This window comes from Pseudarthrobacter phenanthrenivorans, assembly GCF_036455295.1.
GTDB lineage: Bacteria > Actinomycetota > Actinomycetes > Actinomycetales > Micrococcaceae > Arthrobacter > Arthrobacter phenanthrenivorans_C.
In genome coordinates this window covers 56,372-111,017 of record NZ_JAYXNX010000010.1, presented here as the reverse complement: position 1 = coordinate 111,017, position 54,646 = coordinate 56,372, and the positions used below count along the sequence as shown (strand labels likewise).

57 protein-coding genes, 1 tRNA gene, 1 other RNA gene, 2 pseudogenes and 1 riboswitch (2 of these 62 cut by a window edge) are annotated in these 54,646 nt (G+C 65.9%); of the genes and pseudogenes, 34 read left to right on the top strand and 27 right to left on the bottom strand.

Annotated elements, in window-relative coordinates; translation table 11 throughout:
- From VXJ37_RS14340 to VXJ37_RS14325, 4 genes are all read left to right on the top strand, one after another.
- Positions 1-745, top strand: the 3' portion of a protein-coding gene (locus VXJ37_RS14340; RefSeq protein WP_331323702.1) for a carbohydrate ABC transporter permease. The gene continues 293 nt to the left of window position 1, outside the view; only the last 745 of its 1,038 coding nucleotides appear in the window; the start codon falls outside the window, past its left edge; its stop codon occupies positions 743-745.
- On the top strand, positions 742-1,641 hold the full coding sequence (locus tag VXJ37_RS14335; protein WP_331323701.1) for a carbohydrate ABC transporter permease: 900 nt from the start codon (positions 742-744) through the stop codon (positions 1,639-1,641). The genes VXJ37_RS14340 and VXJ37_RS14335 overlap by 4 nt, the downstream gene beginning before the upstream one ends.
- Positions 1,638-1,886 carry a hypothetical protein gene (locus VXJ37_RS14330; RefSeq protein ID WP_331323700.1) on the top strand — a complete coding sequence of 83 codons (249 nt, stop codon included), beginning with the start codon at positions 1,638-1,640 and terminating at the stop codon, positions 1,884-1,886. Before VXJ37_RS14335 ends, VXJ37_RS14330 begins: the two co-directional genes overlap by 4 nt.
- A 146-nt stretch (positions 1,887-2,032) precedes the next feature.
- Positions 2,033-3,085, top strand: coding sequence for a LacI family DNA-binding transcriptional regulator (locus tag VXJ37_RS14325; protein ID WP_331323699.1), 1,053 nt, complete (start codon positions 2,033-2,035; stop codon positions 3,083-3,085).
- 71 nt (positions 3,086-3,156) lie between these two features.
- Here the strand turns inward: VXJ37_RS14325 and VXJ37_RS14320 are convergent, their stop codons facing one another.
- Positions 3,157-4,047 carry a hypothetical protein gene (locus VXJ37_RS14320; protein ID WP_331323698.1) on the bottom strand — a complete coding sequence of 297 codons (891 nt, stop codon included), beginning with the start codon at positions 4,045-4,047 and terminating at the stop codon, positions 3,157-3,159.
- A 34-nt stretch (positions 4,048-4,081) separates the two neighbouring features.
- Positions 4,082-4,888, bottom strand: a complete 807-nt coding sequence (locus VXJ37_RS14315; RefSeq protein WP_331323697.1) for an exodeoxyribonuclease III — start codon at positions 4,886-4,888, stop codon at positions 4,082-4,084.
- A gap of 164 nt (positions 4,889-5,052) precedes the next feature.
- On the opposite strand from VXJ37_RS14315, the gene VXJ37_RS14310 reads away from it, so the two are divergent.
- The 3 genes from VXJ37_RS14310 to VXJ37_RS14300 all read left to right on the top strand — a co-directional run bounded on the left by VXJ37_RS14310 (position 5,053) and on the right by VXJ37_RS14300 (position 7,762).
- The gene (locus VXJ37_RS14310; protein WP_331323696.1) at positions 5,053-6,174 is read left to right on the top strand and encodes an enoyl-CoA hydratase/isomerase family protein; all 1,122 of its coding nucleotides are present in this window, start codon (positions 5,053-5,055) and stop codon (positions 6,172-6,174) included.
- On the top strand, positions 6,171-6,947 hold the full coding sequence (locus VXJ37_RS14305) for an enoyl-CoA hydratase (RefSeq protein ID WP_331323695.1): 777 nt from the start codon (positions 6,171-6,173) through the stop codon (positions 6,945-6,947). The genes VXJ37_RS14310 and VXJ37_RS14305 overlap by 4 nt, the downstream gene beginning before the upstream one ends.
- 131 nt (positions 6,948-7,078) lie before the next feature.
- Positions 7,079-7,762 carry a DedA family protein gene (locus tag VXJ37_RS14300; RefSeq protein WP_331323694.1) on the top strand — a complete coding sequence of 228 codons (684 nt, stop codon included), beginning with the start codon at positions 7,079-7,081 and terminating at the stop codon, positions 7,760-7,762.
- A 26-nt stretch (positions 7,763-7,788) separates the two neighbouring features.
- On the opposite strand, the gene VXJ37_RS14295 is transcribed toward VXJ37_RS14300, so the two are convergent.
- The 6 genes from VXJ37_RS14295 to VXJ37_RS14270 all read right to left on the bottom strand — a co-directional run bounded on the left by VXJ37_RS14295 (position 7,789) and on the right by VXJ37_RS14270 (position 12,072).
- Positions 7,789-8,571, bottom strand: coding sequence for a MerR family transcriptional regulator (locus VXJ37_RS14295; RefSeq protein WP_331323693.1), 783 nt, complete (start codon positions 8,569-8,571; stop codon positions 7,789-7,791).
- A gap of 68 nt (positions 8,572-8,639) precedes the next feature.
- Complete coding sequence (locus VXJ37_RS14290) at positions 8,640-8,975, bottom strand: hypothetical protein (RefSeq protein WP_331323692.1); 336 nt, start codon at positions 8,973-8,975, stop codon at positions 8,640-8,642.
- A 120-nt stretch (positions 8,976-9,095) separates the two neighbouring features.
- The gene (locus VXJ37_RS14285; protein ID WP_009357211.1) at positions 9,096-9,299 is read right to left on the bottom strand and encodes a cold-shock protein; all 204 of its coding nucleotides are present in this window, start codon (positions 9,297-9,299) and stop codon (positions 9,096-9,098) included.
- A gap of 166 nt (positions 9,300-9,465) precedes the next feature.
- On the bottom strand, positions 9,466-10,659 hold the full coding sequence (locus VXJ37_RS14280) for an acetyl-CoA acetyltransferase (RefSeq protein WP_331323691.1): 1,194 nt from the start codon (positions 10,657-10,659) through the stop codon (positions 9,466-9,468).
- The gene (locus tag VXJ37_RS14275; protein WP_331323690.1) at positions 10,656-11,327 is read right to left on the bottom strand and encodes a CoA transferase subunit B; all 672 of its coding nucleotides are present in this window, start codon (positions 11,325-11,327) and stop codon (positions 10,656-10,658) included. The genes VXJ37_RS14280 and VXJ37_RS14275 overlap by 4 nt, the downstream gene beginning before the upstream one ends.
- 28 nt (positions 11,328-11,355) lie before the next feature.
- Positions 11,356-12,072: a CoA transferase subunit A gene (locus VXJ37_RS14270; protein ID WP_331323689.1), complete on the bottom strand. Its 717-nt coding sequence runs from the start codon at positions 12,070-12,072 to the stop codon at positions 11,356-11,358.
- Between the two features lie 166 nt (positions 12,073-12,238).
- Here VXJ37_RS14270 and VXJ37_RS14265 point away from each other — a divergent pair, with 166 nt between their 5' ends.
- Positions 12,239-13,036 (top strand): IclR family transcriptional regulator, encoded by a 798-nt coding sequence (locus VXJ37_RS14265; RefSeq protein WP_331323688.1) that lies wholly within the window; start codon positions 12,239-12,241, stop codon positions 13,034-13,036.
- 135 nt (positions 13,037-13,171) lie between these two features.
- Here VXJ37_RS14265 and nadE read toward each other — a convergent pair whose 3' ends face one another.
- Complete coding sequence (nadE, locus tag VXJ37_RS14260) at positions 13,172-14,026, bottom strand: ammonia-dependent NAD(+) synthetase (protein WP_331323687.1); 855 nt, start codon at positions 14,024-14,026, stop codon at positions 13,172-13,174.
- A gap of 75 nt (positions 14,027-14,101) precedes the next feature.
- Here nadE and VXJ37_RS14255 point away from each other — a divergent pair.
- From VXJ37_RS14255 to VXJ37_RS14235, 5 genes and pseudogenes are all read left to right on the top strand, one after another.
- Positions 14,102-15,313 (top strand): annotated as a pseudogene (locus tag VXJ37_RS14255) (FAD-dependent oxidoreductase); the annotation flags it as partial.
- A gap of 96 nt (positions 15,314-15,409) precedes the next feature.
- Positions 15,410-15,994, top strand: a complete 585-nt coding sequence (gene pyrE / locus VXJ37_RS14250) for an orotate phosphoribosyltransferase (RefSeq protein ID WP_331323762.1) — start codon at positions 15,410-15,412, stop codon at positions 15,992-15,994.
- Positions 15,995-16,112: 118 nt separating this feature from the next.
- Complete coding sequence (locus tag VXJ37_RS14245; protein WP_331323686.1) at positions 16,113-16,859, top strand: GAF and ANTAR domain-containing protein; 747 nt, start codon at positions 16,113-16,115, stop codon at positions 16,857-16,859.
- Positions 16,860-16,939: 80 nt separating this feature from the next.
- Positions 16,940-17,560: a hypothetical protein gene (locus tag VXJ37_RS14240; RefSeq protein ID WP_331323685.1), complete on the top strand. Its 621-nt coding sequence runs from the start codon at positions 16,940-16,942 to the stop codon at positions 17,558-17,560.
- Between the two features lie 69 nt (positions 17,561-17,629).
- Entirely contained in the window at positions 17,630-18,670 is a 1,041-nt protein-coding gene (locus tag VXJ37_RS14235) for an alpha/beta hydrolase (RefSeq protein ID WP_331323684.1), read from the top strand.
- Here VXJ37_RS14235 and VXJ37_RS14230 read toward each other — a convergent pair.
- A complete protein-coding gene (locus VXJ37_RS14230; RefSeq protein ID WP_331323683.1) occupies positions 18,667-19,503 on the bottom strand; it encodes an HAD-IIA family hydrolase in 837 nt (278 codons plus the stop codon). The genes VXJ37_RS14235 and VXJ37_RS14230 overlap by 4 nt on opposite strands.
- 71 nt (positions 19,504-19,574) lie before the next feature.
- On the opposite strand from VXJ37_RS14230, the gene VXJ37_RS14225 reads away from it, so the two are divergent.
- From VXJ37_RS14225 to VXJ37_RS14215, 3 genes are all read left to right on the top strand, one after another.
- Positions 19,575-20,231, top strand: coding sequence for a TrmH family RNA methyltransferase (locus VXJ37_RS14225; RefSeq protein ID WP_331323682.1), 657 nt, complete (start codon positions 19,575-19,577; stop codon positions 20,229-20,231).
- A gap of 131 nt (positions 20,232-20,362) precedes the next feature.
- Complete coding sequence (fbaA, locus tag VXJ37_RS14220; protein ID WP_331323681.1) at positions 20,363-21,382, top strand: class II fructose-bisphosphate aldolase; 1,020 nt, start codon at positions 20,363-20,365, stop codon at positions 21,380-21,382.
- A complete protein-coding gene (locus tag VXJ37_RS14215) occupies positions 21,383-21,805 on the top strand; it encodes a DUF3151 domain-containing protein (protein WP_331323680.1) in 423 nt (140 codons plus the stop codon). It begins immediately after the preceding gene.
- 72 nt (positions 21,806-21,877) lie between these two features.
- Here VXJ37_RS14215 and VXJ37_RS14210 read toward each other — a convergent pair whose 3' ends face one another.
- Both VXJ37_RS14210 and VXJ37_RS14205 read right to left on the bottom strand, forming a co-directional pair.
- Complete coding sequence (locus VXJ37_RS14210) at positions 21,878-22,507, bottom strand: uracil-DNA glycosylase (protein WP_331323679.1); 630 nt, start codon at positions 22,505-22,507, stop codon at positions 21,878-21,880.
- Positions 22,508-22,710: 203 nt separating this feature from the next.
- On the bottom strand, positions 22,711-23,919 hold the full coding sequence (locus VXJ37_RS14205) for a cobalamin-independent methionine synthase II family protein (protein WP_331323678.1): 1,209 nt from the start codon (positions 23,917-23,919) through the stop codon (positions 22,711-22,713).
- A gap of 13 nt (positions 23,920-23,932) precedes the next feature.
- A riboswitch (SAM riboswitch) is annotated at positions 23,933-24,036 on the bottom strand.
- Between the two features lie 325 nt (positions 24,037-24,361).
- Here VXJ37_RS14205 and VXJ37_RS14200 point away from each other — a divergent pair.
- The 5 genes from VXJ37_RS14200 (at position 24,362) to VXJ37_RS14180 (ending at position 28,466) form a co-directional block, all read left to right on the top strand.
- On the top strand, positions 24,362-25,651 hold the full coding sequence (locus tag VXJ37_RS14200) for an adenylosuccinate synthase (RefSeq protein WP_331323677.1): 1,290 nt from the start codon (positions 24,362-24,364) through the stop codon (positions 25,649-25,651).
- Positions 25,652-25,839: 188 nt separating this feature from the next.
- Entirely contained in the window at positions 25,840-26,211 is a 372-nt protein-coding gene (locus VXJ37_RS14195) for a YegP family protein (protein ID WP_331323676.1), read from the top strand.
- Between the two features lie 297 nt (positions 26,212-26,508).
- Positions 26,509-27,060: an RNA polymerase sigma factor gene (locus VXJ37_RS14190; RefSeq protein WP_331323675.1), complete on the top strand. Its 552-nt coding sequence runs from the start codon at positions 26,509-26,511 to the stop codon at positions 27,058-27,060.
- Complete coding sequence (locus tag VXJ37_RS14185) at positions 27,057-27,974, top strand: hypothetical protein (RefSeq protein WP_331323674.1); 918 nt, start codon at positions 27,057-27,059, stop codon at positions 27,972-27,974. The genes VXJ37_RS14190 and VXJ37_RS14185 overlap by 4 nt, the downstream gene beginning before the upstream one ends.
- Before the next feature lie 66 nt (positions 27,975-28,040).
- Positions 28,041-28,466 (top strand): CoA-binding protein, encoded by a 426-nt coding sequence (locus VXJ37_RS14180; protein ID WP_331323673.1) that lies wholly within the window; start codon positions 28,041-28,043, stop codon positions 28,464-28,466.
- Positions 28,467-28,472: 6 nt separating this feature from the next.
- Here the strand turns inward: VXJ37_RS14180 and VXJ37_RS14175 are convergent, their stop codons facing one another.
- Positions 28,473-29,507: an isopenicillin N synthase family dioxygenase gene (locus VXJ37_RS14175; RefSeq protein ID WP_331323672.1), complete on the bottom strand. Its 1,035-nt coding sequence runs from the start codon at positions 29,505-29,507 to the stop codon at positions 28,473-28,475.
- Between the two features lie 45 nt (positions 29,508-29,552).
- On the opposite strand from VXJ37_RS14175, the gene VXJ37_RS14170 reads away from it, so the two are divergent.
- The 5 genes from VXJ37_RS14170 to VXJ37_RS14150 all read left to right on the top strand — a co-directional run bounded on the left by VXJ37_RS14170 (position 29,553) and on the right by VXJ37_RS14150 (position 32,309).
- Positions 29,553-29,966: an MmcQ/YjbR family DNA-binding protein gene (locus VXJ37_RS14170; protein ID WP_331323671.1), complete on the top strand. Its 414-nt coding sequence runs from the start codon at positions 29,553-29,555 to the stop codon at positions 29,964-29,966.
- Complete coding sequence (locus VXJ37_RS14165; RefSeq protein WP_331323670.1) at positions 29,959-30,507, top strand: DUF1990 family protein; 549 nt, start codon at positions 29,959-29,961, stop codon at positions 30,505-30,507. The genes VXJ37_RS14170 and VXJ37_RS14165 overlap by 8 nt, the downstream gene beginning before the upstream one ends.
- Complete coding sequence (locus VXJ37_RS14160) at positions 30,504-30,821, top strand: putative quinol monooxygenase (protein ID WP_331323669.1); 318 nt, start codon at positions 30,504-30,506, stop codon at positions 30,819-30,821. Before VXJ37_RS14165 ends, VXJ37_RS14160 begins: the two co-directional genes overlap by 4 nt.
- Positions 30,822-30,897: 76 nt before the next feature.
- A complete protein-coding gene (locus tag VXJ37_RS14155; protein WP_331323668.1) occupies positions 30,898-31,191 on the top strand; it encodes a DUF503 domain-containing protein in 294 nt (97 codons plus the stop codon).
- Positions 31,192-31,367: 176 nt separating this feature from the next.
- Positions 31,368-32,309, top strand: coding sequence for a hypothetical protein (locus VXJ37_RS14150; RefSeq protein ID WP_331323667.1), 942 nt, complete (start codon positions 31,368-31,370; stop codon positions 32,307-32,309).
- Positions 32,310-32,471: 162 nt separating this feature from the next.
- Here the strand turns inward: VXJ37_RS14150 and purL are convergent, their stop codons facing one another.
- Genes purL through purS form a run of 3 tightly spaced genes read right to left on the bottom strand, consistent with a single transcriptional unit; the run spans position 32,472 to position 35,804 of the window.
- Positions 32,472-34,781, bottom strand: a complete 2,310-nt coding sequence (gene purL, locus VXJ37_RS14145) for a phosphoribosylformylglycinamidine synthase subunit PurL (protein ID WP_331323666.1) — start codon at positions 34,779-34,781, stop codon at positions 32,472-32,474.
- The gene (gene purQ, locus VXJ37_RS14140; protein ID WP_331323665.1) at positions 34,778-35,551 is read right to left on the bottom strand and encodes a phosphoribosylformylglycinamidine synthase subunit PurQ; all 774 of its coding nucleotides are present in this window, start codon (positions 35,549-35,551) and stop codon (positions 34,778-34,780) included. Before purQ ends, purL begins: the two co-directional genes overlap by 4 nt.
- Before the next feature lies 1 nt (position 35,552).
- Positions 35,553-35,804, bottom strand: a complete 252-nt coding sequence (gene purS, locus VXJ37_RS14135) for a phosphoribosylformylglycinamidine synthase subunit PurS (protein WP_015935902.1) — start codon at positions 35,802-35,804, stop codon at positions 35,553-35,555.
- Between the two features lie 246 nt (positions 35,805-36,050).
- On the opposite strand from purS, the gene VXJ37_RS14130 reads away from it, so the two are divergent.
- Positions 36,051-36,236 (top strand): hypothetical protein, encoded by a 186-nt coding sequence (locus VXJ37_RS14130; RefSeq protein ID WP_141943938.1) that lies wholly within the window; start codon positions 36,051-36,053, stop codon positions 36,234-36,236.
- A 275-nt stretch (positions 36,237-36,511) separates the two neighbouring features.
- A complete protein-coding gene (locus VXJ37_RS14125; RefSeq protein ID WP_440589815.1) occupies positions 36,512-39,619 on the top strand; it encodes a S8 family serine peptidase in 3,108 nt (1,035 codons plus the stop codon).
- Positions 39,620-39,723: 104 nt separating this feature from the next.
- On the opposite strand, the gene VXJ37_RS14120 is transcribed toward VXJ37_RS14125, so the two are convergent.
- From VXJ37_RS14120 to VXJ37_RS14105, 4 genes are all read right to left on the bottom strand, one after another.
- Complete coding sequence (locus VXJ37_RS14120) at positions 39,724-40,056, bottom strand: serine protease inhibitor (protein ID WP_331323663.1); 333 nt, start codon at positions 40,054-40,056, stop codon at positions 39,724-39,726.
- Entirely contained in the window at positions 40,053-41,006 is a 954-nt protein-coding gene (locus tag VXJ37_RS14115; RefSeq protein WP_331323662.1) for a 3-methyladenine DNA glycosylase, read from the bottom strand. The genes VXJ37_RS14120 and VXJ37_RS14115 overlap by 4 nt, the downstream gene beginning before the upstream one ends.
- Positions 40,963-41,529 carry an SSI family serine proteinase inhibitor gene (locus tag VXJ37_RS14110; protein ID WP_331323661.1) on the bottom strand — a complete coding sequence of 189 codons (567 nt, stop codon included), beginning with the start codon at positions 41,527-41,529 and terminating at the stop codon, positions 40,963-40,965. The genes VXJ37_RS14115 and VXJ37_RS14110 overlap by 44 nt, the downstream gene beginning before the upstream one ends.
- A gap of 77 nt (positions 41,530-41,606) precedes the next feature.
- The gene (locus VXJ37_RS14105; RefSeq protein ID WP_331323660.1) at positions 41,607-42,095 is read right to left on the bottom strand and encodes a MarR family winged helix-turn-helix transcriptional regulator; all 489 of its coding nucleotides are present in this window, start codon (positions 42,093-42,095) and stop codon (positions 41,607-41,609) included.
- A 76-nt stretch (positions 42,096-42,171) separates the two neighbouring features.
- On the opposite strand from VXJ37_RS14105, the gene VXJ37_RS14100 reads away from it, so the two are divergent.
- Positions 42,172-42,414, top strand: a complete 243-nt coding sequence (locus VXJ37_RS14100; RefSeq protein WP_331323659.1) for a hypothetical protein — start codon at positions 42,172-42,174, stop codon at positions 42,412-42,414.
- Positions 42,415-42,531: 117 nt separating this feature from the next.
- Entirely contained in the window at positions 42,532-42,747 is a 216-nt protein-coding gene (locus VXJ37_RS14095) for a hypothetical protein (RefSeq protein WP_331323658.1), read from the top strand.
- Between the two features lie 82 nt (positions 42,748-42,829).
- On the opposite strand, the gene VXJ37_RS14090 is transcribed toward VXJ37_RS14095, so the two are convergent.
- The 4 genes from VXJ37_RS14090 to ffs form a co-directional block, all read right to left on the bottom strand.
- Positions 42,830-44,188 (bottom strand): aspartate kinase, encoded by a 1,359-nt coding sequence (locus tag VXJ37_RS14090; RefSeq protein ID WP_141943926.1) that lies wholly within the window; start codon positions 44,186-44,188, stop codon positions 42,830-42,832.
- 205 nt (positions 44,189-44,393) lie between these two features.
- Entirely contained in the window at positions 44,394-44,993 is a 600-nt protein-coding gene (gene recR, locus VXJ37_RS14085; RefSeq protein ID WP_331323657.1) for a recombination mediator RecR, read from the bottom strand.
- Between the two features lie 72 nt (positions 44,994-45,065).
- A complete protein-coding gene (locus tag VXJ37_RS14080) occupies positions 45,066-48,566 on the bottom strand; it encodes a DNA polymerase III subunit gamma and tau (RefSeq protein WP_440589814.1) in 3,501 nt (1,166 codons plus the stop codon).
- Positions 48,567-48,587: 21 nt separating this feature from the next.
- An RNA gene (gene ffs, locus VXJ37_RS14075) (signal recognition particle sRNA small type) lies at positions 48,588-48,684 on the bottom strand.
- A gap of 394 nt (positions 48,685-49,078) precedes the next feature.
- Here ffs and VXJ37_RS14070 point away from each other — a divergent pair.
- Positions 49,079-49,163, top strand: a tRNA-Ser gene (locus VXJ37_RS14070).
- 79 nt (positions 49,164-49,242) lie between these two features.
- On the opposite strand, the gene VXJ37_RS14065 is transcribed toward VXJ37_RS14070, so the two are convergent.
- Positions 49,243-50,172, bottom strand: a complete 930-nt coding sequence (locus VXJ37_RS14065; protein WP_331323655.1) for an oxygenase MpaB family protein — start codon at positions 50,170-50,172, stop codon at positions 49,243-49,245.
- 600 nt (positions 50,173-50,772) lie between these two features.
- On the opposite strand from VXJ37_RS14065, the pseudogene VXJ37_RS14060 reads away from it, so the two are divergent.
- Positions 50,773-51,126, top strand: a pseudogene (locus VXJ37_RS14060) (M23 family metallopeptidase); the annotation flags it as partial.
- A gap of 74 nt (positions 51,127-51,200) precedes the next feature.
- Here VXJ37_RS14060 and VXJ37_RS14055 read toward each other — a convergent pair.
- The gene (locus VXJ37_RS14055; RefSeq protein ID WP_331323765.1) at positions 51,201-51,611 is read right to left on the bottom strand and encodes a hypothetical protein; all 411 of its coding nucleotides are present in this window, start codon (positions 51,609-51,611) and stop codon (positions 51,201-51,203) included.
- Positions 51,612-52,035: 424 nt separating this feature from the next.
- Between VXJ37_RS14055 and VXJ37_RS14050 the strand changes: the two genes are divergently transcribed.
- Together VXJ37_RS14050 and VXJ37_RS14045 are read left to right on the top strand one after the other, a co-directional pair.
- A complete protein-coding gene (locus tag VXJ37_RS14050) occupies positions 52,036-52,548 on the top strand; it encodes a glutathione peroxidase (protein ID WP_331323654.1) in 513 nt (170 codons plus the stop codon).
- Positions 52,549-52,710: 162 nt separating this feature from the next.
- The gene (locus VXJ37_RS14045) at positions 52,711-53,640 is read left to right on the top strand and encodes a phosphodiesterase (protein ID WP_331323653.1); all 930 of its coding nucleotides are present in this window, start codon (positions 52,711-52,713) and stop codon (positions 53,638-53,640) included.
- Positions 53,641-53,702: 62 nt separating this feature from the next.
- Here the strand turns inward: VXJ37_RS14045 and VXJ37_RS14040 are convergent, their stop codons facing one another.
- On the bottom strand, positions 53,703-54,646 hold the 3' portion of the coding sequence (locus tag VXJ37_RS14040; protein WP_440589813.1) for a stealth family protein. It continues 682 nt past the right edge of the window; only the last 944 of its 1,626 coding nucleotides appear in the window; its start codon lies beyond the right edge, outside the window; the stop codon is at positions 53,703-53,705.

Below are 54,646 nucleotides of genomic sequence, written 5' to 3'. Positions count from 1 at the left end.
ATGCTCGGCTCCCGCCGGCGGAACTGTCGCCTGCCCGCCGGGCACGCTTGGCGGCCAGTTCTGGTCCGCCACCGCCACCACGTTCTTCTTCACCGTGGTCACGGTGGCGCTGGAAACTGTCCTGGGTTTCTGGATGGCCATGATCATGGCCCGTGAGTTCCGCGGCCGGAGCCTCGTCCGCGCTGCTGTTCTTGTGCCGTGGGCCATCCCCACGGCTGTCACCGCGAAGCTTTGGTTCTTTATCTTCGCCTTCGAGGGAATCGCCAACAAGCTGTTCAATGTGAGCATCCTGTGGACGGGCAGCGAGTGGCCGGCCAAATGGGCAGTCGTTATTGCCGACGTCTGGAAGACCACGCCGTTCATGGCGCTGCTGATCCTGGCAGGCCTTCAGATGATTCCAGCGGAAGTCTATGAAGCGGCCAAGGTGGACGGGACCTCTGCCTGGCAGCGGTTCCGCCTGATCACCCTGCCGCTGGTCAAGCCGGCCCTGATGGTGGCAATCCTCTTCCGGACCCTGGATGCGCTGCGCATGTTCGACCTGCCGTACATCCTGACCGGCGGTGCCAATAACACCACTACGCTGTCCATTCTGGTCATTAGCCAGATTAGGCAAGGGTTCAATGCGGCTGCTGCCCTGTCCACAATTACCTTCATCATCATCTTCCTCGTCGCCTTCATCTTTGTCCGCTTCCTCGGGGCAAACGTGGTTGAGCAGAGCGGCGCCACAGGAAAGGGGAAGAAATGACCACGGCAACAGCCGACGCGTCGGCACTGCGTGCCCAGCAGGACAGGGGCCGCAGGGCCGCGCAGAACCGTGAAAAGTGGGCGCAGGGCCGCACATACCTCAGTGCTGCGATCGTCCTGCTCTGGTGCCTGGCGCCTGCTTACTGGATGGTGGTCACGGCGTTCCGTGAGGTGGGCTTCACTTACGACACGTCAATCCTGCCGACCCATGTGACCCTGGACAATTTCAGGACCGCCTTCGATACGTCGTTCGGCAACAGGTTCGGCCAGGCGCTCTTGAACAGTGTGTTCATCGGTGGCGTGGTGACGGTGGTGTCCCTGCTGATCGGCGTGTTCGCCGCTTACGCCTTGGCCCGGCTGAACTTCAAGGGAAAGTTCCTGGTGCTCGGCTTCATCCTCGGAGCCTCCATGTTCCCCGGTGTTGCCCTGATCACCCCGCTCTTCCAGCTGTTCACCAACATCGGTTGGATGGGCACCTACCAGGCCCTGATCATCCCCAACATCTCCTTCGTGCTCCCGCTGACGGTCTACACCATGACCTCGTTCTTCCGCGAGATGCCGTGGGAGCTGGAGGAATCGGCCAGGGTTGACGGCTGCACCCAGGGGCAGGCCTTCCGTAAGGTCATCATGCCCCTGGCTGCACCTGCGATTTTCACCACGGCGATCCTGGCGTTCATCTCCTCGTGGAATGAATTCCTGATCGCGAGCCAGCTGTCCAGCGATGCGACGCAGCCTGTTACGGTGGCCATCGCCAACTTCGCCGGCGCGCAGCCCAACCAAATCCCTTACACGGCCATCATGGCCGCCGGCACCATCGTCACCATTCCGCTGGTGATCCTGGTGCTGGTATTCCAGCGCAAGATTGTCGCCGGCCTCACGGCAGGTGCAGTCAAGTGACGGACAACGTTTCCCGCCCCCGCACTCCGGGGGCGGGAAACCGCAGCAGGCTTGTCCGGTCGGGTGAGGACTTCGACATCATCATCGGTTTCCTGGCGTTCTGGGCACTGGTCTTCCTTGTGGTCACGGTGTGGATGGAAATCACTGCCCAGTCCGCCGTCGGGTGGGCCCTGGGCCTGTTGGCCACGCTGCTGGCGCTCTACGGCATGGTGCGCCTGCGCCGTAAACTTCCCGCCCGCAGGTAAGAACGCGGGCAGAATCGTCACTCCGCTGCTGCGCCCCCTGCCTGCCTGGTTATCACTGACCCGCCGTGGAATGGGAAAATGCAGGGTTTGGGGGTGAACGCAGGGCCGGCCGGCCCGCGTCGAAAAGGAGTTGAAAAGGGGACACGGTGGCACGCACAACTGAAAGGTCTCAACGGGGCGGCCATAACGGCGTCAGCATTGAGGATGTAGCCGCAGCCGCCGGAGTCTCAACGGCCACTGTTTCCCGCGCCGTACGCGGATTGCCCAGGGTTTCCCCCGCCACCAGGGAAAAGATTCTGGAGGTCGCCGGAAACCTGGGTTATGTGGCGTCTTCCTCGGCTTCCGGGCTTGCCACGGGCCGGACCAGGACCGTAGGCGTGCTGGCACCATACGTGGACCGGTGGTTCTTCTTCAAAGCGATCGAAGGCGTGGACCGCGAACTCCACCAGCGCGGCTACAACCTCTCCCTCTTCAACCTTGGCGGCCAGCGCGGCGCCCGGGAGCGTCTTTTCAGCAAGACGATGGTCTACAAGCAGATCGACGCCCTGCTCGTCCTGTGTATGTCCCTTACCCATGAGGAAATTGAGGACCTGCAGCGCATCGATATCCCGTTGATCATCGTCGGGGGACCGGTGGAGGACTGCCCCAGCATTGGGATTGATGACTATGCGGCGGCAGCTGACGCCACTTCACACCTGATCGGGCTGGGACATCGTAAGGTGGCACTCCTGCACGGCCAGGACGATTCCGACCTGAACTTCACCGTTCCCCGCCTCCGTGTGGAAGGCTTCGTGGAAACGATGGCGAAGGCCGGATCAGTAATGCCGCCGGAGTGGGACATCTTCGGCAATTTCACCGTACGGAGCGGCCAGGAAGGTTTTGACGCCTTGTGGAGAAACCCCGGGCCGAAGCCTACGGCCATACTCTGCGCCTCCGATGAAATGGCCATCGGAGCCATGCTCCAGGCACGGCGCAGGGGAGTGCGGGTCCCTGAAGACCTATCCATTATCGGCATCGATAACCATGAATTCTCCGAGGCAATGGGGCTCACCACCGTCGCCCAGGACCCGGTGGAGCAGGGTCAGCAGGGGACGCGGATGCTCCTTGATGAACTCGCTGGATCCCATGGGGCGGTGCAGACGACCGTTGCCCCGCACCACCTGATCGTCCGGGAGTCCACCGCACCGCCCAGTAATTAGCGCGCTCAAGCCGACAGCAGCGAGCACGCGAGAACGGCCCCGAACTGGATCTGCGGTGTGCTCTCGCCCCGTCAGGACGCGCGCGCGAGCTGGCGGATGGGGATCCATCGGGAGGCAAGCCGGCGATAGGCAGCGGCTGCGCCGGTCATGTCCCCCTCTGCCAGGCATTCGATACCAAGCCTGATGTCCATGGGCGATTCGTCGGGGTACACCTTGTCTGCCACGGCGCCGTAGTCCAGCTCCACCATGGAGTTCACGTGGAACAATTCGAGCCATTCGGTCAGCTGGGCCAGGTCATCGAGCATGTCCAGGTCGGGGGCGGCCAGGGCAAGGTTGGCCACGGCGTAGCGGGCCCGCTCCAGGGCGTCGGTGATGGTTGCCCAGACCCGGACGGTGAGGATTCGGCCGTTGGCTTCCACCACGTCCTTGCGGTCGGAGTCCATGAACAGCGAGAACCAGCTGAAGGGGATGCCCCAGGTGGAAGCACGCGTGTGGACCCTGATGGAGCCGTCGCGGGCCTTCACCAGATCGATGCGTTCCTGGTGCCGGTCACGCTGCTCTTCAGGGATCAGCATCTCGGCCAGCGGGCCGTGGATGCCCTCCATGAGGGCGTTGGCCGCCAATCCGGCGCGAAGGACCAGCTGGCTGGGGCAATAAAGCAGGACGGGTTCGGCGGCGGCGTCAGCACCGTCGTCGGCCGCTCCACTTTCCGGCACGGGGAGGGTGGTGACCCGCACCAGGTCGGTGCGTCCCGTTGGGAATGGGTCCCCGCCTGAGCGGGTGATGCGGCCCAGCGACGCCAGCAGTTCAGCGTTTTCGACGGCGGCGCGGGAGGCTGCCTGCGCACCGGCTGCCTGGATGGCGGGGCGTTGTTCCTCCGGGAAGGCTTCCAGGGGTTCGTAGACCCGGAGCGTGGAGGAGAAAGGCAGGCCCGCCTGGCCCCGGTAGAGGTTTCCCGTCATGACGGTCTCCTTGCATGGGTCCAGGGTGACGTCATTAGTCCGCCAGTTCCACAAGTACGGGGGCGTGGTCGGAGGCACCTTTGCCCTTGCGTTCCTCACGGTCGATGGCGGCGCCTGTGACACGCGCGGCCAGGGCGGGGGAAGCCAGGACGAAGTCGATCCGCATGCCTTCCTTTTTGGGGAACCGCAGCTGGGTGTAGTCCCAGTAGGTGTAGACGCCGGGGCCAGGGGTGTAGGGGCGCACCACGTCCGTATAGCCGGCCGCTTCGAAGGCATGGAACGCCTCACGTTCCGGCGGGCTGACGTGCGTTGACCGGTTGTTGATGAACAGGTCGATGTCCCAGACATCGTCATCGAAGGGTGCGATGTTCCAGTCGCCCATCAACGCCACCTGCGCCTGTGGGTTCTCCGTAACCAGCCCCTGGGCGTGCGTCTTCAGGCTCTCCAACCACTTGAGCTTGTACGGCATGTGCTCGTCGTCGAGGGAGCGGCCGTTGGGGACGTAAAGACTCCAGATGCGGATGCCACCGCAGGTGGCCGCCATGGCCCGGGCTTCCTGCACCGGATCCTTGCCGGCCTTGCCGAACGATGGCTGGTCCAGGAACGTCCGCTCCACGTCCTCAAGCCCCACACGGGAGGCGATGGCCACGCCGTTCCACTGGTTGACTCCGAAGTGGGCCACCTCGTAGCCCATCCGCTCAAAGAGCTCCCAGGGGAAGTTCTCGTCCTTGCACTTGGTCTCCTGGATGGCAAGGACATCGCAGTCGCTGCGCTGGAGCCACGCTTCAACGCGGTCGGCGCGGGCTCGGAGCGAGTTCACATTCCAGGTAGCTATCTTCACGGTTCCTAACTTACCTTGGCAGCCGCACGGCGGGTAAAGCCTTCGACGGCGTCGGCCCCGCCGTTCCCGGTCCCGTTCGTTCGCGGACGGTGGGGACGGGTATATTCGCAACAGAATGACCTGGATCACTCGTCCGGCCACCATGCAAAGGAGCGCTCCAGCCGATGACCGCAGCCAAGGGCACCACCACGGACAGCACGGCTGAGAGCGGAAGCGCGGAGGTTCTTTTTGAACGCCGCGGCCGCCTGGGCGTGATCACCCTGAACCGACCGAGGGCAGTCAATGCGCTCACAGCAGGAATGGTCGATCTTCTGCTGCGGCAGCTAATTGCATGGACGGACGACGGCGGCGTGGCCACAGTCCTGGTGCAGGGCGCCGGGGAGCGGGGCCTGTGCGCCGGCGGAGACATCGTGGCGATTTACAGGGACATGCTGCACGGCGGCACCGCGACCGCGGATTTCTGGCAGACCGAGTACCGCATGAATTCGCTGATTTCCCGGTACCCCAAGCCGTATGTCGCTTTGATGGACGGCCTGGTTCTGGGCGGGGGAGTCGGCATCTCCGCGCATGGCAGCGTCCGTGTGGTCACGGAACGGACCAGGATGGGCATGCCGGAGACCACCATTGGGTTCGCCCCGGACGTCGGGGGGACGTTCCTGCTGTCCCGCGCACCAGGCGAAACAGGGACGCACGCGGCGTTGACCGGCGCGCACCTGGATGCGGGGGACGCCTTGTTCCTCGGTCTTGCCGACCACTTCGTGCCCTCCCACGCGCTGCCCCGCCTGGTTGCGGCGCTGGAAGATGAAAGCCCGGAAGCCGCCGTCGCCCGTTATTCCGACGACCCTCCTGCCTCGATACTGGCGGGGCAGCGGGACTGGATCGATTGGTGCTACGCCTCGGACGAGGCCGGGGACATCGTGGCCCGCCTCCGCGCCTGGACCGGGGCCGGCCGCGATGATGCCGCCGAGGCCGCGGACACCATCGAAGCCAAATCGCCCACCTCGGTCAAAGTTACGCTGGCCGCACTGCGAGGTGCCGCGGAGCTGACCCTGGATGAGGCCCTGGCCCGGGAGTACCGGGCGGGAATCCGGTTCCTTGCCGGACCCGATTTCCGCGAAGGGATCCGCGCGCAGGTGGTGGACAAGGACAGGAACCCGCAGTGGAAACCTGCCACCTTGGCCGAGGTGCTTCCAAACCAGGTGGACCGGTTCTTTCAGCCGCTGGACGGCGGGGAACTGGATCTGCGGACAACCACAGCAGCACACGACGACGGGAGCCCCGAATGACGGAGTACGCCAACATCCTGGTGGAGCAGCAGGGCAGGGTAGGGCTGGTGACGCTGAACAGACCCTCGGCATTGAATGCGCTGAACAAGGCCACCATGGAAGAACTGGTGGCCGCGGTGACCGCGATGGATGCTGATCCCGGCGTGGGCGCAGTGGTGGTCACGGGCTCGGGCAAGGCCTTTGCCGCGGGTGCGGACATCAAGGAGATGGCCGACCAAGGCTACATGGACATGTACACCGCTGACTGGTTCCGGGGCTGGGAAGACTTCACCCGCCTGCGCATCCCCACCATCGCGGCGGTGTCCGGCTTTGCCCTGGGCGGCGGCTGCGAGCTGGCCATGATGTGCGACATCATCATCGCGGGCGACAACGCGAAGTTCGGCCAGCCCGAGATCAACCTCGCCGTGCTGCCTGGGATGGGCGGTTCGCAGCGGCTCACGCGGGCCGTGGGCAAGGCCAAGGCCATGGACATGATCCTCACGGGCAGGTTCATCGACGCCGAGGAAGCCGAGCGCTGTGGGCTGGTCTCCCGGGTGGTTCCGGCCGCGGATGTGGTGTCGCAGGCACTGGAGGTGGCCGGTGTAATCGCCGGAAAATCCAAGCCCGCGGCGATGGCAGCGAAAGAGGCCGTCAACGCCGCGTTCGAAACCGGGTTGGCGCAGGGAGTGATCTTCGAGCGCCGGCTGTTCCATTCCCTGTTCGCCACAGAGGACCAGAAAGAAGGCATGGCCGCGTTCGCGCAGAAGCGCCAGCCTGAGTTCAAGCACCGGTAAGTACGGGAGCTTCTTTCTTAGGTGCCCTGCGCTGCGCGGCCGGGCTGGCGCGGATGCGCGTGGCCAGGCCCGTAAGGTGGAGGCGACGGGTCAGTAACGGGGCATGGCGTGCAACGGAACGGAACAGGCGTATGGGGACAATCATGACCGCCGCAGCCAGCCCTGCCGATGGGCTTACGGGAATCGTGGGTTTTGCGGCGCGGGCCATTGATGCCCTGGGCGAGTGGGGCGTGGGGGCCTTCACCCTTGCAGAGACGGTGGTGCCCCCCATTCCCAGCGAGGTAATTCTCCCGCTGGCGGGCTACCTCGCCAAGCAAGGGTCCTTGAACCTCTTCCTCGTGTTCGCCGCCAGCACCGCGGGCGCGTACCTGGGGGCCCTGTTCCTTTACTGGTTGGGAGCCAAACTGGGGCTGGAGCGCTCCATCGGGTGGTTGTCCAAGTTGCCGCTAATTGACCGGGAGGATTTCGAGCACGCAGCGGCTTGGTTTCGCCGCCACGGCAGGTCGTCCATCTTCTTCGGACGCCTCCTGCCCGGAGTTCGCAGCCTCATCTCACTGCCGGCGGGAGCGGCGGGGATGAATGTGGGAACGTTCACCCTCTTCACCCTGGCGGGCAGCGGTCTCTGGAACGGTGCCCTGGTTGGCCTGGGCTACCTTCTGGGAACCCAGTACCGGCTTATCGAGGAGTACTCCCGGCTCCTGAACTACGCCGTGTATGCCGCGCTCGCCCTCGCCGTGGTCCTGCTCATCATCCGCCGGACTAAACGGGCCAAGGCCAGGCGGTCGCCGGAGGAACGGGCCGATAGCCTACGCTGACGGCAACGTCCGGTGGCACCTGACCCTTACAGGGACATGTCGACGTAGGCGCGCAGCGCTGCCTGTACGAAGCGTGCTCCCTGCATACCGCCGTAATTGTCGGCGAAGCGGGGGTCCGCGACGTACATCTCCGCCAACCCGAGTACGTACCCACGCAGGTCTCCATTGCCGGCAGCGGGGGTTCCGGGGATGGACTTCAGCCAGGCCAGGTGCCGCCGTGCCAGATCCTGCGCCTCGGCTCCGTCAGGGGCGGACCCGGCGGCCGCTGCCGTGCGCCAATCCCTGCCAAGCTCCTCAGCCACGGACTTCCACTCCTGCTTTTCCGCTGCCGGCATGCTTCGCCACCAGGCGTCCGATTTTGCGTAAGTGTTTTTGCCCCAGCGTTCCTCGACCTCGTCCTTGTACTTGGTGTGGTCGAAACCTTCGAACATGTTCTCTGCCACCAGTTGGCCTCCTGCCTTCACTGTTTCAATCGTTTGCCGGACCGACTCCGCCTGCAGGGCCAACCGTTGCTGCTCCTGGCCCAGCCATTCGAGATGCCGGCTGAGCGCCGCCACGGGATCGGCGTGGCGGTGGAAGACCTCCTGAATGGCGGGCAGGCCGAGGCCCAGCTCGCGCAGCAAAAGGATGCGCTGCAGCTGGAGGAGGGCGGCGCCATCGTAATAGCGGTAGCCGTTGCCGCCCACCCGGCTGGGCTTCAGCAGGCCGATATCGTCATAGTGCCTCAGCGTGCGGCTGGTGGTGCCTGCGATCCTGGCCACCTCATGGGTGGACCAGTCCCTGTCCGCGGAACCCGGTGATGTTTCCATGCCTCGAGCCTAGGGTTTGACGCTGCGTCAAGGTCAACCGCCTGAAAGCCGGCAACCGCGCAGCGGATTTACCTGGCGTGCCGGTTCCAGGGCCTGCGGTGCCTGGCCTGGGCCACGAGCCGCGTGAACGCGAACACAAAGACCGCCTCAAACAACAGCATGAGGCCCATCAGCAGCCACTGCTGCCGGGTGATGAAGACGATGCAACCGGTCAGGGCGAGGATTGTTCCCAGTGCCAGTGCGTAGATGGCGAAGCCAACGGCAACCCGGGCGCTGCGCACCCCGGTACGGAAGCCGAAGCCGTATGGCTCCCCGCCCGGCTGGCCGGGCACGCGGTCCGGAGCGGCGGGGCCGAGGGCATCAAATTCCTCCCACGGGTCCCTGTCCTGGTCGTGTGCCGTCATGGGTCAATTATCCCAAACGGAACCACCGAACGGTGCCGGGGCATAAAAACAGCGGCCCTCCACCGAGGGTGGAAGGCCGCTGGAATGGGGTCCCGGCACTAGCCGGAGGCCGCCGAAGACTTAGAGCGGGCGGATGTTCTCTGCCTGCGGGCCCTTGGGACCCTGGGTCACATCGAATTCGACCTTCTGGTTCTCGTCCAGTGAGCGGTAGCCGCTGGTGGCGATTGCCGAGTAGTGGGCGAAAACGTCAGCGGACCCGTCATCGGGGGCAATGAAGCCAAAACCCTTTTCGGCGTTGAACCATTTAACTGTGCCTGTTGCCATGGCTGCATTCCTTCATGTGACTCTGATTCTCTCCCCGGGGATCGTCCCGGAGTGCGCGGGAGTTAATCCCCCACAGTCCCCAACGTACGGGGCGCAGGGCCAGGGTGCAAGGGTAAGCGCCATAAACCCCTGACCCGCGGCGATATCGAAGCCCCGGATGGTGGGTTTAGACGGCTTCCAGGATGCTGACGTAGTTGGCGATTCCCACGCCGCCCATGTTCTGCACTGCCGCGCGCCGGGGAGCGGGCAGCTGCATGTCTCCCGCGGTGCCGGTGAGCTGCATGGCTGCCAGGACGTGCTGGGATACGCCGGTGGCCCCCACGGGGTGGCCCTTGGACTTGAGGCCGCCGGAGACATTGACCGGCAGCTTGCCGTCCTTGAAGACCCAGCCCTCCTGGAGGGCCCTGGCGCCTTGGCCGGGTTCTGCCAGGCCCATGGCCTCGTACATCAGCAGCTCGGCGATGGTGAAGCAGTCGTGGACTTCGGCCAGATCCAGGTCTTCGAGCCCGACGCCGGCCATCGCCAGGGCGCGCTGCCACGAGACGCGGGTGGCCTCGAACGCGGTGGGGTCCCGGCGTGCGGCGGGGAAGAAGTCGTTGGCGTGTCCAAAGCCCGCGAGCCGGACCGGGGCCGTGGCACCGCCGGTGGGGGAGGTGGACAGCACGACGGCGGCAGCACCATCCGAGACCGGGGAACAGTCCGTGCGGCGCAGCGGATCGGCCACCATGGGGTTCTTGTCCGAGACGGTCCGGCAGAACTCCTCGCCGAGGTCCTTCCGGAGCTGGGCGTACGGGTTATCCACGCCATTGCGGTGGTTCTTGGCAGCGATCGTGCCCAGCACATCACCGAGGTTGCCGGCGGCGTCGTACCGCTTGGCGTAGTGCTTGGCCACCTCGGCGAAAAGGCCCGTGAACCCCGTCGTGGAGGGCTTGCCGGCCATGTCGTAGTCCGCGCCCAGGAGGCCGGCACCCACTACGTCCGCTCCGGCATGGGTCATCTTTTCCGCGCCAACAACCAGGACGGTCTTCGCCGTCCCCGCGAGCAGTGACTTGGTGCCTTGCTGGAACGCGGCCGAACCCGAGGCGCAGGCGTTCTCCACGCGGGTGGCCGGGACGTTGGCCAGGTCCGGTGAGACCTGCAGTGCCAGCGAGGACGGGAAGGCCAGCGGCATCATGCCGGAGTTGAACTGCCCAACGTAGATCTCATCGATCTGGCCCGGCTCGATGCCTGCGGTGCTGATGGCGTCCGTGGCTACCTGAACGATCAGGGATTCCAGGGTGTCGTCGGCGAGCTTGCCGAACCGGCTGTGGCCCCAGCCGGTGATCAGGACGTCCTTGCCGAACTGGTCTTTGAGGCTCATGCTGCCACTTCCTCATTCTCGAGCCGGACGTCGAAGTCCGCTTCGGTTTTTTCCCGGATCTCCTCTTCGGTGACCCCCGGAGCCAGCCGGGTCAGCGTGAGCTGCCGCCCGCCGTCGTCGTCCTTCGCCAGGTCAAAGACGGCAAGGTCGCTGATGATCCGGTCCACGCAGCTGAGCCCGGTCAAGGGCAGGGTGCATTCGCGCACGATCTTGGCCGTGCCGTCCTTGGCGTTGTGCTCGGTGAGGACCACAACCCGGGGTGTGCCGGCCACCAGGTCCATGGCACCGCCCATGCCCTTGACCATCTTGCCGGGGATGGTCCAGTTGGCCAGGTCGCCGTTGCCGGAGACCTGCATGGCGCCCAGGATGGCCACTTTGACGTGCCCGCCGCGGATCATCCCGAACGAGGTGGCGGAGTCGAAGATGCTTCCGCCCGGCAGTACCGTGACGGTCTGCTTGCCGGCGTTGATGAGGTCCGCGTCCTCGTCGCCCTCGTACGGGAACGGTCCCATGCCCAGCAGGCCGTTCTCGCTCTGCAGGACCACCCGCACGCCCTTGGGCAGGTTGTTGGCCACCAGCGTGGGAATCCCGATCCCCAGGTTCACGTAGTCGCCGTCGTTCAGTTCCTCGGCCGCGATGGCAGCCATTTCATCCCTGGTCCATCCCATGGGGTTTCTCCTTAGAAAAGTGGTGCGATTAGACGGGCAGTGTTTCGGCGCGCTGCCGGACGGTCCGCTGTTCGATGTCCTTGACCCGGTCCGTTGCCTGGACCAGCCGCTGGACAAAGACGCCGGGGGTAACGATGTGGTTGGGGTCCAGCTGGCCGCGCTCCACGATGACTTCCGCCTCGGCAACGGTCAGGACTCCCGCGGTGGCCACCACCGGGTTGAAGTTCCGGGCGGTGTAGCGGTAGGTGAGGTTGCCGTCCGTGTCCGCCGTGTGGGCGTGGACCAGTGCGACGTCGGCGCGGATGGCCCGCTCCTGGACGTACGTTTCGCCGTCGAACACCTCGTGCGGCTTGCCTTCGGCAACCAGCGTCCCCACCCCGGTCTTGGTGTAGAAGGCAGGAATGCCGGCGCCGCCGGCGCGAAGCCGCTCTGCGAGGGTGCCCTGCGGGGTGAACTCCACCTCCAGCTTGCCGGCAAGGTACTGCTCCGCGAACAGCTTGTTCTCACCCACGTAGGAGGCAATCACCTTGCGGACCTGGCCTGCCTCGATCAGGACGCCCAGCCCCTTGCCGTCCACGCCCATGTTGTTGGAGACCACGGTGAGGTCCCGGACGCCGGAATCACGGAGGGCTTCGATCAGGTCGGCGGGAATGCCGCTGAGGCCAAACCCGCCTACCGCGACGGTGATGCCGTCCTGCAGGGCCCCTTCCAGGGCCGCGGCGGCAGAAGCCTGGAGTTTCTTCATGACGTCTCCTCGTTGAGCACGGACGCACGTCCACAAAGTGGACGGCTGGGATCTGAGCTTGGAGACTACGGGCGTCTGGCAGCGAGTGTCAAGAATCACACCCAGCTGTCGTACAGTATGGACATCAGGATAAAAACTATCCATACTGTGGACAGAAGGAGGCTTTATGCCTGCCGCCCCCGTTCAGGGCGCCCAAGTGGTTGCGCGGATAGCAGGACTGCTGCGGCTGGTGGGCCGCAGTGCCGACGGAATGCCCCTGACGGGCCTGGTCAGGGAATCGGGACTCACCCGCCCCACGGTCTACCGGCTCCTGACCTCCCTTGCCGCGGAGGGCCTGCTGGACCACGACCTCGTCACGGGCAACTGGGTCCTGGGCCCTGAGGCGCTGTTGATGGGATCGGTCGCATCGGCGCGCTTTCCCCTGGAGGACATCGCGCGGCCCAGCCTCCGGCGGCTGGCAGAGGCAACTGGTGAAAGCGCCTTCTTCTCCATCCGCCGCGGCGCCGAGACTGTGTGCCTGCTGCGCGAGGAGGGGAGCTTCCCTGTCCGGTCATTCGTCCTGCATGAGGGCGTACGGTTCCCCCTTGGGGTGGCCTCTGCCGGAACCGCAATCCTGGCCTTCCTGCCCAAAAGCGAGCAGGAGGAGTTGCTGGGCCGCTGGGATGACCATGCCGGCAGCTTCGCCGTGACCCACTCCCCGCAGCTGGTGCGGGACAACCTGACCCGGACCCGGCTGGCCGGCTACTCCGTGAACCCCGGACTGGTCCTGGAGGGAAGCTGGGGGATGGGCGCCGCCGTATTCGACCGTTCCGGGAAGCCCGCCTGGGCGCTGTCCCTCACCGGCATCGAACCCCGCTTCAAGCCCGAACGGCAGGAGGAACTGGGGGGACTGCTGATGGCGGAGGCGCACCGGATCACGCAGCAGCTTGGCGGGGGAGGGAGCGGCGGGCGGCGCACCCGCTGAGTGTGCGTGGCCCAGGCAACAAGGAACGACGGGGGGGCGCCCCCGCTGTGGGTGGGGGGCCCCGCCACCACGCAACGCCGGCGGCCCCCACGTGGCGGGTGGGGGCCGCCGTCGTACTTCCAGGGGTGGGGTCTGCTACAGTCCCGCGCGGGGCTCCTCCGGGCCCTGGTCCTTCCACCAGGTGTCGAAGATGGTCACGGGGACGGTGCGCTTGTGGCGGGTGCGCAGGTACCGCTGTTCGATCGACTCGGCAACGGCGTCCGGGACATCCCGGCCTTCGAGGTAGTCGTCAATCTGGTCGTAGCTGATGCCCAGCTCGTCCTCGTCGGTGCGGCCGGGCCGGTCATCGAGGAGGTCGGCCGTGGGTACTTTCTCCCAAACGCGCGCGGGAGCTCCGAGTTCGGCCAGCAGCGCACGGTTCTGCCGCTTGTTGAGTCCGAACAGGGGCAGGATGTCCGCGCCGCCGTCGCCGTACTTGGTGAAGAAGCCGGTTACGGATTCGGCTCCGTGGTCCGTGCCGATCACCAGGTAATTGAATTCGCCGGCCAGCGCATACTGGGCCGTCATGCGCGTGCGGGCCTTGGTGTTGCCCTTGTGGAAGTCGGAGATTTCCGAGCCCGCAGTCTTTTCGAACTCCTCCTCGAAGCTATCCACCGCGGCCGAAATGTTGAACGTCCACTCCGTTTTGGCCTTGATGAAGTCCAGGGCCGCCTGCGCGTCTTCCTCGTCGTGCTGTACGCCGTAGGGCAGGCGCACGGCCACGAAATTGGCCTCCACGCCCTCGGCCTCAAGCTCGTCCACTGCCAGCTGCGCGAGCTTGCCGGCCAGGGATGAATCCAGGCCCCCCGAGATGCCCAGCACAAAGCCCTTGGTGTGGGTGGCCTTCAGGTATTCCTTGAGGAACGTGACGCGTTTGCGCACCTCCCCTGCGGGGTCGATCCGGGGCTGGACGCCCATTTCTTCAATGATTTTGGCCTGGAGTTCGCGCATGTGGTCCAGCCTAGCCAGGGCTGTCAACAACCCTCAACTGTTCCGGCAGGGACCTGCGCGGCGTACGGTAAATGCATGGAGCGCACGGGGTGTGCCGTGGTGGGCGGGGGCCCGGCGGGAATGATGCTGGGCCTCCTGCTGGCACGGGCAGGGGTGCGCGTGACCGTCCTGGAGAAGCACCGCGACTTCCTGCGGGATTTCCGTGGCGACACCGTCCACGCATCCACCATCCGGCTGATTGACGAACTCGGCCTGGGCGCCGGCTTCCGCTCCCTGCCGCAAAGCAGGCTCAGCAACGTCGCGGTCCCCGTCCCCGGTGCCGGCCTGGTCACCCTCGCGGCCTTCGATTCTCTGAAGCCGCCGTACAACTACGTGGCCATGATGCCCCAGTGGGACTTCCTGGATTTCCTTGCCGCGGCCGCAGCAAGAGAACCGACCTTTTCGCTGCTTATGGAAAGCGAAGCCACGGGGCTGGAGTTCGACGGCGGCCGCGTCACGGGGGTGCGCTACCGGGCCGCCGGCGGGGACCGTGACCAGGTGCTGCATGCCGACGTCGTGGTGGCTGCTGACGGCCGGCACTCGGTGTTGCGCGAGGCAGCGGGGATGCAAACCAAGGAGTATCCGGTGCCTTTCGATACTTGGTGGTTCAGGCTCCCCCGATACGATTCGGAACAGGGGGAGGTAGCCGGTGTGGTCCCCTCGCTGGGGGACCGCGACGCCATGATCGCCCTCAACAGGACCCACTACTACCAAATGGGCTACCTTGCCCCCAAAGGCTCGGATGCGGCCATCCGCGCCAAGGGTGTGGAGTGGTTCCGGCAGCGCGTGGCGGCTCTGCGCCCGGACCTCGCCGACCGCGTTGATTCGATCCGCAGCGTGGACGACCTGCACTGGCTGGACGTTAGGCTGAACCGCCTCCGGCGCTGGTACGTGGACGGATTCCTCTGCATCGGGGACGCCGCCCATGCGATGTCCCCGGCTGGCGGTGTGGGCATCAACCTGGCCATCCAGGACGCCGTGGCGGCAGCGCAACGGCTGGCCCCGGACCTTCGCCGTGGACAGGTGCGGCTCCGCACCCTTGCAGCGGTCCAGCGCCGCCGCCTCATGCCCACCCTGGTGGTGCAAGCCGTGCAGCGCATCATGCACCGGGTTGTCTTCGTTCCGCTCTTCGCAGGCACGCTCTCGGGGGACATGCTCGCCGCGAACGGGCAGAACGGCGGCCGGAGCCGCTTCCCCGTCCAGCGCATGATCTTCTTCATCCTGCGCCACAATCCAGTCATCAGGCGCCTCCTGCCCCGCGTTATCGCCTTGGGACCACGCCCCGAGCACGCGCCGGGCTTTGCCCGCCCGCTGACGGCCACCCCACCTACTAAACTTGAGCCCATGACTTCGCCCACAGACACTGCGGTAGACACTGCAGCTGCCCGCGCCCGACTGCTCGAACTGATCAAGGAACTTGCCGTGGTCCGCGGCAAGGTGATCCTCTCCAGCGGGGCTGAGGCCGATTACTACATCGACCTGCGCCGCATCACGCTGCACCACGAAGCGTCCAAGCTGGTGGGCCAGGTAATGCTGGCACTGGCGGACGACGCCGGAATCGACTTCGAGTGCGCCGGCGGCCTGACCATGGGGGCTGACCCAGTGGGCACCGCGGTGATGCACGCAGCAGCCGACGCGGGCCGCACCGTCGATGCCTTCGTGGTCCGCAAGGCACAGAAGTCCTACGGCATGGGGCGCCAGGTGGAGGGCCCGTCCGTCGAAGGCCGCAAGGTGCTGGTCCTGGAGGACACATCCACTACCGGCGGTTCCGCACTGACGGCCGTTGAAGGCGTCCGCAAAGCCGGCGGCAACGTAGTGGCGGTGGCCGTGATCGTTGACCGCGACACCGGCGCCAAGGAAAAAATCGAAGCCGAAACCGGCGTTCCCTACCTGTTCGCGTTCGGCAAGGACGAGCTGGGGCTTTCCTAGCCGGCCGATCTGGGGGGACGGACCGCTGTTGGAAGCAATTCGGACAGTGTTTTATACTTTGCGTTAACATTTTTCAGTTGCTTGGAGACCACGCATTTTGCTCCCCCCAGAACAGCCCTTGAGCTCAACCGACCAAGTGCAGAACCTCATCCTGGACAGCGCTGACTTCGAGGATTTCCTGAACGAACTGGCCCGGTTCTCCGCCCACCAAATGGCAGGGGACGGCGATGACGCGCTGTGCGGCATTACGCTGCTGCGGGACCGCAAGGCAGCCACCATTGGATGGAGCAGCCCTTCCGCGCGGGAAGTGGACGAAATCCAGTACTCGCTTTCGCAGGGCCCCTGCCTTACTGCGGCAAAAGAGGAACGCGAAGTCTACGTGCCGGACCTCTTGCGGGAGGACCGCTGGGGGCCGGACTATGCCTCTGCCGTTGCCTCCCATGGCCTGCGCTCCGTCTTTTCATTGCCTTTCAACCTTCAGGGCGAAGCCAAGGCCGCGTTGAACCTCTACTCCGACGTCCCGAACAAGTTCGACGGGAGAGCGGCTGAACGGGCGCGGGACTTCACCCGGGAAATCTCGCAGGCCCTGCGCCTGGCCGTCCGGTTCTCGCTGCATGCGGACAGTGCATCCAACCTGCGGGCAACGCTGGAGTCCCGCACCATCATTGACATCGCAGTGGGCATCGTGATGGCCCAAAACCGTTGCAGCCAGGCCGCCGCCGTGGAAATCCTGACCGAGGCGTCCAGCAACAGCAACACCAAACTGCGGGACATCGCCAAATCATTGGTGGATTCGGTGGGCGGTGCCGGTGCGCGCACCTACTACCAGGAGCCCGGAAAGGTCAGCCCGGGTACGGTGGCCTAGGGCAGGTTGTGCCCGGGCTCCTGTGGGGGTTACTCTTGCGGAGGTTGAGCCGTCGGCCATAGACCTCTTTTGGAGTACCTATGGACCGCGCATTAGACGCACTCGTTAACCTTGATGTCCCAGCCGACATCGTCCGGATTGAAGTCCGGGGAACCCTTCACCAGGACTCCCGGGCTGAACTTGCCCACATAATCCGCCGCGTCCGGCGGATGGGCATCCGCTGCCGTATCTGCGTCGATCTCTCCCAGGCCGCGCTCATCGAGTCCTCCGCACTGGCAGGCCTCCGCAGCGACCTCAACGCCCTGGACGCCAACTCGTTGCCGGGTGCGCGGCCCGCAGGTGTCTCCCTGCAGTTCACGCCCACCCCACACGACTGGGCAACGGACGCGCAGTCCAGCAGCCGCCCAATCCCGATGGACGACGACGTCAGGGAGCTTTTCCCCGGCGGCGCGTACTCGGGTGATTTCCCCCAGCTGCCGGTCATGTGGATCGAGGAGCTGTACGGCCGCCCGCTGGGCGAATACACAGACCAGGAATTGCTGCAGGCCAGCGACGCGCTCTTCGCCCTGCTCGACAATCCAGACGCGCCCGACGGGGCGGACCTGCTGGGCCGCTACAACGACGTCGGCCTGGAAATCCACCGCCGCCAGCACGAGCCACTGGCTCCATTCCCGGCCACCGAAGGCCAGGCCGCAAGCTGACGCGCAACGTCACCGAACGTTAACATCCACCGTTGCGGCGGTGACTTTCCCGGGGCTTACGGTAGGAGTGTGCCGTATGAGGGGGAAGTAAATCCGCAGCGCCGGCGGGGGGTCTCCGACGCCCGGCTGCTGGCGCAGGCCGCTGCCCTCAAGCGCTTTTCGCGCCGCACCTTCCTGGCCGGCGCCGGCGCCTCCGGGCTGCTTGCGGCGGACATGCTGGTGACCCGCCAAGTGCAGTCGCAGCGGCGCAGCACCAGGATCCTGTCCGTTCCGGACGACTTTGCCGACGCCTACTACCCGGACGCCAGCTGGTTCCTGTTTCCCGGCTACAAGACCAGCTGGGAGGAGGCGCAGTGGATCCTCAATACCCTCCGTGGCTCGCTGAACAAGCGCGCCCGGCTCGCCGCCGTCGGGTATTCCAACCTGGGGCTGAGCGTTACCGAGGTGGTCAACGCCATCGCCGACTACATCGCCGCGCAGAAGATCACCAAGCTCTTCTTCTATGGACACAGCTTTGGCGGCATGCTCGCCACGCAGGTGGCTGCGCGGCTCCAGGCACTCGAGGGTTTCCAGGTGCAATTCATCCTGCTGGACTCCAGCCCCTACAGCGCCCATGACGTCCTTGACCAAAGCTGGTTCGACGGCGTGGTGTTCCTTTACGAGAGCGGCGTCAGGTTCCCGTCCACCCTGCGCGGCGGATATGAACTGGGGGAGCGGATCATCCACAAGGACGAACGGAGCTGGCGCCAGATCCTCGACCAGACGCTGGAGCAGCTGTCCCCGATCGCTCCGTCCAACGTGCTGGTCCAGACCGAGTCCGCCTACATCTACCACTTCGATGGAAGCCAGTTCGCGGGAAAGCTTGGGACAGCCAAGATGGCCTTCATTGGCAACCCCAAGGACGGGACTGTCGACTACGAGACGGCGTCCGAAACCTGGGCAGTCGTGTTCAAGGACAACATGGTGTCCAGCAACCTCCAGACCACAGGGGCCGCCCCCGCCCACGCCAGTCCCGGCTGGAACCCGCAGATCTACCGGCCGCTCGTGACGGAACTGCTGGACGGGTTCTTCCCCCTGCCGCGGGGCGGCACCCGGGTCAGCATCTTCTAGATCTGGTTCTTCAAATCCGCCACGGAGTTCAGTACCTGGTTGGGCCGGAACGGGTAGGCGGCGATGTCGTCCCTGTGCGTGATGCCGCTAAGGACCAGGACGGTGTGCAGGCCCGCCTCCATGCCGGCGATGATGTCCGTGTCCATCCGGTCACCGATCATCGCGGTGGTTTCGGAGTGTGCATCGATCTGGTTCATTGCGGACCGGAACATCATGGGGTTCGGCTTGCCCACGATGTAGGGCTCACGGCCGGTGGCCTTGGTGATCAGGGCCGCGATGGCACCGGTGGCGGGCATGGGCCCGTCCTTGGAAGGGCCCGTGGCGTCCGGGTTGGTGGCGATGAAGCGTGCACCGGCGAGGATCAGGCGGATAGCGGTGGTGATCGCCTCGAAGGAGTACGTGCGCGTCTCGCCAAGCACCACGAAGTCCGGATTCTGGTCAGTGAGGATGAAGCCGGCCTCGTGCAGCGCCGTCGTCAGTCCTGCCTCGCCGATGGTGTAGGCACGGTTGCCCGACTCGGCGCCCCCGGCGGACACCTGGTCCTTCAGGAACTGGGCGGTTGCCAGGGCGGAGGTCCAGATGTTTTCCTCCGGAATCTCCAGGCCCGACGAGCGGAGGCGGGCGGCGAGGTCGCGGGGCGTGAAGATGGAGTTGTTGGTCAGGACCAGGAAGCGCCTGGACGTATCCACCCAGCGCTGGATGAGTTCGGCAGCCCCGGGGATGGGCTGGTTTTCGTGGACCAGGACTCCGTCCATGTCCGTCAGCCAGCACTCAATCTCCTGCCCGCTGCGGTAAACCGCCGGGTTGCCTGCCACCTGGTCCTCTTCTGCCATGCCTGCCTCCGCGTCGTGATGGTTGCCCGAAGAGTCCAGTCTAGTGTTGAAGGGTGAACCAAACGCCCGGCATGACTGACGAACCCAACCACCGGCCCGGGGAGGCTGAACCCGAAAAGGCGGAGGTCGGCGTCGGGCCGTGGGAAGGCGAACTGCCCGAGGGCGCCCACTGGGACCCGGACCTGCTCGCCGACGGGGACAGGCGCAACGTGCTGGACAAGTACCGCTACTGGAAACATGAGGCCATCGTGGCGGACTTGGACTCCCGGCGGCACAACTTCCACGTGGCCATCGAGAACTGGCAGCACGACCTGAACATCGGCACCGTGGTGCGCACCGCCAACGCCTTCCTCGCCAAGGAAGTACACATCATCGGACGACGGCGGTGGAACCGCCGCGGAGCCATGGTCACCGACCGCTACCAGCACGTCCGCCACCACCCCACCGTGGAGGACTTCGTCCAGTGGGCACAGGGGGACGGGCTGGCCATCATCGGAGTGGATATCTTTCCGGACTCGGTGCCGCTGGAAACGTACGAACTTCCGCGCGACTGCGTGCTGGTCTTCGGACAGGAGGGCCCGGGCCTGACACCGGAAGTCCACCAGGCCGCCGTCGCCACCCTGTCCATCGAACAGTTCGGCTCCACCCGCTCCATCAACGCAGCATCCGCTGCCGCGATCGCCATGCACGCCTGGATCCGCCGGCACGTCTTCAACCAGCACGTGTAGTTCGCCTTTCCCCGCGGGGGGGGCGTAATCCAGAACACTCCCAGCCCGGGAATGGCTAGGATGGTGCCAAGCCGTAAGCGGTCTACTTGAGGGTTATCCACCCACAGACGAAACTCAGCAGAGGAGCCAGCATGCCCATTGCAACCCCAGAGATCTACGCCGAGATGATTGACCGCGCGAAGGCCGGCGGATTCGCCTTCCCCGCCGTCAACGTCACGTCCTCGCAGACGCTGAACGCGGCACTGCGTGGCTTCGCGGAGGCGGAGTCCGACGGCATCGTGCAGGTCTCCACCGGCGGCGCCGCCTACTGGTCCGGCGCATCCACCAAGGACATGGTTGCCGGTTCCCTGGGCTTCGCGGCGTTCGCCCGCGAAGTGGCCAAGAACTACGGCGTGAACATTGCCCTGCACACCGACCACTGCCCCAAGGACAAGCTGGACGGCTTCGTCCTGCCGCTGCTCCAAGCTTCCGAAGCTGAGGTCAAGGCCGGCCGCAACCCGCTGTTCAACTCCCACATGTGGGACGGCTCGGCAGAGACCCTGCAGGAGAACCTGCGGATCGCCCGGGACCTGCTGCAGCGCACCGCTGCCGCAAAGATGATCCTCGAGGTGGAGATCGGCACCGTCGGCGGTGAGGAAGACGGCGTTGAGAACGCCATCAACGACAAGCTGTACACCACGGTGGAAGACGCCCTGGCCACCATCGACGCCCTCGGCTCCGGCGAGAACGGCCGCTACATCACGGCCCTGACCTTCGGCAACGTGCATGGCGTCTACAAGCCCGGCGGCGTCAAGCTGCGCCCGGAGATCCTCAAGGACATCCAGGCGCAGGTGGGCGCGAAGATCGGCAAGGAGAACCCGTTCGACCTGGTCTTCCACGGTGGGTCCGGCTCCTCCGACCAGGAGATCGCCGACGCCGTTTCCTACGGCGTGATCAAGATGAACATCGACACCGACACCCAGTACGCCTACACGCGTCCCGTGGCGGACCACATGTTCAAGAACTACGACGGCGTCCTGAAGGTCGACGGCGAAGTGGGCAACAAGAAGACCTACGACCCCCGCGTCTGGGGCGCCTCCGCTGAGGCCGGCCTGGCGGCCCGAGTGGTGGAAGCCACCAAGCAGCTCGGTTCAGCCGGAAAGACCTTCTAAGTGTCGGACGAGTTCCGCCGGAACCTGATGGGGCCGGAGCCCACGCTCCTGCCTGCCGAAACCGAAGTGTACGGGCAGCTGGAGGCCGGGCACGAAGCCCTGGACCTGGTGGAAAAGCACCCCACGTCCTCGCTTCTCTGGGCCGTCCTGGCCGAGGAAGCGTGGGCCGAGGGCCGCACCATTGACTCCTACGCGTATGCCCGGGTGGGCTACCACCGCGGCCTGGACTCGCTGCGCCGCAACGGCTGGCGCGGCGTGGGCCCCATCCCGTGGGAGCACGAGCCCAACCGCGGGTTCCTGCGGGCCCTGTACTCCCTGGGCAGGGCCTCGGCGGCCATCGGTGAAGCGGATGAGCCGGAGCGGATCGAGAAGTTCCTCAATGACTCGGACCCCACGGCGAAAGCGGCCATCGAAGGCAAGTGAAGCGCCACGCGCTTAAATGACGGCGGCGGGTGGTTACCTTTCCTGGAAAGGTGACCACCCGCCGTCGTTCGTTTATGGCTTGGCGATGCCCGTGCGCGCCATGGCGTCTGCGTAGGCCGTCCGCATGTCCTCGAGGTACTCCTCCTGGCGCGCCGGGGAACCGGCGAACGCACGGCCGCTCAGTGAGCGGACCTTGTACGTCTTAAGGCCGCGGCGCCACAGCAGGGGTACTTCGGTCTTCAGGAGCAGGTTGGCCAGCCGGTTGGCTTCCGTGCCGTGTGCCACGATCACCGAGGCGCGGGGGACCAGTGCCAGGAACTTCAGCAGGGGCTTCAGGCCTGCCTGGACCTGGTCCGGGGTGAACTTGCCGTTGGCAACGCCGGGGACATGCCACGGGTGGACGTTCCACGGCATCACGAATTCCGGGCGCAGGCCCAGCTTCCACTGGATGCCCAGCATGCGGGTGGCAGCGTCCTGGTCCCCGGCCGTGATGAACCCGGACGGATCCGCCTCACCGATGTTGGAGAACAGGCTGATGATGCGGCATTCCTCCACATCATGCAGGGGGTCCACATAGGGGACCACGGTTCCGGGCTTGGCCTCCTGCAGGGAATCACACAGTTCGTTGACGGCTGCGACGCTGGGTTCGTAGCGGCGGCTCATGAGCTGTTCGTGGAATGTTTCGGGGGCCAGGGCTGTCATGAAGTGCTGGTTCTCCTGCGGGGATTGGCGTAGCTGCCGCCGCGGAAATGGGCGCACGGTGGCGCGGCACATCAGCGGCGGTTTGATTGGGGTGGGCCGATTCCGGGTCGGCCTTTGCCAGTTTACCAAGCCCGGGGAAACGAAACGCCGGCTGTCCCTCCCCGGTGATGGAAGGAACAGCCGGCGGCCCGATATCGTGCCGGTTACCAGAGACGCCGTGTGGCGCGCCGCGCGCCCTCTCCCAGTGCGTCCAGCTTGGCGTACGCGATCTGCGGGTGGACCCGGCCACCGAGTCCGCAGTCGGTGGAGGCGATCACGTTTTCCCGGCCCACCACGTCGGCAAACCGGACAATGCGGTCTGCGACCAGGTCCGGGTGCTCCACCACGTTGGTGGCGTGTGAAACGACGCCCGGAATGATCACCTTGCCCTCGGGCAGTTTGGTGTCCTCCCATACGCGCCACTCGTGTTCGTGGCGGACGTTGGCGGCTTCAAAGGAGTAGGCGCCGGCGTTCACCTGCAGCACAGATCCGATAATGTCCGCGAACGGGATGTCCGTAGTATGAGGGCCGTGCCAGGAACCCCAGCAAACGTGCAGCCGGATCTGTTCCTGCGGAAGGTCCCGCAGCGCCCAGTTGGTGGCTTCGACCCGCAGCTGGATGAACTTGAGGTAGTCCTCCAGCGAGGGCTCGGGGTTGATCTGGTCCCAGCTCTCGGCCAGGGACGGGTCGTCGAGCTGGACGGTGAGGCCGGCGTCGATGATGGCCTTGTATTCCTCCCGCATGGCATCGGCGCATGCGTAGACCAGTTCCTCGTCCGTTTTGTAGTACTCGTTGGCTACCCGGGCGCATGAGCCGGGGGAGAGGGAGGCGACGAAACCCTCGGTGAGTCCCGCGGCGGCGAGCCCGGTTTTCAGGTTCCTGATGTCCGAGGCCACCAGGTCCTGGCCCGTGTAGGTCAGTGGCCCGGCAATCTTGGGCTGGGCCACGCTCTTCCGGTGGGTGAGGATGCCGGAGGAAGGATCGTTGTACGCCTCGTTGAAGGCCTGCCGGTCGCGCCGGTCGGGGAAGGAGGTCAGGACCACGTTGCCGGGGGACGAGCGGCGCACCTCGGCCTCCGCCCAGCGGTCCACGTTGGTGGGTTCCAGGCCGCCGAGCCGGGCGAAGGAGTAGTTCCACCAGGCGCCGTAATCAACGGTGCTGGACATGGTGTGCCCGTATTCGCCGTCGTTGGGAATGTCGATGCCCAGGTCTTTCTGGCGCTGGACCACATCCACTACGGAAGCCTCCAGCAGTTCAAGGAATTCCGGGGTGAGCCCGTTGCTTTCCTTGGCTGCGTTGGCCGCGATGAGCTCAGGGGTGCGGGGCAGTGAGCCGGCGTGCGTTACACGGATGTGGTCGGTGTTCTGGGGCATGCTGGAATCTTCCTTTCCATCGGTCCTGGCAGTAGCACCTTCGGCCGGCAGCGATCTGCCGAACCGTGGTTGCTGCGGCGTCATCGAGCCAGGTCTCTCGGCCGCTCCGGATGGTTCCCTCTCACTTAAATCGAGAGGGCACGGTCCGGGCAAGTCGGCTTCGCTTTGTGTCGGGGCCAGCTTCAAAGCCCCCACTGCAGGAACTGCCAGCTTTCGTACAGCACCGCTGCCCGTCATACGTGAAGGGCAGCGGTGGGCCAAACGGTGGACAAAGTGCCCTATCCGCTAAACTTGGGTGGTAAGAGCCCCGGAACTCTCCCTCCGCCGTGCCGTCCTGCGGCGGCGAAGGCCGGATGTTCGGGGCATTCTCATGAACGGCGCTGCATGGGCCCGCCACCTGGTGGCCGGACCCGGGCAGCCCGAACGAATGGGGGAGGATCCCATGCCAGCAATTGTGATCGTAGGAGCCCAATGGGGCGACGAAGGAAAAGGCAAGGCCACCGACCTTCTGGGCGGCCGTGTTGACTACGTCGTCAAGCCCAACGGCGGCAACAATGCCGGGCACACCGTCGTCGTGGGCGGTGAAAAATACGAACTCAAGCTGCTGCCGGCAGGCATTCTCAGCCCCAACGCTGTTCCCATCATCGGCAACGGCTGCGTGGTGAACCTCGAGGCGCTCTTCCAGGAAATCGAAGGCCTGCAGGCCCGCGGTGCCGACACTTCACGGCTCCGCGTCTCCGCCAACGCGCACCTCGTGGCCCCGTACCACCAGGTCCTGGACAAAGTCACCGAACGCTTCCTGGGCAAGCGCGCCATCGGCACCACCGGCCGCGGCATCGGCCCCGCCTACATGGACAAGGTGGCCCGGCTGGGAATCCGCGTCCAGGACGTCTTCGACGAATCCATCCTCCGCCAAAAGGTGGAAGGCTCGCTGCACCAGAAGAACGAACTCCTGGTCAAGGTCTACAACCGCCGCAGCGTGGTGGTGGATGAGATCGTGGAGTACTTCCTGTCCTTCGCCGAGCGGCTTCGCCCGCTGGTCATCGACAGCACCCTGGTCCTGAACACCGCATTGGACGAGGGCAAGGTAGTCCTGATGGAAGGCGGCCAGGCAACGTTCCTGGACGTGGACCACGGCACCTACCCGTTCGTCACCTCCTCCAACCCCACCGCCGGCGGCGCCTCCGTGGGCTCCGGCATCGGCCCCACCCGGATCTCGCGTTCCATCGGCATCATCAAGGCCTACACCACGCGCGTCGGTGCCGGCCCGTTCCCCACGGAACTCTTTGACGAGATGGGCATGTACCTCCAGAAGACCGGCGGTGAATTCGGCGTCAACACCGGCCGGCCGCGCCGTTGCGGCTGGTACGACGCCGTCTTGGCCCGACACGCTTCCCGCGTGAACGGCTTCACGGACTACTTCGTCACCAAGCTGGACGTACTCACGGGCATCGAACAGATCCCGGTGTGCGTGGCCTACGACGTAGACGGCGTCCGCCACGACGAAATGCCCATGACGCAAACTGAGTTCCACCATGCCAAGCCGATCTTCGAGTACTTCGACGGCTGGACCGAGGACATCACGGGCGCCCGTACCCTGGCGGACCTGCCGGAGAATGCCCGCAACTACGTGCTGGCGCTGGAGAAGCTCTCCGGAACCCGTTTCTCCGCCATCGGTGTGGGCCCCGACCGGGACCAGACCATCGTGGTGAACGACCTCATCAACGACTGATATCCGGGCCCCGCCAGGGAACGGGCGGGGATTACGACGACGGCAGGCACCTTTTGCGGGTGGCCTGCCGTTTGTCTTCCGCCCCGGTGGCAAGCAATTTACCCAGGCTTAACGCGAACGGTCTTGTGGGCGTGGTGGCGCCGCGGCCACACTCGGTACTACCCCCTGGTGCCCAAGGAAGGATCGTCATGGCCGGAAGATTTGAAGCATTCGTCGACGCTGAGTCGTTCTTCCGGTTCCGGCTGCTGGCGCCGGACGGGACGGTGATCGCCGTTTCCAGCCCGTTTGAGGACAAGGCAGCGGTGGCGGCCGGGATCGCCGCGGCACGGGAATGTGCAGGCACGGGCCTGGTGACGGACCTTTGCCCTGCCGGAACATCCTCGCGTCCCGCACCCGTAACCCCTGCAGCCGGCGCCACCGTCGCAACCGGGACGTCCGCCGCCGTCGAACCCGCCTGCGGCGAGGAGCGCATGCCCGCCAGGCTGCACGCATTCACGCTGGCCAGGGCGCCCCGGCGGCAGGCGACGCTGCCCCGCTGGACCCGGGCGGCAAGCCGCTGACCGGCCGGGAAGAACTTCGAAAAAAAGTTTTTCCGATTCGCGTAACCCTCCCGGGCGGTTCAGCGATTACCCCTATGAAGTGCCGGTCTGGAACCTGTCCCCCATCACGTTCCAGGCCGGCTCTTTTGTCTTTCCGTGTGGTTGGCTGCATTGACGCGGTCCCCCGGCCCAGGGCTTCTTCCCGGCGCCGTGGCGGTTCCGGCAGGGCGGTTACCGGAGGGTAAGGTAAGGGCAGCGTTCCGAATGTTCTGGGCGCCTGCCTTGCCAACACCCTTCTTGACGGAAAGCACCACGTCAGTGACCGATGCACAGACAGACGAGGCCCCGGACCGGTCATTTTCCGGGACTGCTGCCTTCAGCCTCGTCTACAAGACATACGCATCGCAGGTACTGGGTTATCTCACTGCCCGGGGAGTCGAGGATCCGGAGGCCGCCATGCAGGAAGTGTTTCTTTCCGTCCTTCCCCGGCTTCACACGGTCCATGGCGGGGACGCCGGGCTGAGGACGTTTATTTTCTCGGTTGCCCACGCGCGGATGGTGGACGACCACCGCCGCCAAAGCCGGACCCCCGTCAAGCTGCCCTTCGAGGCAGCGATGGACCAGCGCGAAGATACCTCCGCAGAAAAAGAAGCCCTGCAGCGCATCTCGCCCCGGGAAGTCCTGGCGCTCCTCGACGGGCTGCCCCGGGAGCAGCGGGAAGTGCTGTCTCTTCGCTTGGTGGGAGGCCTGACAGTGGAGCAGACAGCGGAGACCATGGATAAGAGTGCCGGTGCAGTAAAGCAGCTCCAGCGGCGCGCGTTGCTCAAACTCCGGGAACTCAAGGAAGTGAAGGAGTACCTCACCCCATGACATCCTCCCGGGACAACCTCGTCACGCTTGTTGACGCCATGCTCCTCGAATCCGGCTTCGACCAGGACCCGGAGCTTCGTGACACGCTGCTCTCGCTGGGTTCCCTGGCCTCGCTGCCCGCGCCCGCACCTACCGGGGAGCTCGCCGCACTGATTGCCGCAGGTGGACCGTCCAGCCCGGAAAAGGTTGTCCACGACGAATCCTCGGATACACCGGCTGACGGCCGGAAGACGGGTACCCAAACCGGAGACGAACTGGCCCGTCTTCGTCGCCGGCACCGTCCCACAGCGCTGGGACTGGTCCTGGTGGCAGGAATGGGACTCGGCGTTGGCGGCGTGGCGGCCAGTTCAACCAGTGCCCGAACCAGCGCAGTGGAGCACCTGCTGGAGGATTGGGCTCCGTGGAGGGGTTCCACCACCGGGACGCCTGCTGCCGCTTCCGGTTACCGTGGGCCCACCCTCGCCGCGGACGGGGACCTTCCCGGTGCTGCTCCCGTCCCGGCGCCCCATCAGGTGGACGACGCCGCGCACCTGTCCTCGAAGCTACTTCGGCGTCCGGCCGGCCACAGCGGCACAGCATGCCCCGGTCCGGTGCGCAACAACGCCGGCATGGGTATGCGAAACTGCGCGGCGGGATCCGCCGCTGCCGCACCGAAAAGCAGCACAAACGGCGGCACGGACGGCCGCGGCCCCGGCGCGGCGAACGGGACGCCCGCAGGGCCGGGCGCCGCAGAATCAGGAAAGGCTGACCTTCCGGCAGCGACCGCCCCGGCAAACAGCGGCGGCGCGTCCGGTCCTTCGGGCCGGAAGCCGGACACTTCCCTGGGCAACCCCGGTCCGGCGCCTGCCCAGGGACAGTCCGGGGAAGCGGGCCCACAGGGCGGCGGCCAGAAGACCGTTACCCCGGCGAAATAGCGGAGAGCGGCGCAACCGCCCGGCGGTTTACGCGTTGCCCCGGCGTAGTTCACGTAGGCTGGCCCCATGGGCCACACGAACGATCCTGCAGTCACCGAACGCCTTATGCGAACCAAAGGACGTTGGGCCACCGTTGGTCTGACCACCAATGAGGCGCGCCCGGCCTACGATGTTTCCCTGTTTGTCCGCGACCGGCTCGGCATGGAAATCATCCCCGTCAACCCGCGCGGCGATGCCGTCCATGGCGAAACCGGGTACCAATCCCTCGGTGACATCCCAGCGGAGAAGCAGCCGATCGACGTCGTGGACTGCTTTGTGAACTCGGAGAAGGTGGGCGGCGTGGTGGACCAGGCTATTGCCGTGGGGGCAAAAGCCGTGTGGCTGCAGCTGGGGGTCATCGACGAGGCAGCAGCGGAACGGGCCAAGGCCGCAGGGCTGGACGTGGTCATGAACGCCTGCCCTGTGCAGCTCGCGTGGAAGTACGACCTTTAGGCGTCCTCAGCTGGAGCGCTTGAGCAGCTCCGGATAGTGCCGTTCAGTGACATCGGGGTGCGCGCGCATCCTGCCCTTGAGCATGTTCATGCCGAAGGACGCCAGAAGCGGATTGGCGGGATCGTCAGTGATGCCCCGCGCAGCTGCCTTCAGTTCCGGAGCCAGCGGCAGGGGCTCGATGACCGCGTCCAGCCGCGGGGACCAGAAGAACGGCACCGAGTAGCGGTCCACGCCGGGTGGGGGAGCCTGCACGCGGTGGACGGTGGCCGCAAGGTAACCCTCTGTGGCAACTTCCAGCATCTCGCCAAGGTTCACCACCAGGGCCCCGGGGAGGGGTTCCACCGGCAGCCATTCGCTGGTGCCGGGCGGCAGCACTTCGAGCCCTCCAACGCCGTCCTGCAGAAGGAGGGTCACGAAACCATAGTCCGCATGCGAGCCAACGCCTTGGTCTCCGGCCGCCTCCACTACTCCGCCCACGTAGTGCACCAGCTTTCCCATCCATGCCGGTGAATCACGGAAGGGCTCATCGAAGTAGTCCTCGGGCAGCTGCAGCGAAACAGCGATGGCCCGCAGCAACTCCATGCCCACCTCGGACATCAGTTCCGCCCACTCCATCGCCGCAGGCTTCAGTTCCCGGAACGATTCGTCCGGCCAAAGGTTGGGGCCCTGCAGCAGCCAGTATGGCTGGTGGTCCGGATAGTCCCTGACCGGCTCGCGCTCCGGGGAATAATCGATCTGCTCCCGGGCGTCCGCCCGGCCCTGCGTCACTTCGGTGCCCATCCGCGTATAGCCGCGGAAGTGTGGCGACAGGCGGTTGTCCAGCTTCATCCGCTCCTCCAGCGGCAGGCTGAAGAAGCGCCGGACAAGGTCCAGGAGCTCTTCCGCCTGGCCCGGCCGCCCGCCGTAACCCGTGATTTGGAAGAACCCCACATTGTGGGTGGCGTGCCGCAGCTCCTCAATGAACTCCGGGCGGAAAGACCCGTACGGCTGCCGGGCGGAACTCAAGTCCAGAACAGGTATGGCTCCCTGGTCGCGTGACATCCTCGCAGACTAGCACCGTGCCGGTCCGCTTTATAGGCTTCCCTTATGGACCCAGATGCGCTGCGGGAAATCTGCCTCTCGTTCCCCGGAGGCTACGAGGATTTTCCCTTTGGGCCGGAGACGTCGGTCTTCAAGGTCCGTGCCCACACGGCCGGCGGGACACGCCACGAGGCCAAGCTGTTTGCCCTGTCATCCATGGATGAGCGCGACTTTTACGTGAACCTGAAATGCGAGCCGGCCCTGGCGGTGCAACTTCGTGCCGTGCACCCGGCGATTACCGGCGCATGGCACATGAACAAGACCCACTGGAATGGCGTCCGTCTGGACGGCTCCCTGCCGGACGATATGGTCCGGGACATGGTGGAGGACTCATACGACCTGGTCGTGGCAGGCTTGAACCGGAAGCAGCAGGAACAACTGGGGTGGGCGCGCCTCGAGAAGGCAGGCAGCAATGACTGACAAGGGATCCGCCAGGCTCGACTATCCGGGAGTGGGAAGCACCGAACAGGGCACAGCCCCGGAAGGATATGGCCGGGTCCTTGAGGAAGCCAGGCTGGGAAGCGGCCTGGACGTCTACCGCCGAGTGGCGGAAGGCATCCTGGGCTGGGAACTGCAGCGGCGGGCCGGGCTGCAGGTCCAGGCCGACTCACCCCGGGCAGCGCGCGGGGCACGCGTGGTGAGCGGATTCGGCGTCGGGCCCTTCCGCCTGCCTGCCCCCTGCCAGGTGGTCTGGGTCCACGAACCCTCCGCGGGCGGTGTCCCCCAATCCGCAGGGTTTGGGTACGGCACACTGCCCGGCCACCCTGCCCGCGGAGAGGAATCGTTCGAAGTGGAGATCAACAGCCAGGGGGAGGTGTGGCTGAGGATCCGCGCCTTCAGCCGGCCCGCCAACTGGTTCTACGCCGCCGGAGGCCTGGTGACCCGGGCGGCGCAACGGTACGTTACTTCCCGGTACATTGAAGGGGCACGCAGTCTCGCCGCGGAAGGAACAACCCCATGATCTTTATCGTCGTCAAGTTCAAGGTCAAGCCCGAGTGGTCCAACCGCTGGCCCGCCCTGGTGGCAGATTTCACCGAAGCGACGCGGCAGGAACCCGGCAACCTGTGGTTCGACTGGTCCCGGAGCCTTGACGACCCCAACGAGTACGTCCTGGTGGAGGCTTTCAAGGATGACGCCGCCGGCGACCACGTGAACAGCGCGCACTTCAAGAAGGCCATGGCTGACATGCCGCAGGCCCTCGCCGAGACCCCCAGGATCATCAGCCGCCAGCTGGAGGGTGAAGGCTGGGACCTGATGGGCGAGCTCACCATCTAACCCCGTCGATTGCTCCGTAGATGTCGTTTTGAGCCCGCCTGAACGACGTCTACGGAGCAGTCGATAACATGAAACCATGTGGATCGGCTGGATCGAGTTCGACATCCTCCTCGGCGACGTGCACAGCCTGAAGGAGAAACGATCGGTCGTCCGGCCCCTCGTCGCCGAGCTTAAGCGCCGCTTTGAGGTCTCCGCAGCGGAGGTGGGGGACCACAGCCAACACCGGCGCACGCAGCTTGGCGCCGGGCTGGTGGCAGCGGACCGGGCACACCTCGTGGAGGTGCTCGCCGCCGTCGAACGCTTCATCGCAGGCCGGCCCGAGATCGAACTGCTCAGCGCCCGCCAGCGTGAGCTGCACAGCGAGGACTAGCCTCCATCGTCGCCCTCGCCCCGCACGCTCGGCCAGGGAACCATCCCGGCTGGACCCACACCCATCGATTGCTCCGTATTCGTCGTTTTGACGCGCCAAAACGACACCTGCTCAGCAGTCGATGAAGGGTGTGGATAACTTCTGCGGGCCCGCCTGGATTCTGCTCTCATGGATCGATGAAGACTCCACACCCGCTGCCGGAGGAACTCCGGGGACGCCCCTTCACCCTTATTGACGCTTCGGTTGCCGGAGTCTCCGCACGCCGCTGGCGGCATGGATCGCTCACATACTGCGGCAGGGGAATCAGGATGGAAGGCACGACGACGGCGCTCCCCTTAAGCGTTCGGGTCCGGCCTTTCATCGAAGTCAATGAGCGATGCGCCGCGTCGCACGTGACGGCGGCGGCGCTTCATTCGCTGCCGCAGCGGCGCCAGGATGAGGCCTTTGACGTTTACCACCTGATCCGTCCCGAGGGCGCGGCCCATCTGGACAGGCCCCATGTCGTCGTGCACCGCATGAAGCTGTACGAGGATGAAGTCACCACCGTTGACGGCCTTCCGGTGACTACGCCGGCGCGGACGTGGCTCGACATGGCGGAGTTGCTGTCGGTCGATGAAATCGTGGCCATGGGAGACAGTTGCGTGCGCGTGCCCAGACCTCGGCTTGAGGGCCGGGACATGCCGCTGTGCAGCCTATGGGACCTGCAGCGGATGGTTGAAAAACACCGGGGAAAACGGGGGATCCGGAAGGCGAAGGAGGCCCTGGAACTCATCCGGGCGGGATCCGATTCAGCGCAGGAAACATTGCTGCGGCTCGCTATTGTCCGCGCGGGACTCCCCGAACCCGAGCTGAACGTTCCGATCATCGCAGACGACGGCAGCAGGCATCATGAGCCCGATCTGTCCTATCGCAAATACAGGATTGGCATCGAGTACGAGGGCGAACACCATGGAGATGCAAGCCAGATCGCCAGGGACATCGACCGCTCGGAGCGCTATGCCGCCCTGGGGTGGACGGAGGTCAGGATCTCCAAGCGCCACATGGTCAACGATGCGAAGCCAGCCGCCGCCAAAGTACTTGTTGCCCTGGCACAGGCCGGCTGGCGGAGGGGTTCATAAAAAACGAGTGCTCCCCACCGGCTCCGGCCTTCCCAAGCTCTGGCCGGGTCCCTCGCCGGCTGGCGGAGGGGTACATAAAAAACGATTGCTCCGTACTTGTCGTTCTGACGGTTCAAAACGACAAGTACGGAGCAATCGATGGGTGGGGTGATGGTGGGAGGATCAGCCGAAGTACTTCGGCAGGGTCCCTTCATGCGCTTCGCGGAGGGCATCGAGGGACAGGGCGTCCACGCCGTTGATCTCCAGCTTGCCGCTTGCCGCATCCACCACGCCGATGCGGGTGTGGGCGAAGCCGCGGGCGGTGCACATGTCCGTGAAACGGACTTCCTCCGAGCGGGGAACACCTACGACGGCACGGCCCTGGGACTCGGAGAAGAGCGCCGTGAACAGGTCCACGCCGTCCCGGTCCATGACATCCTGGAGGGCGATCCGGGCACCGACGCCGTAGCGCAGCGAGGACTCCACGAGGGCAGCGGCGAGGCCACCTTCGGACAGGTCGTGGGCGGAGTCGATCATGCCGTCACGCGAGGCGTTGATCAGGATCTCACCCAGCGCACGCTCGGCCTCAAGGTCCACCTTCGGCGGCTGCCCGCCCAGGTGGCCGCGCATGTTGGCCCACTCGGAACCATCCAGCTCGGCGCCGGTGGTGCCCAGGAGGTAGATGGCCTGCCCGTCCTCACGCCAGCCTGACGGCGTGCGCCGCGCGACGTCGTCGAGCTTGCCCAGGACCGCCACCACGGGGGAGGGGTGGATGGGCGTGGTGCCCGTCTGGTTGTACAGCGAGACGTTGCCGCCGGTGACCGGGATGCCCAGCACCATGCAGGCGTCGGACAGGCCGCGGATGGCCTCTGCCAGCTGCCACATGACATCGGGGTCCTCGGGGGAGCCGAAGTTCAGGCAGTCGCTGACGGCCATGGGGATGGCGCCCGCGGTGGCAACGTTCCGGTAGGCCTCGGCCAGTGCGAGCTGCGCGCCGTGGTACGGGTCGAGGTAGGTGTAGCGGCCGTTGGCGTCGGTGGCCAGGGCGACGCCCAGGCCGGACTCCTCGTCAACGCGGACCACACCGGCGTCGTCGGGGAACGCCATGGAGGTGTTTCCACCCACGTAGCGGTCGTACTGGTTGGTGATCCAGGACTTGGAGCACATGTTCGGCGACGCCACGAGTTCGGTGACGGCCTTGGCCAGCTCGGCCGGAGCGGCCGGGCGGCCGGCGTCCTGCACGGAGCCGGTGAAGGTGTCGGCCTGGACGGTGTCCTGCCACTCGGGGCGGGCGTACGGGCGGTCGTAGACTGGGCCGTCGTGCGCCACGGTGCGGGGATCGACGTCGACAATCACGTCGCCTTCCCAGGTGATGATCAGGCGGCCGGTATCGGTCACCTCGCCCAGCCAGGAGTACTCCACGGCCCACTTGTCCATGACGGCCTCGAACGCCTCAACGTTCTCCGGCGTGACCACGGCCATCATGCGTTCCTGCGACTCGGACATCAGGATCTCACCCGGAGTCAGGGTGGGATCGCGCAGCAGGACGGAGGTCAGCTCAACCTGCATGCCGCCGTCGCCGTTGGAGGCGAGCTCGGACGTGGCGCAGGAGATGCCCGCGGCGCCGAGGTCCTGGATGCCTTCCACCAGGGAGCCCTTGAACAGCTCCAGGCAGCACTCGATGAGGACCTTCTCGGCGAAGGGGTCGCCCACCTGGACGGCGGGGCGCTTGGAGGGCTTGGTGTCGTCGAAGGACTCGGAGGCCAGCACGGACGCGCCGCCGATGCCGTCGCCGCCGGTGCGGGCACCGAACAGGACCACCTTGTTGCCCTTGCCGGAGGCGTTGGCCAGCCGGATGTCCTCGTGGCGCATGACGCCCACGGCGAGGGCGTTGACCAGCGGGTTGCCCTGGTAGACGGAGTCGAACACCATCTCGCCGCCGATGTTCGGCAGGCCCAGGGAGTTGCCGTAGCCGCCGATGCCGGCCACGGCACCGTGCATGACGCGGGCGGTGTCCGGGTGGTCGATGGCGCCGAAACGCAGCGGGTCCATGACGGCAACGGGGCGGGCACCCATGGAGATAATGTCGCGGACAATGCCGCCGATGCCGGTCGCGGCGCCCTGGTAAGGCTCAACGAACGACGGCGAGTTGTGCGATTCGATCTTGAAGGTGACGGCCCAGCCGTCCCCCAGGTTGGTCACGCCGGCGTTTTCGCCGATGCCCACCAGCATGTCCTTCTTCATTTCCTCGGTGACCTTCTGGCCGAACTGGCGCAGGTGGTTCTTGGAGGACTTGTAGGAGCAGTGCTCGCTCCACATGACGGAGTACATGGCCAGCTCCGCGCCGGTGGGGCGCCGGCCAAGGACCTTGACGATCTCGTCGAACTCGTTCTGCTTCAGGCCCAGCTCGGCCCAGGGGAGCTCGGTGTCCGGGGTCTTCGCGGCGTTCTCGACGGTGTCGATGTTGAACTTCTTGGTGGTTTCGGTGGTCACTTGTCGCCTCCCACAATCTTGTTCAGTACGGAGGTGAAGAAACCGAGGCCGTCGGTGTCGGACCCGCCGATCCCGTCGAGGGATTCGGGGCCGAAGCCCGGCTCTACGGCGTGCTCGGGGTGCGGCATGAGGCCCACCACGTTGCCGGCGGCGTTGGAGATGCCGGCGATGTCGCGGCGCGAGCCGTTCGGGTTGAAGCCCACGTAGCGGAATACGACGCGACCCTCGGCCTCAAGGGCGTCCAGGGTCTTCTCGTCCGCGATGTACTGGCCGTCCTGGTTCTTCAGTGGGATGGTGATTTCCTGACCGGCCTGGTAGTCCAGCGTCCACGCCGTGTTGGTGTTTTCGACGCGCAGCACCTGGTCGCGGCAGAGGAACTTGAGGTGGTCGTTCTTGATCATCGAACCGGGCAGCAGGTGTGACTCGGTGAGGATCTGGAAGCCGTTGCAGATACCCAGGACGGGCAGCTTGGCGTCCGAGTTCGCGGCGTCGATGATCTTGGACATCAGCGGGGCGAAACGGGCGATGGCACCGGCGCGCAGGTAATCACCGTAGGAGAATCCACCGGGGATGATGACGGCGTCGATGTCGCCGAGTTCGGCGTCGCCGTGCCAGAGTTCGACGGCGGTGGCACCGGCGAGGCGCACGGCGCGGGCAGCGTCCCGGTCGTCCAGGGTGCCGGGGAAGGTGACGACGCCGATCCGGGCGCCGGCCAGGCGCGGCTCCGCCGCAACGGCGACGGCTTCGCCGATCAGGGGAAGTTCAGTCATCTCAGGCCTCGACAACCTCGACATTGACGACGTCCTCGATGACCGGATTGGACAGGAGGGTCTCGGCGGCGTCGCGGGCCTGGGCCAGGATCTCCTCCGTCACCTCGCCGTCGACCGTCAGTTCGAAACGCTTGCCCTGGCGGACAGAGCTGAAGCTGGTGAAGCCCAGCCGGGGGAGAGCGCCAACGATTGCCTTCCCCTGCGGGTCCAGAATCTCGGGCTTGGGCATGACGTCAACAACGATCCGGGGCATCCGGTAACTCCTGTGCGTGAGCTTGGGTAAGGGCGCAGCGGAGTGGTGCCGTCTCACGCCGTACCGGGGTGTCGGGGGACATGGTGGACGGGCGCTCCGCGAGCTTGCCCTATCATTCTACCGGCCCGGGCCAACCCCCATTGCATCCGGCAGGCCAGTCGGGCGGAACCCTGGCAGAGACCGGGCCAGGGGCAGCACGCGCGCGGGGTTCTGGAGTTGCCGGAAGCCCTTCACTACTATTGCTGAATGGCTGAGAAATCGAAGTCCGTGCTGTTGCCCATGGTCGCCGCGGCGGTGTTTGCCGGCCTGGGCAGGATGGTGTTCCAGAAGGTGAAGGCGGACCGACTGGCCCGCGAAACGCGGGTGGCAGGGCCTGTCGACGAGAAGACCCGGCAGTGGATCAGCGATGTGGTGCGCACTCCGCGCCACTAGCCCGCCGGCTTAGTTCCCACCTGTGGAAAGGGCGCCCTTCGGGGCGCCCTTTTCCATGTCCGGCGAGCGCCGCCCGGGGCACATATGACATGCAAAAAATCCGGAAATGTGCCCTATGTCATATCAGGCTCTCAGTCTGTACCCTGTGAACAGCTTGGTCGTAAAGGATTACAAGATCTGTAATTCCCTCTGCGGTTCCAGTCGTTCGGTCGCCCGCCGAAGCTGGGCGGCACATCGTGAAAGGGTTGCACGTGAAATCAACTGGAAAGAGCCCCTTGCGGGCTGGGGGACTCCGGAAGGCGGCGGCCCTGGCCGTCGGGTTGCCCCTTATCCTCAGCTCGCTGGCAGCAGGACCAGCATCCGCCGCACCGGATGGCGAAGGGGCAGGGAACGCTTCCTCCGCCACAAGCGACAGCCAGTTCAAGGACGGCCGGTACATCGTGGTACTCGCCGGCCCGGCCGCCGCGGCCTACGAAGGGGGAGCCGCAGGCCTGGGGGCAACCAAGCCCCAACAGGGCAGGAAGCTGGACGCCGCCAGCCCCAACTTCAAGGCATATGACGCCCACCTGCGCAACCAGCAACGGGACGTGGCAGCAGCCCAGGGGGTCACCCCCGCCAAGCAGTACACCGCAGCGCTCAACGGTTTTACCGCTGAGCTGACCGCAACGCAGGCCGCGGCGCTGTCCAAGGACAGCAGGGTCCTGGTGGTGGCGCCGGACGTCGAAAACAAGCCTGACTACACCACCACCGACTTCCTCAAGCTCACCGGCCCTGACGGCGCCTGGGCCACGCAGCTCGGCGGCGTAGCCAACGCCGGCAAGGGGGTGGTGGTGGGCGTCATCGATTCCGGCTACGCGCCGGACAACCCCTTCCTGCAGGGCGAAGCGCTGAAGCCGCTGCAGGGGGCCGCGCAGGTTGGTGTCCCGTACCGCACCGGCGACGGGAAGATCGCCATGCTCAAGGCCGATGGCACCACCTTCGAAGGGGAGTGCCAAAAGGGCCAGGGGACCGGGGCGGCCTTTGATGGTTCGCTCTGCAACTCCAAGGTCATCGGTGCCCGCTACTTCGCCGATTCCTTCCTTCAGTACGTGCCACCGGAAAACCGTGCGCCGGAAGAGCAGATCTCCCCTGTGGATGTCGGCAGCCACGGCACCCACACGGCCACCACGGCGGCCGGGAACGCCAATATTGAGCAGGTGATCGACGGCGCCAGTTTCGGCACGAGCTCGGGTATTGCCCCGGCAGCCAAAGTCTCCGTGTACAAGGTCTGCTGGGAGGACACCAACCCGGATACCGGCGGCTGCTACTCCTCCGCCTCCGTCGAGGCGGTTGATGCAGCCATCAAGGACGGCGTCGACGTCCTGAACTACTCCATCTCCGGCAACAACAACAGCACCACCGATCCGGTCGCCCTGGCCTTCCTGAACGCTGCCGCCGCCGGAATCTTTGTCTCCGCATCCGCCGGGAACTCAGGCCCCACGGCCTCCACAGTGAACCACGCCTCTCCTTGGCTGACAACGGTGGCCGCCTCAACCTTCCCCAGCGACCTGCAGGGCACGGTCAAGGTATCTGACGGTTCGCTGTACCGCGGAGCGTCCATCATGAAGTCGGAAGTGGCGGACAAGCCGGTTGTCCTTGCCGCGGCCGCCGCTGCCACGGGCGCGGCAAACCCCAACCTCTGTGGCCCGGGAACTCTGGACGCCACCAAGGTGGCCGGCAAGGTGGTTGTCTGTGACCGCGGCGTGGTGGACAGGACCGCCAAAAGCCAGGAAGTCCTGAACAAAGGCGGGGTGGGCATGATCCTGGTGAACCTCACCGGCAGTTCCGAGGACGCCGACAACCACGTCATCCCCACTGTCCACGTCAATGCACCCAAGAGCCTGGAGCTGAAGTCGAAGCTGGAAGCCAATCCGGCGCTGACGGTCAGCCTGGTCAAGGGCGATCTGACAGGCCTCCCGCCAGCCCCTGCGCCGCAGATTGCGGGATTCTCGTCCCGGGGCCCCACACTTGCCTCCGGCGGTGACCTGCTGAAGCCGGACATCTCCGCTCCGGGCGTCAACGTCCTGGCCGGCGTTTCCACCATCGGCAACCACGGTGACCAATTCGGCTTCATGTCAGGCACCTCCATGGCAGCACCGCACATCGCAGGCTTCGGCGCCCTGGTGCTGGGCAAGCAGCCCAAGTGGACCCCCGCCATGGTGAAGTCCGCGATGATGACCACCGCCTACCCGCTGGTCAATGCCGACGGTTCACCCAACACGGACCCGTTCCAGGGCGGCGCCGGGCACATCGATTCCACCCGCGTCCTCGACCCAGGACTGGTGTACGACTCCGGCATCCAGGACTGGCTGGGCTTCCTCAACGGCCAGGGCGTGGACACCGGGGCTCCGCAGGCTGGCTCCATCGCTGCCCGCGACCTCAACGTTCCCTCCATCGCCCTGGGCAGCCTGGTGGGTGAGGTCCAGGTGAAGCGCAAGCTGACCGCGCTGGTGCCGGGCATGTACCGTCCCGAGGTGAACATGCCGGGCTTCAATGTCAACGTGGAACCCAAGGCCCTGAATTTCGCCAAGGCGGGCCAGGCCCGCGAAGTGACGCTGACCATCCGCAACGTCAGTGCACCCGTGGGCAAGTTCAGCACCGGAAGCCTCACCTGGAAGGGGCCCCGAACGGTGACCTCACCGATCGCCGTCCGGCCCGTTGACGCCCAGATCGCACCGTCCTTCTCGTTCAGCTCAGCTACCGGCACCGGCAGCGGCACCATGGAACTGGTGTCCGGTTCGGACAGCCCCATCGCGGTCGGCGTGGAAGGGCTTGCGCCGCTGAGCCAGACGGCGGTCACCAAGACGCCCGGCGGGTACGCGCCCACGAATGACGCGCACAACGCCCTGATCCAGGTGAAAGTGCCCGCCGGCGCCTCGTTTGCCCGGCTGGGCATCCAGGCACAGTCCAACGACGTCGACTGGGACATGGTGGTCTACGCACCGAACGGCTCGGGCGGCCTGACCCCCATCCAGGTGGCGACGGCGTCTGCCAGCGAGTTCCTGGACCTGGAGTCGCCGAAGGCCGGTACCTACTACGTGGTGGCCAACCTGTACGCCACGCCTGACAACGGGCCTGCAACTGCATCAGTCCAGGCGGTGACCTTCGCCGGCGATGCAGGGAACCTCACGGTGAGCCCAAACCCCATCGTGGCGCCGAACGGGACTGCCACCTCGGCAACGCTGAGCTGGTCAGGCCTCTCCGACGGATCTTATCTTTCGCGGCTGAGCCTTGGCAGCAATGGCATCAGGACTTGGGTGAATGTCCACGTGGGACAGGGCACTGCCCCTGCCCCGGCGGGCGCGCCACAACTTGATCTGGCCCAGGCTGTGCCGGGCACGTGACCTGCCCGGGTAGCTGATCAGAAGGTCTGGGGGGGAGGTCCCGGGCGGTCGGGAGACCGTCCGGGACCTTTTTTCGTTCCTGCAGCTTCCAGTCCAGCTGAAGATTAGGCAGCCGTTCCGCCCAGCAGGGGTGCCAAGGCCTTCCAGCGGGCGATTTCGCAGCCATCGGTACGCGTGAAGGTCGAGTGGACGGTGCGCCCATGGAATGTTCCGGTGACCATGGCCACCTGCGGGCCGCCGTATTGCTGGGTGCACAGCCTGGGCGGGCCGGGCTTGGGGAAGAAGAGGTCTGCGCCGAACCGCTCCACGGCCGCCAAAGCCGCCGCCGGCTGCGGCACGGTGGTCCCGGCAACCGGCTTGCCGTCCAGGGCCAGCAGCCGGAAGACGTGCTCCGGGGCATTGCTGTCCTGCCGGATGCTGATGGTCAGGTCGATCACCGGGGTGCTCCCTCTGACATGGCTCCAAGTTCCGTGGCAAGCCTTTCCCGCAGGAGGGCCGCTTCGTCCGCGAAGGCGCGCTGGTACTCCACGTAGGTGGCCTTGCCCTGCGGCGTCTCGATGGGGATGGCAGGGTAGCCCCAGTCGGCCAGGTCATAGGGTGAAGCCTGCATGTCCATGGCCCTGATCCGCCAGGACAGTTCGAAGCAGTCCATGACCAGCTCGCTGGGCAGCGCGGGCAGCAGCTTGTAGGCCCACTTGTAGAGGTCCATGTTGGCGTGCAGGCAACCGGGCTGCTCCATGTGCCGCTGGGTTTCGCGGCTGGGCGAATGCTCGTTGAGCGGGATGGCGTCCGGGGTGTAGAACCGGAAAGCGTCGAAGTGGGTGCAGCGGATCCTGTTAGCCTCCACGACCTTGTCGGTGCCCGCTGCCCCCAGCCGGAGCTGCAGGTACTCGTGGCGGAGATCGAACTTGTCCTGCCGGTAGACCATTGCCCACTCGTGCAGCCCAAAACAGCCAAACTGCGCTGGCCTTGCCGCCGTGCCGCGGAGGATAATGCCGGCGAAGGCCACTGCTTCCTTGCGGTCGGCCAGAAAGGCGCCCCGATCGAAGGTGACCGCGCTACTTCCCGCAGCCAGCCCCAGGGAGGCAAGTTCGCCGTCGTCGAGCTTCCGGTAATGCTTCCAGGCCGCGCGCACCGCTGCGTGGCTGCCTGTTAGGACTGCTCCGGCACCAGGGTGCCACCGCTTCAGCTGGCCGGGCTTTTGGGTGTAGTACGTGAAAAGGAAGTCCTCCACCGGATGTTTCCGGCCGGCTGACCGGCGGGCCAGATAGGGATCGGCGTAGCGGCTGACCCGCCGGAGGTGGGCTTCTTCCCTTGCCCGCGCGTCATCCGGCGCCAGGACCTTAAGAGGCTCCACCGGCAACGCCCAACACGTCCTTGGCTGCATTCCAGGCGCTGATCTCACACCCGTTGGTGCGGGCAAACTTTGAGTCCACGGCAACACCATCCACCACGCCCGTGATGGTGGCTGTCTGGGGACCGCCGTATTGCTGGGTGCAGGGCTGCGCGGTTCCTGGCGGAGCCGGGGCAGCGATGCCAGGGTTTGCCTTCAGTGCTGCACAGGCTGCCGCGGCATTGGGGTGGCTGCTTTCCGCGGCTGGCGTGCCGGCGGAACACGCCAGGGTGTAGTCGATCTCCGGCGCGCCCTGGGACGGAACTACGGTGATGGCAAGTTCAGCGTTTCCCTGCCCGGGGCCGGAACTTGGCCGGGACGTGGCGGGAGCGGGTGCAGAAATCGAGGTTTCGGTGTTCGGGAAGGGGGTGGCGGAATCGCCGCCCCGGGAGGACGCTGTGGACCCCGTGGAGGAGGCCATCGACCCGGAGTTCCCGCTCTCCTGGGTGCCACCGCAACCGGAGACCAGTCCGGCGCCCAGGGCCAGGACTGCTGCGAGCATCCGAACACTACGCATCGGGCCACCTCTCTTTGGTCCAATAATTCTAGTCGCTTGGCATGGCCCGGCGGTCAGCGTCCAGCGCGGCGGGACAGTTACGCGGAGGTGGCGGCGATCAGGCCCATCATGGACGCGTGCAGTTCGGTGACCTGTTCGCGGGTCAGGCCCAGCCGCTCCATCATGGTGCCCGGAACCCGCAGCGCCTCCTGCCGAAGGGCAGCGCCTTTCGGGGTCAGTTCGACGGCGAGTGCGCGCTCGTTGCCGTCGGCGCGGCGGCGCGTGACCAGTCCGGACGCTTCCAGCCTGCGCAGGAGCGGGGAAATGGTGGCCGGTTCCTGGGCCAGCGCCTCGCTGATGTTCCGTACAGTCCGCGGGCTGTCCTCCCACAAGCAGAGCATCACCAGGTACTGCGGATGGGTGAGGTTGAGTTTCTCAAGCACGGGCTTGTAGGCCCCCACGACGCTGCGCGCTGCGACCGTCAGCGCAAAGCAGAGCTGGTGTTCCAGCAGCAGGTCCTCCTCCTGGGCCGCGTCCGGTTCTGCCGTGGACGTTGTCTCTGCGTTCGCTGCCGCTGTAGCGGTCATTGATCCTCCAACTGTTAGTGCACTAATCATTAGTGTACATTTGCTTCTGTAAACGGTGAGTGGAAGGAACCTCTTCATGGGCACGGACAAGTCCGCGGACAGGGGCAATGCCTCCCAGCGCTTCATGCGGGCCACGGGAAAGTTGCGGGCCATATTCGGCCCCGCAAGCCGGACGGCGCTTGGCCACGACATGACCGAGGAGAACCGCCGGCTTCTGGCCCAGCGCCAGGCGGAGACGCAGCAGTGGGAGACGGTCACCCGGCCGGACGGCAGCACCTACGTAGTGCCGAAGAACCCCGAAGACCGCTCGCTGCGCTAGGAAGTCAACCCCGCCAGCACCAGCGCCTTTTTGGTGTCCCGGGCTTAAAATGAGGGCACTGGCTCCCCCCGGGGCCGGTTGCGCTTTCGCCCGAGCGTCGGGAAGGGGGTGGAAACAGTGGCACATGTCCTCGCCAGTTTCATGGGCCTGACAGACAGGCTCCGTTTCGTCTTTGGTCCTGCCACCCGACTGGACGCCGACGCGCCCGTGGTGCACAAACACGATGAATTCGAGCAGGCCTCCGAAGAGGATCTCTCGCATTTCGTCGTGGAAACGGATTCGACCGGCCATCACTACGCGGTACGCCGTGAAGATTTGGAACGCGAAACCTGATACTCCCTGGATGCTTCCAGAAACAGAAAAGCCGGGTTGCCTTTCCTGGAAAAGAAAGGCAACCAGGCTTTTCGCGTCTAACCTAGCGGCCCGTGCCGCCGTAGACCGTCGCTTCGCTTTCGGTGTCGAGCCCAAACGCCTTATGGATCACGCGGACGGCTTCGTCCAGCAGATCCGCGTGGGTCACAACGGAGATGCGGATTTCCGACGTGGAGATCATGTTGATGTTGATGCCGGCGTCGGAGAGTGCCTTGAAGAATGTGGCGGAAACGCCGGGGTGGGAGCGCATGCCGGCGCCGATCAGGGACAGCTTGCCGATCTGCTCGTTGTATTCGATGGCCTCGAAGCCGATCTGGTCCTGCGCCGCGTGGAGGGCGGCCAGGGCGTCGGCGCCTTCCACGATGGGAAGCGTGAAGGAGATATCGGTTTTGCCCGTGCCGTGGGTGGACACGTTCTGGACGATCATGTCGATGTTCGAGTGCGCGTCTGCGATGACCTGGAAAATCGCGGCGGCCTTGCCGGGGATGTCCGGGACGCCCACAACGGTGACCTTCGCTTCCGAACGGTCATGCGCAACGCCGGAGATGATTGGCTGCTCCAAGGCAACTCCCTCTTGAGTGGTGATCTTGTCGTCGGCGCTGGGGATGACCCAGGTGCCTTCATGCTGGCTGAATGACGAGCGGACGTGCAGCGGCACGCCGAACCGGCGCGCGTATTCGACGCACCGCAGGTGGAGGATCTTGGCGCCCGAAGCAGCGAGTTCCAGCATCTCCTCGCTGGAAATGGTGTCGATCTTCTGGGCAGACGGAACCACCCGCGGGTCCGCCGTGAAGATGCCGTCCACGTCGGTATAGATCTCGCACACGTCGGCATCGAGGGCGGCCGCCAGAGCCACGGCGGTGGTGTCCGAGCCGCCACGGCCCAGCGTGGTGATTTCATTGGTGGCCCGGGTCATGCCCTGGAAGCCTGCCACGATGGCGATGTTGCCTTTGTCCAGGGCGGTGCGGATCCGGTGCGGGTCGACGTCGATGATCCTCGCCTTGCCGTGGATTCCGTCGGTGATCATGCCCGCCTGCGAGCCGGTGAAGGACTGGGCGGAGGCGCCGAGCTTGTTAATGGCCATGGCCAGCAGCGCCATGGAGATGCGCTCGCCGGCCGACAGGAGCATGTCCATTTCCCGGGCGGGCGCGGAATCGGTCACCTGCGCGGCGAGGTCCAGGAGTTCATCCGTGGTGTCACCCATCGCCGAGACGACCACAACCACCTCGTTGCCGGCTTTCTGGGCATCGACCACCCGCCTTGCCACACGCTTGATTCCGTCCGCGTCCGCCACGGAGGAGCCGCCGAATTTCTGCACAATGAGCTGCTTGGTCACCGCTCCGGCGGCGGGCGCCACCTGCGGCTGTGTTGCGTTGTGCACTTCGGTGGTGGGCGTACTCATGCGCGTACCTTCATTGGATCAATTGGAGTTCTGGAGGCCAGGCGGCCTGACGCCGGGACGGCGCGGCATTCCTTGGGACAGTTTATCGCCGTGCCCGGAGGGACGTTTAATTGTGACCACATACCGGCCCACGCCCGGCACGCGGAGGCAGCGGACACCAGGTTCAACCACGCAGAAGTACGACTGCGGGCGGCAGCGGGATGCGTCAGCCCAGGGCGTTGCGGCGCCCCTCGAACGCCCGGCCCAGGGTGACCTCGTCGGCGTATTCCAGGTCCCCGCCGACGGGCAGGCCGGAGGCAAGGCGGGTGACGGCAATGCCGATGGTCTTGAGCATGCGGGCCAGGTAGGTGGCCGTTGCCTCACCTTCCAGGTTGGGGTCCGTGGCGATAATGACTTCCTGGATTTCACCGTCGTTGAGGCGGGTGAGCAGTTCGCGGATCCGCAGCTGCTCAGGTCCCACGCCCGCGATGGGATTAATCGCTCCGCCCAGCACGTGGTAGCGACCGCGGAACGAACGGGTGCGCTCCACTGCCAGAACGTCCTTGGACTCCTCCACAACGCAGATAACGGCAGGATCGCGGCGCGGGTCGCGGCAGATGTTGCACAGGTCCTGCTCCGTGACGTTGCCGCAGACGGTGCAGAACTTGACGCGTTCCTTCACGGTGGTGATGGCTTCCACCAGCCGTTTCATGTCCTGGGGGTCGGCCTCGAGGATGTGGAACGCCAGCCGCTGCGCGGACTTGGGTCCTACTCCGGGAAGGCGTCCGAGCTCGTCAATCAGCTCCTGGACAGCACCTTCGTACACGTTTCCCTCTTCAGTTTGGTATGGATGGCGGGTGGATCAGGGCAGGTTCAGGGCGTGGAGGCCTGAGCGTCCTCAGTAGCGGGGCGGGACCGGGCTTCCGTCCAGTGACCGCTCCTCGATCAGCTTGCCGCCCAGGATGCGCTCCACGGCGGCGCGGCCAAACACCCCCGATTCCTCGATGGTCTCATCATCAGCGCTTGGGATGTCCTGGACGTAGGTGCTTTGGGCAGCAGTGGCCCTGGCAGGGGCCTTGGCCCGGCCGGCCTCAGCTTCAGGGCTGTTGGACAACCGCTGGTAAAGGCTCTGCCGGGTTTCCGTCCGGCCCGCTGCCGGCGCGGCCGCGGGTGCCTGGGTCCGGGGCGCTGCAACGGAAGCAGATGCCGCAGGTGAGTGTGCAACAGGGGACGGCGCAACAGGGGAGGCTGCAACCGGGGCCGGTGCTGTGGAGGACGGTGGGACGCGGGCCGGTGCCACCGTGGCGGGGCCGGCCGAGGCCATGGCGAATTCAGGTGCCGGGGCGTGCTCGGGGGACGCCGCGTGGTGGCCGCCAAAATCAGGTTCCCCGTGACTGTTGCCGGGGGCAGTTACAGCGCCCCCGCCTTGCCATGCCGTGTCCGCTGCCGCTGCGACCGGAACCGCGGGGATCGAAGGCGGAACCTGGGCCGTGGCGGGTGCGTAGTGCGGGACGGCGGTCTGTTCCCCGATGTTTTCAGCAGTGGAGGATGGCGCGTGCTTGGCTCCTACGTTGCTCTTGTCTCCCACCACCCAGATGCCGGGGGCCTGTTCCACGGCACGGGTCCAGGGGTCATGCACGGCGCCGGCCGGCTGGCCAGTGCTGGGGGCGGCAGGTGGTGCGCCGCTATCCATCGGTGCGCTGCCGGCCGTACTTCCGGGGGTCCCCGACGCAGGCTTGCCGCGTCCGCCGGCCGGCTGGCGGCCGGCTCCAGTTGAAGAAGGTGAGGCAACGCCGCCACCGGACCCTTCCGAGGGCTCCCAATCCATGGGAGGTTCTTCGTCCAGGGGAGGAGCGTCCTCGTCCCGGGCCGGGCCCCAGTCGTCATCCGAGTAGGAGTAGTCGCCGCCGGCCGACGGGTACGGGGACATGCCGGAGCCGGGGCCTGGTCCGGTTGCAGGGCTGCCGGAAGCGGCCCGGGCAGGTTCCGTGCCCTGGTGGCCGTCCCCGTGGGGCCCGGACGCAGGCGGTAATCCTTGCGCGGGGAGGGCGGATGAATCCGCCGCCTGTGTGCCGGCCTCCTGGGTATCAGCTGGGGTGGCTGCAACAGCTGTGCTTCCGGAGCGTCCCCCGGCAGTCGTGCTGCCGGCTGTATTGAAGGCTCCGGTACTTCTGCCTTGCGTGGCAGCCGGAGCTGTAGCCGCAGTCCCTGTGGCAGGTGCAGCGGCGGCAGGAGCAGCCGGCGGAGATGCTTGGGCGGGAGCCGGAGCCAGCCCCCATGCAACGTCAGCTGAAGTGGCCGGAACCACCGGGCTGGCGGGCACTTTTGGGTTTGGCTCAGAGCTCGCCTGGCTGGGGCCGCCACCGGCCACCGCGTTGATCTGGCAGTCGATGCCAACAGTTTTATGGATGGCCTTGCGCAGGTTGTCGGAGTGGTCCGCCCTGCCGAAGGCCCCGGCAAGCCCGGACGTGGTGAACGAGAGGGTGAGGACACTGCCGTCAAAGGCGCTGACCTGCGCGTTGGGCTCAACAAGTGCCCAGGTGCTGCGCTTGATCTTGGACAGCGCCTGCAGGACGTCAGGCCACGCCCTGCGGAGGACCTCCACATCACCCATGGCCGGGGACGCGGGAGGCGCGGAATGTGCCGGGGCTCCCTGGTCAGGTGCCGCCTGGCGCTGTGCCGGCTCGTTGTTGCCGGATGCCTGCATGCTGCCCGCCGGCTGAGGGGCGGCCGTCTGTGGCGCCGGGTTGCTTTGTGGCGAGGGGTTGCCTTGCGGGACGCTGTTGTTTTGCGGTGCTGCATTGTTGTGCGGTGCTGCAGGCGTCTGCCGTGCTGCCGCGGGGGTGGTTCCTGGCGCAGCAGGGCCCTGTGGCGTGCGGGCGTGTCCCTGTTCCTCCACAGGCCAGTCGCTGGTGCTGACCCGCGGCGGGGTGAGCGGGCTGCGGGGAGCTTCAGCCGCGGGAGCGGCGTGGCCGCCCGCTGCCGGCGTGGCTGCCGGGGCCTCCGGTGACGCAGCTTCGGTGTGGCCGGAAACCTGGGGCACGGAAGCCGGTGCCTCTGGAGTGCCGGGTACTGACTTTGCGGAGGTAGCAGGCAGTGCGGCAGGAGATTCCGGCGCTGCCGTGCCTGCAGGCGCTGCAGCTGCCGGCGCCGGGGTGGCAGCAGGCGCCGGGGCAGCGGGAGTCCCGACGTCGTTCCCGGCGTAGTTCAGGCGCCGCTCCACCCGGTCGATCCGGGCAGCCATGCCGCGCTCATTCTGTTCGGAGCTGGGCAGCAGTATCCGGGCGCAGAGCAGTTCAAGGTGCAGCCGCGGGGACGTGGCACCTGTCATTTCGGTCAGCGCCGTATTGGTGACGTCTGCGGCGCGGGAAAGTTCCGCTGCTCCAAGGTTGTGTGCCTGGTTCTGGAGGCGGGCGATCTGGTCCGCCGGCATTCCCCGCAGGATGGCGTGGGCGCTCTCCGGCATCGCCTGGACGATGATCAGGTCACGGAAGCGCTCCAGGAGGTCCTCGACGAAGCGGCGCGGGTCATGGCCGGTTTGGATGACCCGGTCAACGGCGCGGAAGACGGTGGCGGCGTCGGACGCGGCGATGGCTTCCACGACGTCGTCCAGCAGTGATGCGTGGGTATAGCCCAGCAGCGCCACCGCCAGTTCGTAGTCCAGCCCGGTGGGTCCGGCGCCGGCCATGAGCTGGTCCAGGACGGAGAGGGAGTCGCGGACGGAGCCGCCGCCGGCCCGGATGACCAAGGACAGGACACCGGGGGCCACCGGGACGTTCTCCTGGCGGCACAGGAGTTCCAGGTAGGCCATCAGGGGCTCTGGCGGCACCAGCCGGAAGGGATAGTGATGGGTCCGGGACCGGATGGTTCCGATGACCTTGTCAGGCTCGGTGGTGGCGAAGATGAACTTGATGTGTTCCGGCGGCTCCTCCACGATCTTCAGCAGGGCATTGAACCCCGCCGAGGTGACCATGTGGGCCTCGTCAATGATGAAGATCTTGTAGCGGTCCCGGACGGGCGCAAAGGTGGCGCGCTCGCGGAGGTCCCGTGCGTCGTCGACGCCGCCGTGGCTTGCGGCGTCGATCTCGATGACATCCAGGGAGCCGGAGCCGCCCCTGGCCAGCTCGACGCAGCTGGGGCAGGTCCCGCAGGGGGTGTCCGTGGGGCCCTGGGCACAGTTCAGGCAGCGCGCCAAAATTCGGGCGGACGTTGTTTTGCCGCAGCCCCTGGGGCCGGAAAAAAGGTAGGCGTGATTGACGCGGTTCTTCCGCAAAGCCGTCATCAGGGGCTCGGTGACGTGCTCCTGCCCGATAACGTCAGCGAACGAGTCGGGACGGTATCTGCGGTACAGGGCGGTAGTAACTGTCACAGAGAAAACCCTACCAATCCGGGCTGACATCATGCCGCCCTGTGGGGGAATAGTAAAGACCCCCCATGCACCCGCCAGAGCCCGTCTACCCTTGCTACCTTCCGGTCCTGGGGGAGTTCAACAGGATGACGCCACATGAGGGGCCGTCAGATACTTTACCCGAACATCCGGCGCGACTCGAATCGGCTTTCCGCCAGCCGGCGGGGCGCCCGGCGGGTGGCCCCGTGCGCTTCACAGGCCAGGGACATTGCGGAAATCCATTGCGTATCACTGCGCCAGCCGCGATCATTGGTATGTACACCGATTGGGGCAATCTCAAGGTTGTGAGCTGCGTGGCCTGGCTGAACGGGACTGGACCCGGCAGCTCAACGGTGCAACAGGGAATGGGCGCATTGGGGGCGTCCATTTTCACGTTGAGGGGCAGTGGGCCTAAGGCTGGCAGGGGCATGGAATGGCGCCCCGGAAACCGCATCAACGGGGCCAATTGGGCGATGCGGGAAACTTCAGGTAATCTAGTACCTGCTTTTGATTCAGAAGCAGTTGGAGAATTCGCCTAGCGGCCTATGGCGCACGCCTGGAACGCGTGTTGGGTTAACGCCCTCGGGGGTTCAAATCCCCCATTCTCCGCCGGTCAAGAACCCGGCTCCGGTAACCCTGGAGCCGGGTTCTTGCTTTTAATACCCGGGACTTGCCTCCGGGGCGCCGGTCAGGCCACCCGGGGAGAAGGCCCTGCCAGCCGCTGCAGGCGCTCCCGGGCTGCCATTTCGCTGGGACCCATCCGCCTGCGGAAGCCACCCAGGGCGACGTGGACGACGCCGAGCACCATCTTCGTGGCCAGCCGTACCGGAAGGGGGAACGGGCCCAGCCGCGGAACCGAGAGTCCCAGCATCTGGCGGTACCGGGGTTCCAGGCTGTAGACGGCGCCGGCGAACAGGATCCGGTAACCGGGCCTCAGCAGGGGATGCAGCGGGGCGTTGCGGATGAATTCCACCGTTTCCTTCACCCTGTCGTCAGCCCTCAGCTGCCCGTACCAACGGTCCAACTGGCGGTGCATCTCCGCTTCGGTCAGCGGCGGGTCTTCCACGCCCATCAGTTGCCCGGCCTGGGCCCACTCCCGGACATAGGAGTCCGCCCCGCCCGGAATGGGGCCGCCCCAGATCTTGTGGGCAGCGAGGAAGCCGTCCGTGAAAGCAAGGTGGATCCAGCCGGCCAGGTCGGGATCGTTGGCGCTGTACGTGTGCACTTCGCCGTCGTTGCCACTGTAGTTGCCCTGGACGGGCTCATGGAGGCGGCGGACCCGGCTGGTTGCCTCCTCTGCGGCCGCCGTTGACCCATACGTCACCGTGAAGATCCACCGGATGGTATTGGCCAGACGCCGGAGCGGGTCTTCGCGGAAGTTGGAGTGCTCGTGCACGCCTGCCAGCGCGCCCGGGTGGAGCGACTGCATGAGCAGCGTGCGGATCCCTCCAACGATGGGCGTCATGGACCCGTGAACCGCCCACACCGCCGAACCGGGAAGGTGGTAGCCCGCGTCGTCGCCCTCGGCCAGGCGCAGCGTCCAGTCAGGCGGGGCGTCGGCCCTGCCTGAAAAGGTCTTCTTGACTTCGTCCCGCCATGTACGGAGCACATTGCGCATGAGACATTGTTGCCTATTTGGGCAGGCACGGCATGCTGCCGGGAGGATCCTGCGGCTGCCTGCCCCTAACGGCCCACAAAAATCCCGCATTGTCCGGCCCCGGGGTTTCCGCCCCAGCCGTCCTGTGGTCCCATGGGACATACCGTCGAGACACCGAGCGGCAGGCCACGTCGTGGAGTCAGTTAATTGGGCAGGAATTCTGTGCCCGGCAACGGGAAGCCGGACCAACATACTTTTCCCCGCGTTGCCCGCGCCGTCGCTGCGGCCGGGGTGCTGGCCGCAGCCGTCTGCGCCGTCAACCTTTCTGCAGGCTCTCCCGGGCCGGGCGGGCTGGCTGGAGCGGTTGTCGATGCCGGCGCCGGTCCTGGCGCTAACGCCCCGGCCCGGACTTCCGGAACCGGCAGCGTTCCCCGGCCGCACGCGGCAGACGCTCCGCCGTCGTCGGACCAGCTTGTCACCAGTGCCTTGCCGCCCGCCATCCTCTCCGACCCCCAGGCCGCCCTGGCCTTCCCGCATACTTCCATCGGAGGGTCCGTCCAGGACGCGTCCGCCCTGGCAGTCGGAACCGCAGCAGCGGGAAGGCCGTTGGCGGGCTTCCTGATGTCTCCGCTTCAGTTCCTCGATCCCAGCTCACCCTTTGGGTACAGGGTCAGCCCGATCAGCGGGGCAGCGGGGGACTTCCATCTGGGGCAGGACTTCGCCGCTGCTTGCGGAACGCCCGTCTATGCAGCGGATTCCGGTGTTGTCCGCGCTGCAGGGTGGCATCCCTGGGGCGGAGGGAACCGCATAGAAATCGACCACGGCGACGGCCTCATCACCACGTACAACCACCTTGAATCCATTGGTGTCCACACCGGCGACAGGGTCCAGGCAGGGCAGGCCATCGCCCGCGTGGGCACCACGGGATGGTCCACGGGATGCCACCTGCATTTCGAGTCCATCCTCAACGGCCGCTACACCAACCCAATGCGGTGGAGCTTTTTGCAGCTCCGGGCACTGAGCCAGCCGCTTGCAGCGGACTTGGTGTCCTATGCTCCCGGCCAGGGGCTGTCCGGAGGCATGATCAGCTGGACCATCCCCCTCCAGGTGGACACCGGAAGCGGGTTCCCTGCGGCAGGCCTGCAGGTGTCGCCCTTCCCGGCGGCGGTGGCGCCTGCCCCCGCGCCATTGCCATGGGAGGCGATGGGCGCAGTGCTTCCGCCTCCCAGCGTGCAGTTGACGACGACGGACCAACCACCCGCGCAACCTTCCGCAAGCGCCGTGCCACCTTCCTCGGGGCCGGCTCCCAGCGATCCGGCACCCTCCCCGACCGACCCTGCAAGCCCTTCCCCATCAACGGCTCCGTCTGCGACAACTGACCCAGTGAGCCCATCGCCCTCGCCGTCGCCGACTCCGACGCCGACGCCGACGGCGGCTGCGCCTACCGATCCGGTAGCCACTGACCCGGCGGGCCCGACGCCGACTCTGTCTGCGCCTACTGATCAGGCATGCCCGTCGCCGTCGCCGACTGATCCGGCACCCATTGAGCCTGCGCCGACTGACTCTGCAACTCCGCTGCCTACTGAGCCTGCGCCTGCACCTACGACGGTGGCGCCAGCACCAGCGCCGGAACCTGCGCCCGCAACGGTCGCGCCGGAACCTGCACCTGCGCCCACGACGGTCGCGCCAGAGCCTGCGCCTGCGCCCGCGCCCACAACGGTCGCGCCGGCACCTGCGCCGACGCCGACGGCCCTCACTCCAGTGCCTCCGGCGGTTGAGCCCACGCCCGCGCCTACTGCCAGCGATCCCGCGGCGACCACCCCGCCGGCCTAGGAAATCCCGAAGCGGACCCGTACCCAGGGGGATTGGCGACGAATTGCCTGTATGGAGATTTTTTCGCAGACGCGCCGCCCCCGCCCGCTCTATCCGATCCCGCTGATACTCAATGACGGCACCCGGACCAACTTCGGCCAGTTTGAAGGGAAAGTGGTCCTGGTGGTCAACGTGGCATCCAACTGCGGCTTCACCCGCCAGTACGCCGGGCTCGAAGCCCTCTACGGGAAATTCCGCGACCGTGGTTTCGAGGTGCTGGGTGTTCCCTGCAACCAGTTCGCTGGCCAGGAGCCCGGTACAGACAGTGAAATAGCGGATTTCTGCGACCGGAACTTCGGAGTCACCTTCCCGCTGACGGCCAAATCGGACGTGCGTGGCCGGAACCAACACATGCTCTACTCCGAGCTCACCAAGTTCAGGACCGGCCTGCTGCCGGGGATGGTGAAGTGGAACTTCGAGAAATTCCTGGTGAGCCGTGAGGGCGAGGTGGTGGCCCGGTTCGCCCCTACGGTTGAACCGGACTCAGCGGAGGTCATCGACGCGATCGAGGAGGCGCTGGGGTGAGGGCAGCGAAAACGGGGACCCGCCCCTGCAGAAGCGCAGTTCTTTGAACTTTTTCCACATCAGTAATGGCAATTCACCCCAAGTTTGCCAAATGTCTGATTGGATAAATATTACTGAAGGGTACAAGGGAAGAACGGCTTCCCACCGACCATAGAGGTAGCAATGGAGCACATCGAGGCCGAACATCCCCGGCCACGCCACTTCCTACTCCACCTGAGCGATCCCCACTTGTTGGGAGGTCCAGAACCCCTCTACGGAACCGTCGACAGCGAAGCCAGGCTTAGCCAGCTCTTCGACGAAGTCAAAGCGTCCGGCGCCCGGCCCGAGGCCGTGATTTTCACCGGCGACCTCGCTGACAAGGGCGATCCAGGCGCATATGTGAAGCTGCGCGCCATCGTGGAGCCGGCCTGCAGGGAGATGGGTGCGCAGGTCATTTGGGCCATGGGAAACCATGACGACCGGGCCAACTTCCGCAGGGGGCTGCTCGACCAGCCGGGAACCGACGAGCCGGTGGACCACAGCTACTTCATCAACGGGCTGCGGGTCATCACCCTGGACACTACAGTCCCGGGTTTCCACCACGGTGAACTAAGCGCTTCGCAGCTGGAGTGGCTGGCCGAACAGCTGGAAACACCGGCCCCGGACGGCACCATCCTGGCCCTGCACCACCCTCCGGTTCCGTCCGTGCTGGATCTTTCGGTCCTGGTGGAACTGCGCGACCAGTCATCGCTGGCGGCAGTGGTTCGAAACTCTGATGTCCGCACCATCCTCGCCGGCCACCTGCACTACTCCACCACCGCCAGCTTCGCCGGTGTTCCCGTCTCGGTTGCGTCCGCGTCCTGCTACACCCAGGACCTGAACGTTCCGGTTGGAGGCACGCGCGGGCAGGACGGCGGGCAGGCATTCAACCTTGTGCACGTGTACGAGCACACGATCGTGCATTCAGTGGTTCCCCTGGGCAGTGCGCCCACTGTTGGCGAGTACGTGTCACCGGAAGAGACGGCCCGGCGGCTGGCCGAGGCAGGTATCAGGATTCCTGAGACCACCAAGCAGCGCGGCAGCGCCAAACTCGGGATCCCCTCCCGTCACTAGGACCGGTCCTCGTGGGGCCGGTCCTGGCCTGGATGGCCGCCCCACGCCCGGCCGGGCACGGGTTACTTCTCCCAGGGTGCCTTGATGGGGAAGTACCGCTCCAGGAAGTCCGTCACCACTTCGGCGCGCTCGTCGGCACTGACCTCCGGGAAGCTGCCGTCGTTCAGGCAGAAGAAGTCCATGTTCCGCTTGGCCAGCAGCTTTGGCAGGTACTTGAGTCCGGACCGCAGGGTGGTGTCCACGTAGCGCACCTTGGCGGCCGTCTGGGTAACGGCCCGGCCGGTCAGCAGGGCGTAGTAGTGGTAGAACGAGTTGGTCACCGAGATGTTGTCCGCAGCACGGAAGCGGCTGGCCGCCGTCTTGCGGAACTCCCCGGGGAATTCCTCTTCCATCTGTGCCACCAGGCTGCGGCGCAGCGGCGCGGCAGTATGTTCCAGGTGGCGGGTGGTGATCCGGCCGAACCTGTTCCACAGCAGCTTGCGGTTCACGCGGGCGGCGTTTTCAAACCCGCTGCGTTCCGCGTCATTCTCGCCGAGCCCAATCCTGGTTTCCGCCTCGATGAACTTGGTGATGCCGCCCGGAGTGAAGAACATGTCCGGGCCCACGGGGCGGCCAAAGAACATGTCGTCATTCGAGTAGAGGAAGTGCTCTGACAACCCCTCAATATGATGCAGTTGGCACTCCACCGCCTGGGAGTTGTGGGTGGGCAGCACGGAGGGATCGGAGAAGAACTCCTCGCTCCGCACGATCGTCACGGACGGGTGGTCTGCCAGCCAGGCCGGAGCCGGCGAGTCCGTTGCGATGAAGATACGGCGGATCCACGGCGCAAACATGTAAACGGACCGCAGGGCGTACTTGAGTTCGTTAATCTGCCGGAACCGGGCCTCGTGGTCGTCGCCTTCGCCCAGGACATGACCCTTTTGCTGGGCCCGGCGCGCCGCGATGTATTCGGGGGAGCTGCCGTCAACCCAGGAGAAGACGATGTCGATGTCGAAGCTGATGTCGC

Excerpts from the sequence above, each read along its gene's own strand:
- VXJ37_RS14335 (WP_331323701.1), top strand. The coding sequence starts at position 742 with ATGACCACGGCAACAGCCGACGCGTCGGCACTGCGTGCCCAGCAGGAC.
- VXJ37_RS14320 (WP_331323698.1), bottom strand. The coding sequence starts at position 4,047 with ATGACGGGAAACCTCTACCGGGGCCAGGCGGGCCTGCCTTTCTCCTCC.
- VXJ37_RS14310 (WP_331323696.1), top strand. The coding sequence starts at position 5,053 with ATGACCGCAGCCAAGGGCACCACCACGGACAGCACGGCTGAGAGCGGA.
- VXJ37_RS14305 (WP_331323695.1), top strand. The coding sequence starts at position 6,171 with ATGACGGAGTACGCCAACATCCTGGTGGAGCAGCAGGGCAGGGTAGGG.
- VXJ37_RS14300 (WP_331323694.1), top strand. The coding sequence starts at position 7,079 with ATGGGGACAATCATGACCGCCGCAGCCAGCCCTGCCGATGGGCTTACG.
- VXJ37_RS14295 (WP_331323693.1), bottom strand. The coding sequence starts at position 8,571 with ATGGAAACATCACCGGGTTCCGCGGACAGGGACTGGTCCACCCATGAG.
- VXJ37_RS14290 (WP_331323692.1), bottom strand. The coding sequence starts at position 8,975 with ATGACGGCACACGACCAGGACAGGGACCCGTGGGAGGAATTTGATGCC.
- VXJ37_RS14285 (WP_009357211.1), bottom strand. The coding sequence starts at position 9,299 with ATGGCAACAGGCACAGTTAAATGGTTCAACGCCGAAAAGGGTTTTGGC.
- VXJ37_RS14280 (WP_331323691.1), bottom strand. The coding sequence starts at position 10,659 with ATGAGCCTCAAAGACCAGTTCGGCAAGGACGTCCTGATCACCGGCTGG.
- VXJ37_RS14275 (WP_331323690.1), bottom strand. The coding sequence starts at position 11,327 with ATGGGATGGACCAGGGATGAAATGGCTGCCATCGCGGCCGAGGAACTG.
- VXJ37_RS14270 (WP_331323689.1), bottom strand. The coding sequence starts at position 12,072 with ATGAAGAAACTCCAGGCTTCTGCCGCCGCGGCCCTGGAAGGGGCCCTG.
- VXJ37_RS14265 (WP_331323688.1), top strand. The coding sequence starts at position 12,239 with ATGCCTGCCGCCCCCGTTCAGGGCGCCCAAGTGGTTGCGCGGATAGCA.
- nadE (WP_331323687.1), bottom strand. The coding sequence starts at position 14,026 with ATGCGCGAACTCCAGGCCAAAATCATTGAAGAAATGGGCGTCCAGCCC.
- pyrE (WP_331323762.1), top strand. The coding sequence starts at position 15,410 with ATGACTTCGCCCACAGACACTGCGGTAGACACTGCAGCTGCCCGCGCC.
- VXJ37_RS14240 (WP_331323685.1), top strand. The coding sequence starts at position 16,940 with ATGGACCGCGCATTAGACGCACTCGTTAACCTTGATGTCCCAGCCGAC.
- VXJ37_RS14230 (WP_331323683.1), bottom strand. The coding sequence starts at position 19,503 with ATGGCAGAAGAGGACCAGGTGGCAGGCAACCCGGCGGTTTACCGCAGC.
- VXJ37_RS14225 (WP_331323682.1), top strand. The coding sequence starts at position 19,575 with ATGACTGACGAACCCAACCACCGGCCCGGGGAGGCTGAACCCGAAAAG.
- fbaA (WP_331323681.1), top strand. The coding sequence starts at position 20,363 with ATGCCCATTGCAACCCCAGAGATCTACGCCGAGATGATTGACCGCGCG.
- VXJ37_RS14210 (WP_331323679.1), bottom strand. The coding sequence starts at position 22,507 with ATGACAGCCCTGGCCCCCGAAACATTCCACGAACAGCTCATGAGCCGC.
- VXJ37_RS14205 (WP_331323678.1), bottom strand. The coding sequence starts at position 23,919 with ATGCCCCAGAACACCGACCACATCCGTGTAACGCACGCCGGCTCACTG.
- VXJ37_RS14200 (WP_331323677.1), top strand. The coding sequence starts at position 24,362 with ATGCCAGCAATTGTGATCGTAGGAGCCCAATGGGGCGACGAAGGAAAA.
- VXJ37_RS14195 (WP_331323676.1), top strand. The coding sequence starts at position 25,840 with ATGGCCGGAAGATTTGAAGCATTCGTCGACGCTGAGTCGTTCTTCCGG.
- VXJ37_RS14185 (WP_331323674.1), top strand. The coding sequence starts at position 27,057 with ATGACATCCTCCCGGGACAACCTCGTCACGCTTGTTGACGCCATGCTC.
- VXJ37_RS14180 (WP_331323673.1), top strand. The coding sequence starts at position 28,041 with ATGGGCCACACGAACGATCCTGCAGTCACCGAACGCCTTATGCGAACC.
- VXJ37_RS14175 (WP_331323672.1), bottom strand. The coding sequence starts at position 29,507 with ATGTCACGCGACCAGGGAGCCATACCTGTTCTGGACTTGAGTTCCGCC.
- VXJ37_RS14170 (WP_331323671.1), top strand. The coding sequence starts at position 29,553 with ATGGACCCAGATGCGCTGCGGGAAATCTGCCTCTCGTTCCCCGGAGGC.
- VXJ37_RS14165 (WP_331323670.1), top strand. The coding sequence starts at position 29,959 with ATGACTGACAAGGGATCCGCCAGGCTCGACTATCCGGGAGTGGGAAGC.
- VXJ37_RS14160 (WP_331323669.1), top strand. The coding sequence starts at position 30,504 with ATGATCTTTATCGTCGTCAAGTTCAAGGTCAAGCCCGAGTGGTCCAAC.
- VXJ37_RS14155 (WP_331323668.1), top strand. The coding sequence starts at position 30,898 with ATGTGGATCGGCTGGATCGAGTTCGACATCCTCCTCGGCGACGTGCAC.
- VXJ37_RS14150 (WP_331323667.1), top strand. The coding sequence starts at position 31,368 with ATGAAGACTCCACACCCGCTGCCGGAGGAACTCCGGGGACGCCCCTTC.
- purQ (WP_331323665.1), bottom strand. The coding sequence starts at position 35,551 with ATGACTGAACTTCCCCTGATCGGCGAAGCCGTCGCCGTTGCGGCGGAG.
- purS (WP_015935902.1), bottom strand. The coding sequence starts at position 35,804 with ATGCCCCGGATCGTTGTTGACGTCATGCCCAAGCCCGAGATTCTGGAC.
- VXJ37_RS14130 (WP_141943938.1), top strand. The coding sequence starts at position 36,051 with ATGGCTGAGAAATCGAAGTCCGTGCTGTTGCCCATGGTCGCCGCGGCG.
- VXJ37_RS14115 (WP_331323662.1), bottom strand. The coding sequence starts at position 41,006 with ATGCAGCCAAGGACGTGTTGGGCGTTGCCGGTGGAGCCTCTTAAGGTC.
- VXJ37_RS14110 (WP_331323661.1), bottom strand. The coding sequence starts at position 41,529 with ATGCGTAGTGTTCGGATGCTCGCAGCAGTCCTGGCCCTGGGCGCCGGA.
- VXJ37_RS14105 (WP_331323660.1), bottom strand. The coding sequence starts at position 42,095 with ATGACCGCTACAGCGGCAGCGAACGCAGAGACAACGTCCACGGCAGAA.
- VXJ37_RS14100 (WP_331323659.1), top strand. The coding sequence starts at position 42,172 with ATGGGCACGGACAAGTCCGCGGACAGGGGCAATGCCTCCCAGCGCTTC.
- VXJ37_RS14090 (WP_141943926.1), bottom strand. The coding sequence starts at position 44,188 with ATGAGTACGCCCACCACCGAAGTGCACAACGCAACACAGCCGCAGGTG.
- VXJ37_RS14080 (WP_440589814.1), bottom strand. The coding sequence starts at position 48,566 with ATGTCAGCCCGGATTGGTAGGGTTTTCTCTGTGACAGTTACTACCGCC.
- VXJ37_RS14065 (WP_331323655.1), bottom strand. The coding sequence starts at position 50,172 with ATGCGCAATGTGCTCCGTACATGGCGGGACGAAGTCAAGAAGACCTTT.
- VXJ37_RS14050 (WP_331323654.1), top strand. The coding sequence starts at position 52,036 with ATGGAGATTTTTTCGCAGACGCGCCGCCCCCGCCCGCTCTATCCGATC.
- VXJ37_RS14045 (WP_331323653.1), top strand. The coding sequence starts at position 52,711 with ATGGAGCACATCGAGGCCGAACATCCCCGGCCACGCCACTTCCTACTC.